Source organism: Paraburkholderia sabiae (genome assembly GCF_030412785.1).
Lineage (GTDB): Bacteria > Pseudomonadota > Gammaproteobacteria > Burkholderiales > Burkholderiaceae > Paraburkholderia > Paraburkholderia sabiae.
The window spans coordinates 1,263,413-1,321,083 of sequence record NZ_CP125295.1 but is presented as its reverse complement, the minus strand read 5'-3'; the positions used below and the strand labels follow the sequence as shown (position 1 = coordinate 1,321,083).

Below are 57,671 nucleotides of genomic sequence, written 5' to 3'. Positions count from 1 at the left end.
TCAGGTCGCGGTTCTTCAGGATGGCGCCTTCGCCTTCCAGAACCTGAACCTGCACCGGACCCGAGATCATGAATTCAACCAGATCCTTGAAGAACGGGCGCGCAGCGTGCACAGCGTAGAACTTCTCTGCGTCGGCGCGCGACAGGTGAACCATGCGCGATGCCACGATCTTCAGGCCAGCGTTTTCGAAGCGGCTGTAGATCTGGCCGATCACGTTCTTGGCCACTGCGTCCGGCTTGATAATCGACAGGGTGCGTTCGATCGCCATAAAAACTCCAGAAAATTAAGAGGTTACAGATTTAAATGAATCCGCTATTGTAGCATGTTCCCGTGTATGATTGCGATTGAACCCTTACGATACTGTAAGGTCGAATCGAAAGTACCGCGATTCCGTCATACTTCTTTTTAAGACAGGGCTAAGAAAGGGGTAACACAATGAAATCGCACGGTGTTGTGCGCCGCATTGAAACTCCCCGATCCAGCGTTAATCTTAGGGTTGTGGGTTCGCGTGCCGGATGGCAACCGCCAGCCGGCGCCGTACGAAAACCGTTGCAAGCCACGTCGCAACACTGCGTCTGACGCAAGGAGAGACCATGAACGAATATCCCTATAACTTTGGCCGCGGCGGCTCCGTCACCACGGCCGAGACCCGCAACCGGGTGCTGCGCAACACTTACTGGCTGCTCGCGCTGTCGATGGTGCCGACCGTTCTCGGCGCGTGGGTGGGCGTCGCGACCGGCTTCTCGCTGTTCGCCGCCACCAGCCCGGCCATGAGCATGCTCGCGTTCTTCGCGATCGCGTTCGGCTTCATGTTCGCCATTCAAAAGACGAAAGACAGCGCGGCCGGCGTGTTCGTGCTGCTCGGCTTCACGTTCTTCATGGGCCTGATGCTGTCGCGGCTGCTGAGCTTCATCCTCGGCTTTTCGAACGGACCGTCGCTGATCATGCTCGCCTTCGGTGGCACTGGTGTGATCTTCGCGGCCATGGCGACGATCGCCACGGTCAGCAAGCGCGACTTCTCGGGCCTCGGCAAATGGCTGTTCATGGGCGTGATCGTGCTGCTGCTGGCGATGGTTGCGAATATTTTTCTGCAACTGCCTGCGCTGATGCTGACGGTGTCCGTGCTGGCTATCGTGATCTTCTCGGCGTACATGCTGTTCGACGTGCAGCGCGTCGTGAACGGCGGCGAGACGAACTACATCACGGCCACGCTCGCGATCTACCTCGATCTGTATAACGTGTTCGTGAACCTGCTGTCGATCCTCGGTATTTTCGGCGGCAACCGTAACTGATAGGCGCTGATCGCTACTCGCGACCTTGCGGCTAGCCAAAACAAAACGCCCGTGACGATTTCTCGTCACGGGCGTTTTTATTTTCTCAGCGCGCCGCGCGGCTCAAAGAGTCAGCCAGGCGAATCCTTCGCTTTGCGTCGCGACCACCACTTCCGTCGTCGCCGCGCCCAGGACGGCTGCCATCGCTGCCTGCGCCAGTTCCGGCAGATTGTTCTGCTGACTCAGGTGCGCCGCGACGAGATGCCGCAACTTCGAACGATCGAGCGACGCGAGGATCTCCGCCGCCGCGTCATTGTTCAGATGCCCATGATTTCCGCCGATCCGCGCCTTCAACGACGGCGGGTAGCGCGACGCAGCGAGCATCTGAACATCGTGATTGCATTCGAGGACAAGCGCATCGCAGCCGCTCAACACCGCGCCGATGTGCGGCGTCGACGTGCCGACGTCGGTCAGTACGCCCAGCCGGGACGCGCCATCGGAGAACACGTATTGCAGCGGCTCGCGCGCGTCGTGCGGCACGGTATACGGCAAAACGCTCAGATCGCCGATTTCGACCGCTTCGTCGCCCCACAACACGTGCAGTTCGACATCGGCCTCGTCGGCGCCGACGGCGCGCGCCGTGCCCCAGCTCATGTACAGCGGAATCGACAGTTTGCGCGCCAGCGTGAGCGCGCTGCCGATGTGATCGCTGTGTTCGTGGGTGATGAGAATGGCGTCGAGCTCGTCGACGCCCGTGCCCAGCCGCTCTAACCGACGGGCGACTTCCTTGCCCGAGAAGCCGCAGTCCAGCAGAACCCGCGTGGTCGTTGCACCGCTTTGGGCTTCGACCAGCAATGCATTGCCTTCACTGCCGCTTCCCAGACTGGCGAATCGCACGACCCGCCTTAGTTGAGTTGCGCGTGCAGCAGCGACACGATGCGCTGCGCGTCCGACGACGTATCCACCTGGCCGTTCGAATCGACGACGGCAACCTGCGTCAGCGCGTCGCCCTTCGAGCGAACGTTGACGAGGAATTCGTGGCCGTCCTTCTTCACACTCTTCTCGCTGTAGAACAGCTTGCCGAACAGGCCGTCGCGCTTGAGTTCCTGCATCGAGTCCGCGTAACGAACGTAGTAGATGCCCTTTTCGCGATCACGGTTGTCGACCGTGAAGTTCGTGCGATCGAGCGCGAGACCGACGCGCAGCCAGGCGCGATCGAACGATTCGGGCAGATCCAGCGTCGCGCCGCCTGCCGCCTTGTCCAGCTGGGCCGCTGCCGTCGCCGGACGCGCGTCCGTCAGCAGCTGCTTCGATTGCGCGTCGGTGAGGCCGAACTTCTGCATCAGCTTGGCCAGGAATTCGGCTTCGAGTGCCGGATCGCGCGGACGCTCGACCCAGCGCGACGATGTCTTGTCCTGCCCCGTCATCACCTCTTCCATGGCCGCGTGCGTGATCGAGATGTCCGTGCCGCCGTTCGCATCGCGCGAAACCAGCGTGCGGAAGCTGTCCCGCGTGCCCGACGAGTAGGCGAAATCGATCACCTTGCCGACTGTGCGGCGAAACCAGTCGTCCGGAATATTCGCGCGGTTTTCCGCCCAATCGGTGGCCATGATGCCCGTCGCCGGAGCGTCCGTCTTCAGCGAGAAGCCGTTCTCCGTCCAGAATTCCTGCAGCTGCGGCCACAGTTGTTCCGGCGAGCGGCCGTTCACGACCAGCCAGCGGCGGTCGCCGTCGCGGTCGACGTGCATGCCCATCGGATCCTGCGCGTTCGGCACGCCTTCCGTCAGGTTGCCGGCTGACGTCTTCGCGCGCTCCGGTGCGCCGCCAAGCGCGGTGCCGGCGGGCGGCGCCACATAGCGCTGGTCGATCTGCGCGGCCGTCAGATCGCTCGGCACCGCGAGCGGCGGCGCGCTCGCGGTTGCCTTGTAGTTCACGCGATCCGACGCGAGCATGTCGTTCAGCGACTCGCAGCCAGAAAGCGACACAACCGTGCCAGCCGCAAGCGTCAGCGCCGCCAGGCGCGTTGCGTGGAGGGAAAGTGCGGAACGTTTCATGGGGTCCTTCGTGAAGCTAGAACGCGCTGCCGGATTCGGTGCAGGACCGTGGGCGATATCGACGTCAGTTGAAAAAATGCCGGAGGGCGCCTGAAAATTCAGGCGCTCAGCCGAGCAGCCCTGCCTCGCGCAGCGCGGCGCGGACCACATCGTGGTAGCGCGCGTCGAGCGGCGTGAGAGGCAGACGGATACCGCCCTTGACGCGGCCCATTTGCTGCAACGCCCACTTCGCGGGAATCGGATTCGATTCGATGAAGAGGTTCTTGTGCAGCGAGAGAAGTTTCAGATGAATTTCGCGCGCCGTCTTCGCGTCGGCTGCGATTGCCGCCTTGCACAGCTCGCTCATCAGACGCGGTGCGACGTTCGCCGTCACCGAAATGTTGCCGTGGCCGCCCAGCAGCATCAGCGCAATCGCGGTCGGATCGTCGCCGCTGTAAATGCCGAAGTGCGACGGCGCCGATTTGATCAGATGCGCGGCGCGGTCGATGTTGCCCGTCGCTTCCTTCACGCCGATGATGCCCGGCACGTTCGCGAGGCGCAGGATCGTCTCGTTCGACATGTCCGCGACCGTGCGGCCCGGCACGTTGTACAGGATCACGGGAAGATCGACCGTTTCGGCGATCTTCGCGAAATGGCGGTAGATGCCTTCCTGCGTCGGCTTGTTGTAGTACGGCACGACCTGCAGCGTGGCATCGGCACCCACTTTCTTCGCCTGCTCGGTCAGCTCGATCGCTTCCGTGGTCGAGTTGGCGCCCGCGCCCGCGATCACGGGGATGCGACCCGCCGCGTGCTCGACAGCCGTCCTGACCATCAGCACGTGCTCTTCGACCGACAGCGTCGCCGATTCACCGCTCGTGCCGACGACCACCAGCCCGTTCGTGCCCTCTTCGATGTGCCAGTCGACCAGTTTGCGGAACGCCGGCAGGTCGAGACTGCCGTCTTCGAGCATCGGGGTGATGATGGCGGGAATGCTGCCGCGAATCGCGACGCCGTCTTGCTGAGTGCCGTTAGCCATGAAACGTCATGAATTTGTTCGATAAACTTCGATTGTAGCGGATTAACCGGCCAAATCGTAACGCGGGGGAACCCCCTTATCTTTCGTTTTGACCGAGCCGTCCGCTTCGCGAATCGCGCAGATGCGCTGCACGTAGGCGGGGCGCGGTTCCGCGAGGAAACCGTCCTGAAATGCAACGACACGTAACTGCCCGCGCACCGCGTCGAGCAACTCGCCCGGCGCGAGCAGAAAAGCGGGGTTGGATGGCTTGCCGACCGTTTCGTTGCCCTGTGCGAAGGTTTCGTAGATCAGCACGCCATCCGGCGCGAGCGCGGCCAGCAATTGGGGAAAGAGCGGCCGGTGCAGATAGTTCGTGACGACGACGGCCGCAAATTGCGCACTCGCCGGAAGCGGCCACGGGCCGTTTTCGATATCGGCGGCCAGGGTTTCGATGCCCGGCATGCCGTTCATCGATGCAAGCGCAGCCGCATCGCGGTCGATCGCCGTAACGGGATGGCCGCGCGACGCGAAGAACCGCGTGTGCCGCCCTGCTCCCGACGCCACATCCAGCACGGCGCCGCCCGCTCCGACCAGATGCGCCCAGCGCTTTACCCAGCGCGACGGCTCGCCGATCACCGCGTGACTCGCGGCCGGCGCGCCCGGGTTCAGGCTGTCCGCCATCAGGTGTACGAGAGGCCCATCGCCTCACGCACGTCGCGCATCGTCTCCGTCGCGAAACGGCGCGCCTTGTCGCAGCCATCCGCGACGATCGCGCGCAGCAGCGACGGGTCGTCCATATACTTCTGCGCGCGCTCGAGCATCGGCTGCTGCTCGCGCAGAATGCCTTCGATCACCGGTTGCTTGCACTCCAGACAGCCGATACCCGCCGAACGGCAGCCCTTCTGCACCCACTCGTGCGTCTCGCTGTCGGTGTAGACCTGATGCAGCTGCCACACCGGGCACTTGTCTGGATCGCCCGGATCGGTGCGGCGCACGCGCGCCGGGTCGGTCGGCATCGTGCGGACTTTCTTCGTGATCGTTTCCGCGTCTTCACGCAGGCCGATCGTGTTGCCGTACGACTTCGACATCTTCTGGCCGTCGAGTCCGGGCATCCGCGACGCTTCCGTCAGCAGCACTTGCGGCTCCGGCAGGATGATCTTGCGCGAGCCTTCGAGGTAGCCGAACAGGCGCTCGCGATCGCTCATCGACAGGCTCTGCGACTCCGACAGCATCGCGCGCGCCTTTTCGAGCGCTTCTTCGTTGCCTTCCTGCTGATACCCATTCCGCAGCTCGTGATACAGCTTCGAGCGCTTGCCGCCGAGCTTCTTCGCGGCTTCGTTCGCTTTCTCTTCGAAGCCCGGCTCGCGGCCGTACATGTAGTTGAAGCGGCGTGCCATTTCGCGCGCCATTTCGACGTGCGGCACCTGATCTTCACCGACGGGAACGAGCGACGCGCGATACAGCAGAATGTCGGCCGCCATCAGCACGGGATAACCGAGGAAACCGTACGTGCCGAGATCCTTGTCGCGCAGCTTTTCGATCTGCTCCTTGTACGTCGGCACGCGTTCGAGCCAGCTGAGCGGCGTGCTCATGCCGAGCAGCAGCGCCAGTTCGGCGTGCTCGGGCACGCGGCTCTGGATGAACAGCGTCGCCTGCGCGGGATCGATGCCCGAAGCGAGCCAGTCGATCAGCACGTCCCAGACATTCTTCTCGATCACGTCCGGCGTTTCGTAGTGCGTCGTCAGCGCGTGCCAGTCGACCACACAGAAAAAGCACGGATACTCGGACTGCAGGCGCACCCAGTTTTTCAGCACGCCGTGATAGTGGCCGAGGTGCAGCGAGCCGGTAGGCCGCATGCCGGAGAAGATACGGTCGGGGTACATGGTTTTGATTTATAGAAGCGAAACGAGGGGAGTCAGGATAGCCGTCACTGCCGCGTAGCCGATATTCACGAGCGGGCTCAGCCAGAAGCGCGTCAGCGTGCCCGTCATCACGAGCGCCATCACGATGAAAAAGCCAAACGGTTCGAGGCGCGCGAGCGCCATTGCGGGGCGCACGGGCAGCAGCGCCGTCAACACGCGGCCGCCGTCGAGCGGCGGCAGCGGAAACAGGTTCAGCACGCCGAGCACCAGATTCACGAACACGCCCGCGCGCGCCATGCGCGTGAAAAACGGTTCGTCGATGGCGAGCGCGGCGAGCGCGACGCCGAACACGCCCCAGAGCAGCGCCTGAACGAAGTTGCACAGCGGCCCGGCGAGCGCGACCCACAGCGAGCCCCAGCGCGGATTGCGCAGATTGCCGAAGGCGACGGGCACCGGCTTCGCGTAGCCGAACATGAACGCGCCGCTGGTGGCGAAGTACAGCACCAGCGGAATCACGATCGTGCCGATCGGGTCGATGTGCCGCATCGGATTGAACGACACGCGGCCGAGCACGTACGCGGTGTTGTCGCCGAGCATGCGCGCGACGTAGCCGTGAGCCGCTTCGTGCAGCGTGATCGCGAAAATCACGGGCAGCGCGTAGACAACGATGGTCTGTATCAGGGAGGAATCCATATCGCTCTATTGTAACAACGGCGCCTTGCGACTCTGTCGGCTTTCGTTCATGTCACCACTAGGCCGTCTCTTCGAGACCGAACGGCGCGAGCGAGCCGCGCCCCGGCCTCACCAGCACGGGCTCTTCGCCCGTCAGGTCGATCACCGTCGACGGCTCGCACGGACATGCACCGCCGTCGATCACCAGATCGAGCTGCTTTTCCAGCTTTTCGCGGATTTCCTCCGGATCGTTCAGCGGCTGCGTCTCGCCCGGCAGGATCAGCGTCGAGCCGAGCAGCGGCTGCCCGAGTTCTTCGAGAATGGCGAGTGTGATTGCGTGGTCGGGCACGCGCAGGCCGATCGTCTTGCGCGACGGATGCGACAGGCGACGCGGCACTTCCTTGGTCGCCTGCAGCACGAAGACGTACGGCCCCGGCGTCACGGATTTGATCAGACGGTACTGGCGATTGTCGACGAGCGCGAAATTCGCCAGCTCGGACAGATCGCGCACGAGCAGCGACAGCAATTGCCGCTCGTCGATACCGCGAATGCGCCGCACGCGATCGACGGCATTCTTGTCGTCCAGCTGGCACGCGAGCGCGTAGCTCGAATCGGTCGGCAGCGCGACCACGCCGCCGCTCTCGATGATCTGCACGGCTTGCTTGATGAGGCGCGGCTGCGGATTGTCGGGATGAAGCCGGAAGTATTGGGACATGATGTCGGTCAGGATGTCGGTGAACAGCGACGGCTCATGCAGCGCGCGTGCCCGTGCAGCGTGCGAAACCAGAGCTTACAGCCAACGTTCCCAGACTGGCTTCAGATCGGACGGCAACGGCGGCAGACTGCCGAGTTCGACGCGGCCCTCGCCCGCCGCATGAAAGTCGGACCCGCGCGAGGCTTCGAAGCCGAAACGCCGCGCGACGTCCGCGTATTCGCGGTACTGATCGGGCGTGTGGCTGCCCGTCACGACTTCGATCGCCTTGCCGCCGAGATCGATGAACTCGCCGAACAGCGCGTCGAACTCGGTCGGCGTGTACCCGTAGCGGCCCGGATGCGCGATGACGGCTTCGCCGCCCGCAACCTGGATCCATTTGACGGCGTCCGCGAGCTTCGACCAGCGATGCGTAATGCAACACGGCTTGCCGTCGCCGAGAAAGCGGCTGAACACGTCCTGCGTGTTTTCCGCATAGCCGCTTTCGACCATGAAGCGAGCGAAGTGCGTACGCGAAATCATGTCGGGATTCGACACGAACTTCAGTGCGCCTTCGTACGCGTCGGGAATGCCATGCTCGGCCAGCTTCTCGCCGATGGCTTCCGCCCGGGCGGCCCGGCCGTCGCGCGTGCGTTCGAGCCCTTCGACGAGTTCCTTGCAGGCAGGATCGACGTGCAAACCGACGATGTGAATCGTGCGCGACGCCCATGTCACCGAAATTTCGACACCGCTCAGATATCGCATGCCGAGCGCTTCGGCTGCCTCGCGCGCTTCGACCTGTCCGCCGATTTCGTCGTGATCGGTGAGCGCCCACAGCGTCACGCCGCCGGCGTGCGCGCGGCGCGCGACTTCGGCTGGCGCGAACGCGCCGTCGGACACGGTGGAATGGCAATGCAGGTCGGCGTTCATCATTTTCTTGATAGCGGAATCACCTCATTTTACTGCAACGCAGTAAGCAGACGCAGAGGATTCGCCGACCCGCCATTCGCGCCGGATGCTATGCGCAAAACGCTTCGATGAGCGCCGCGACCTGCTCCGGCTGATCGTGATGAACCATGTGACCGGCATCGTCGATGAACTCTTCGCGCCAATCGGGAAACGCCTGAAAGCGCGCCTTGAATTCGTCGAGCGGAATGTTGCCTGCTATCGCCGCGAGCGTCGGCGACGCGGTGGCTTCGACGTGCAGCACTTGCGCGCGCACGTTGGCCCAGACGGCCATCACTTCGTCGAGCCGATACAGCAGCGGCCCGCGAATCTTGTGCGCCGGATCGGCAAGCAGCACGTGACCGCCCGCGCCATCCGGCTTCGACCAGTGCTGGGCGAGAAAACGCGCACGCTGCGGATTCAACCGGGCGTTGGTCTTGATCAGACGCGCGGCGACGTCATCGAGCGTCGCGTACGGACGCAGCGTCGGCGGCTCGCGCAATTCGTCGAGCCACGCCGCGATACGGCGCGGCAGGTGCGCCGCTTTCGACGGCGCGAGCCCGAATCCTTCCAGATCGACCACGCGCCGAACGCGCTCGGGCCGCACGCCCGCGTACAGGCACACGATGTTCGCGCCCATGCTGTGGCCGACGAGATTCACTTCGCCCGTCGGCGCGTAGTGATCGAGCAGCGCTTCGAGGTCGGCCAGATATTCCTGGAACCAGTAGTGACCGCCGCCGTGCTGCGCGACGGGCCAGTCGGACAGTCCGAAGCCACGCGCGTCGGGCGCGATCACCTGCCAGTCGCCCACGAGCGCGTCGACGACGAACTGAAACGACGCCGCGACGTCCATCCAGCCGTGCAGCATGAAGAGCATCGGCGCATCGGGATTGCCCCAGCGGCGCACATGCAGCCGCACGCCGCGCACGGTCACGAATTCGGATGCGGAAGGTTTGAGAGTACGGTCCATGGCGCGACTGGAAGAAAAGAATGGTCGTTCGATTATATCGGGATAGTCGCGCCGTCGCTGAAAGCAATCGCGAAGCGTGCGTCAGTCGTCCGTGCGCTGCTGCGCTTCGAGACCCGCCAACGCGGCCAGTTCCTCTTCTTCGAAACCGGCGTCACGGCGCGCTTCGAAGTTGAACGGCCCGCGCAATTTCGGCGCGCGATACTCGTCGGAAAGGCGCAGATACGTTTGATGCGCGTCGGCGCCCAGCTTGTCGCACAGATAGCGAAACCAGCGGTTGCCGATCAGCACGTGCCCGATTTCGTCGCGCAGAATCACGTCGAGAATCGCCGCCGACGCGTGATCGCCTGCCTGCTGCAGCCGGGCGCGAATGGGCGGCGACGCATCGAGTCCCCGCGCCTCGAGCGTGCGCGGCACGAGCGCCATGCGCGCGAGCACGTCGCCGCGCGTGCGCTCGCACATGTCCCACAGGCCGTCGTGCGCCGGGAAATCGCCGTATGCGTGGCCGAACTCCGCGAGCCGTGCGGTCAGCAGGGAGAAATGATGCGCTTCCTCGGATGCCACCTTCAGCCAGTCGACGTAATAGGCTTCGGGCATATCGTTGAAACGCCATACAGCGTCGAGCGCGAGATTGATCGCGTTGAACTCGATGTGCGCGAGCGCATGCAACAGCACCGCGCGTCCTTCCGGCGACTGCATGCTGCGCCGCCCGAGCTTGCGCGGCTCGACCAGTTCGGGACGCTCGGGACGGCCCGGCAGATCCGGCGGCTCGTCCAGCTTGCGCTGCGGCGACACGACGGCCTCGCCTTCCTGCACGCGCGCATAAAGCGCCTGCGCCGCTGCGGCCTTCGTCACGGGAACGCGTTCCGCGAGGACTGCGAGCGCTTCCGAACGGACGCAAATTGTGGGAAGAGGACGGATAGAGTCGGCGGCGGGCATTGCGAAAGCAGAAATCGGCGGAAAAAGTGGGCAAAAACGCGGGATTCTGGCACTGCGCGCTCCAGATACGCGCTTCACACGGGCTTATGGCACAACCGTTTACAATACGCGATTCGACCATGCCGCGTGAAATGCCGCCATTTCACGCAATCCGCTGCGCCGACCGCTCGACGGCGGCACGGCGCCCGAGACCCGAGGAGACACTGTGGCAATCTACAAGCTTGGCGACGCAGCCCCGACCATCCATGAAAGCGTGTTCGTCGCGGACACGGCGACGATCATCGGCAACGTGACGCTAGAAGAAAACGCCAGTGTCTGGTTCGGCGCGTCGATTCGCGGCGACAACGAGCCGATCACGGTCGGCAAGGGCACTAACATACAGGAGAGCGCCGTCCTGCACGCCGATCCCGGCTTCCCGCTGACGCTCGAAGCAGGCGTGACGGTCGGCCACCAGGCGATGCTGCACGGTTGCACGGTCAAGGAAGGCGCATTGATCGGCATTCAGGCGGTGGTCTTGAATGGAGCGGTAATCGGCCGCAATTGTCTGGTTGGCGCAGGCGCCGTCGTCACCGAAGGCAAGGTTTTTCCTGACAACTCTCTGATTCTCGGTTCGCCTGCTAAGGTCGTCCGGGAACTGACTGAAGCAGATATCAAAGGCCTGAAGCGCGCCGCGGACATCTACGTGGAGCGCAGGGATTATTTCAAGGCGCAGCTCGTGCGCATCGGCTAGTTGCCGACCGCACGGCGCGCCACGCGTGGCTTTCCCACCGCGCGGTTAGACCGAGGAAAAGTTGTGAGTGACCAGTTGCAAAAATTCATGTTCAGCGCGGCGCCCGTTCGGGGCGAGATCGTTTCGTTGCGCAATACATGGCAGGAAGTGCTGACGCGCCGGAGCTATCCCGCGCCCGTGCGGAACGTGCTTGGCGAAATGATGGCCGCGTGCGCGCTGCTGTCGGCGAACCTGAAGTTCGACGGCACGCTGATCATGCAGATCTTCGGCGACGGCCCGGTGAAGATGCTGGTCGTCCAGTGCAACTCCGATCTGTCGATGCGCGCCACTGCCAAGTTTTCGGGCGACGCCGCGAACACGATCCCCGAAGAGCTTTCGCTGGCCGATCTGCTCAACGCCGGCGGCCACGGCCGCTGCGTGATCACGCTCGACCCGAAAAACAAGGTGCCGGGCCAGCAGCCGTATCAGGGCATCGTGCCGCTGTCGGGCGTTGACGGGCCGCTCAAGTCGATGTCGGAAGTGCTCGAGCACTATATGCAGCACTCGGAGCAGCTCGATACGCGTCTGTGGCTCGCGGCTAACGAGGAGCGCGCCGTCGGCATGCTGCTGCAGAAGCTGCCCGGCGACGGCGGCATCGTTCCGCATCCGGGCGAAATCGATGCCGATACGTGGGATCGCCTGTGCACGCTGGGCAGCACGCTGTCGCAGGACGAAATGCTGGCGGAAGAGCCGAATACGCTGTTCCGCCGACTCTTCTGGCAGGAAAACGTCCAGCACTTCGAGCCCACGCGTACGCGCTTCGAGTGCACGTGCTCGCGTGCGCGCGTCGGCAACATGCTGAAGATGCTGGGCCGCGAGGAAGTGGACAGCGTGATCGAAGAGCGCGGCCACGTCGAAATCCATTGCGAGTACTGCAACCAGCGCTACGAATTCGATCCCGTCGACGTCGCGCAACTTTTCGTTGCGAGCGGGCTCTCACAGGGTGTGGCCCCCGCTGCCGATCAGCGGCACTGAAGCTGGACTGACCGTGTCGCCCGTCTCGCTTCGGCGAGATGACGACGCGGTATCATCGGTCAGGGCCGGCGCACTGTTTGCATGCCGTCCATTTGCTTAGGTATCCGACCGATGGAGGTCGACATGTTTGCCCCTTCCCTGCTGCCGTCCGCACATCGAATCGCCGCGCTCTCGCTCATCGCGGGTGCTGCCGCGCTATCCGGCTGCATGATGGATCCGCCCGGTCCGTCGCCAATTTACAGCCGTCTGCCCGCGGACCAGTCAGGCATCGCCGCGACCGCACAGCCGCTGACGCCCGACGAGCGCGCCCGCTACGACGAAATCGACAAGCAGGTCATGGCCGAACAGAACCAGGCAATGGCCGCCGATGCCGCCGCTCAGGCGTGGTCGCGCTACGCTGCGCCGCCCGTGTCCGTCTACGGCAGCTATTCGAGCGGCGGATGGGGACATGGCTGGGGCACGGGCATCGGTTACGGGTACTCGCCGGGTTGGGGTTGGGGCTGGTGAGGCACGCTTTAGCGCGAGTCGCGGCCTGAACACACACCGGGCATGTCGCGCAAAAACAAAAAGGCGCGGTTCGAATGAACCGCGCCTTTTTTCATGACCTTGATGCGCCAGCTTCGCTTCCAACCAGCGAAGCGCTCAACCCGGCTTCTTCTCCTTCGCATCCTTTTTCGCGTGCTTGCGATCCGGCTTCGCTCGCGACTCCGGATTCGGCACCACACGCAGCGGCGCCCCCGTGATCTGACCGCGCGTCGACGTATTCGACTGCGGCGCGTTCGCCGCCGGCGACGGCGAATTCGGCGACACGAACTGCACGAACACCTCGCTGTCCTTGACCATGCCCATTTCGTAGCGGGCACGTTCTTCGACGGCGGCCGTGCCGTTCTGCAGGTCCTGCACCTCGCCCTGGATACGCTCGTTGCGCTCTTTCGCGTCCGCGTTCTTTTTCAGCTGCTGCGCGACTTCCTGTTGCAGCTCGTGAACACGCAACCAGCCGCCATGACCCCACCATAGCGGGTATTGGATCAGCACCAGCAGGACGAGCAGAACAACGGTGACGAGCCGCATGAAGTGAATTGCAGGGTTGAATATGCGTCGCCCTGCGCTTTACGCAGGGCGACAAGGTGAATCAGTAGCGAAGCATAACCGGTTTAACGCTTATTGAGACGAAATGTTGACAGCAAGCGTCACTCTTGCGCCTCATTCGTCTCAAAAACATGAACCGGTGTCGTTCAGCGCAGGTTGTAGAACGCCGACTTGCCCGGGTAGCTGGCGATATCGCCGAGATCTTCTTCGATACGCAGCAGCTGGTTGTACTTCGAGATACGGTCGCTGCGCGACAGCGAACCCGTCTTGATCTGACCGGCGTTCAGGCCAACCGCGATGTCCGCGATCGTCGAATCTTCCGTTTCGCCCGAGCGGTGCGAGATCACAGCCGTGTAGCCCGCGCGCTTCGCCATTTCGATCGCCGCGAAGGTTTCCGTCAGCGTGCCGATCTGGTTGATCTTGATCAGGATCGAATTCGCAATGCCTTTCTCGATGCCTTCCTTCAGGATGCGCGTGTTCGTCACGAACAGGTCGTCGCCGACCAGCTGGATCTTCTTGCCGAGCTTGTCGGTCAGGATCTTCCAGCCTTCCCAGTCGCTTTCGTGCATGCCGTCTTCGATCGACACGATCGGGAACTTGTCGGCCAGCGTGGCCAGATAGTCCGCGAATTCGGCCGACGACAGTTGCAGGCCTTCGCCCGCCAGTTGGTACTTGCCGTCGTGATAGAACTCGCTGGCTGCGCAGTCGAGCGCGAGCAGCACGTCTTCACCGGCACGGTAGCCTGCCTTTTCGATGGCTTGCAGGATGGTCGACAGGCACTCGTCGTTGCTGCCGAAGTTCGGCGCGAAGCCGCCTTCGTCGCCGACTGCCGTGCTCATGCCGCGGTCCGACAGGATCTTCTTCAGCGCGTGGAACACTTCGGCGCCGCAGCGCAGTGCTTCGCGGAAGGTCGGCTGGCTGACCGGGACGATCATGAATTCCTGGATGTCCAGGCTGTTGTTCGCGTGCGCGCCGCCGTTGACGATGTTCATCATCGGGACGGGCAGCTGCATCGCGCCCGAGCCGCCGAAGTAGCGGTACAGCGGCAGGCCGGCTTCTTCAGCAGCAGCCTTCGCGACGGCCATCGACACGGCCAGCATCGCGTTCGCGCCGAGGCGCGACTTGTTGTCGGTGCCGTCGAGTTCGAGCAGCGTCTTGTCGAGGAAAGCCTGCTCGGAAGCGTCGAGGCCCATGATCGCTTCGGAGATTTCGGTGTTGATGTGCTCGACTGCCTTCAGCACGCCCTTGCCGCTGTAGCGGCCGGCTTCGCCGTCGCGCAGTTCGATCGCTTCGCGCGAACCCGTCGATGCACCCGACGGCACAGCCGCGCGGCCCATCGTGCCCGATTCGAGCAGCACGTCGCATTCGACGGTGGGATTGCCTCGCGAATCGAGAATCTCGCGACCGATGATATCTACGATAGCACTCATGGTTTCCTCTGAAATGACGATGAATTCTTAAGGTGAGACGCCCGGCTCACTTCGACAGCATGCGTCCGGACGCGTTCGACGACCATCGGATTGAAACGCGCGCGCCGCGCCGTAAAGGCGTAGCGCGCGCGTGCTTGCATCAGTTGAAATCGTTCTCGAGGAACGGTGTGCGCTTCACAGCCTGATCAAGCGTCATCAGCGTCTCGAGCAGATCGGCCATGCGATGCAGCGGCACGGCATTGGGACCGTCCGACTTCGCTTCGGCCGGCTTCGGATGCGTTTCCATGAACAGGCCTGCGATACCCGTTGCGACGGCCGCGCGCGCCAGCACCGGTACGAACTCGCGCTGACCGCCCGAACTCGTGCCCTGCCCGCCCGGCAATTGCACCGAGTGGGTCGCGTCGAACACGACGGGCGCGCCCGTTTCGCGCATGATCGCGAGCGAACGCATGTCGGACACGAGGTTGTTATAACCGAACGACACGCCGCGTTCGCAAGCCATGAAGCGGTCTTCCGACAGACCCGCTTCACGCGCCGCGTCGCGCGCCTTGTCGATCACGTTCTTCATGTCGTGCGGCGCGAGGAACTGGCCTTTCTTGATGTTGACGGGCTTGCCCGAACGCGCGCACGCGTGGATGAAGTCCGTCTGACGGCACAGGAACGCAGGCGTTTGCAGCACGTCGACAACGGACGCGACCGGCTCGATCTCATGTTCGCTGTGCACGTCGGTCAGAACAGGCAGACCGAGCTGACGCTTCACTTCGGACAGAATGCGCAAACCCTCGTCCATTCCCAGGCCACGGAACGACTTGCCGCTGCTGCGATTGGCCTTGTCGTACGAAGACTTGTAGATGAACGGAATTTTCAGCTTCGCGCAGATTTCCTTCAGCTTGCCCGCCGTGTCGATCGTCATCTGTTCGGATTCGATGACACAGGTGCCTGCGATCAGGAAGAACGGCTTGTCGAGGCCGATTTCGAAATCGCCCAGTTTCATACTTTCTCCTCGACGCTCGCTTCGCGATGAGCGCGCGCCGCTTCGACAAATGCCTTGAAGAGCGGGTGGCCGTCGCGCGGCGTCGACGTGAATTCGGGGTGGAACTGAACGCCGACGAACCACGGGTGCATCGAACGCGGCAGTTCCATCATTTCCGGCAGATCTTCGCTCGGGGTACGGGCGCTGATGATAAGGCCGCCGCCTTCGAGCTGGGGCACGAAGCGGTTATTGACTTCATAACGGTGACGGTGACGCTCGTTCACATCCTTGCCGTAGATCTCTTCGGCCATCGTGCCCGGCTTGATCGGGCAACGCTGCGAACCGAGGCGCATCGTGCCGCCCAGATCGGATTCTTCCGTACGCTTCTCGACCTTGCCTTCGCGGTCGTACCACTCGGTGATCAGCGCGACCACGCGGTTAGGCGTGTCCTGGTCGAATTCCGTGCTGTTCGCATCCTTGAGGCCGACGACGTCGCGCGCGAATTCGATCACCGCGAGCTGCATGCCGAGGCAGATGCCGAGATACGGTACTTTCGATTCGCGTGCATAGCGGATCGCCTTGATCTTGCCTTCCGTCCCGCGACGGCCGAAGCCGCCCGGAACCAGCACGGCATCCAGATGCTTGAGGCTGTCGACGCCGTTCTCTTCCAGCTCTTCGGAGTCGATGTATTCGATGTTGACCTTCGTCGACGTGTGGATCGACGCATGGCGCAGCGCTTCGATCAGCGACTTGTACGATTCGGTCAGTTCGACGTACTTGCCGACCATGCCGATCGTCACTTCGCTCTTCGGGTTCTCGAGCTTCTCGACCATTTCCGACCAGATCGACAGATCGGCGGGCTTGGCGGTGAGCTTCAGCTCTTCGCAGATCAGTTCGTCGAGGCCCTGATCGTGCAGCATCTGCGGAATCTTGTAGATGCTGTCGACGTCCCACACGGAAATCACGGCGTCTTCCGGAACGTTCGAGAACATCGAGATCTTCGCGCGTTCGTCGTCGGGAATACGGCGGTCCGCACGGCACAGCAGCACGTTCGGATAGATACCGATTTCGCGCAGCTTCTGCACACTGTGCTGTGTCGGCTTGGTCTTCAGTTCGCCCGCGGTGGCGATGAACGGAACTAGCGTGAGGTGCACGAAGCACGCGCTGTTGCGGCCCATGCGCAGGCTCATCTGACGCGCGGCTTCGAGGAACGGCAGCGATTCGATGTCACCCACCGTGCCGCCCACTTCGACGATCGCGACGTCCGGCTCGCCGCACGTCGCGGATGCCGCGCCGCGTTCGACGAATGCCTGGATTTCGTTCGTGATGTGCGGAATGACCTGCACCGTCTTGCCGAGATAATCGCCGCGGCGTTCCTTGCGGATCACCGATTCGTAAATCTGGCCCGTGGTGAAGTTATTGGCCTTGCGCATCTTCGTGCTGATGAAGCGCTCGTAGTGGCCAAGGTCGAGGTCGGTCTCAGCGCCGTCTTCCGTCACGAACACTTCGCCGTGTTGAAACGGGCTCATCGTGCCGGGGTCGACGTTGATGTAAGGATCAAGCTTGAGGAGGGTGACTTTCAGACCGCGCGATTCGAGGATCGCGGCGAGGGAAGCGGCGGCAATACCCTTGCCGAGGGAAGAAACTACGCCGCCGGTGACGAAAACATATTTGGTCATCGCTGGATGCTCGCGGGAAAAACGGATTATACCCGAATGGACGCTTCCGGCCCAGACCTGGGGCGGCTCGTTCGCATCGACCGAACGTGCTTTTCGATGCCCCTGTGCGGCGGCTTTTCGCTGCGATACGCGGCGGATTCCCGCGCTTCACTCCAGCGCGCGCAGCAACCTCTGCACGGCGCGCGCGGTTTCGATCGGCCGCTCCATTGGAAACAGGTGACTGCCTTCCATCCATTCGAAATGTTCGCCCGCGATGCGCTGCGTCGCGTGCAGCCCGGCCTGCTGCACTTCGCGCGAGCGCGTCCCGGCGATAAAGCCGACAGGCACCGGCGCGCCGCGCGACAGCCGGCCTCCGAACGTATGCGGCAAGGTCTTGTAGATCAGGAACTCCGTCTGCCGGTCGAACGCGAGTTCGCGCGTTCCGTCTGCGGCGACCTGCGGAATGCCGAACTCGATGTAGTCGGACAGCATGCGTTCGTCCCAGCGCGCGAACGCGGGCTTTGCGTGGAAGTGCTGCCATGCTTCGTCGCGGCTCGCCCAGCGCGTGCGGCGCGTGCGCGTCGCGGCCGCGGGCGACAGCCGTTCGTCGAGCCCCGTCCATTGCGATACACGCAGCATGTTGCTGCGCCAGCCCGCGATCACGGGCGAATCGAGCATCACCACGCCGCGCACCCATTGCGGCTTCCTGAGCGCCGCCATCAGCGACAGATAGCCGCCGAGCGAATGTCCGACAAGCCACACCGGGTTTTCGTACCTGCGCTCCACGTCATCCAGCAACTCTTCGACGAGATGCGGCCAGTCGCGCGTCACGGGATAGCGCGCGTCGTGTCCGATCCGCTCGATGAAACGCACGTCGTAGTCGTCCGAGAGTTCGGCGAAGATCGTCCGATACGTGGACGCAGGAAATCCGTTTGCATGCGAGAAATGGATGATGTTCTTCAAGCGCTGCTGCCTCCGTTCTGATTTGTTCTTAATCGCGCCGCCGGTTTTTTGTTATCGATCCATCCAGTAGCGCCGATGCATCTGCCGATAGCGTTCGAGCGACAGCGTCGTTTCGCCCGCATCGATGCGAGCCGCGCCGTCGTCGTCGCTGCGCGACAACTCGATGCGGCGTGCCTTGTAGCGCTCGTAGACGCCTGCGTAGGGATGATGAAACCGGTTGCGATAGCCTACCTGAAATACCGCGATGGACGGCTCGATAGAGTCGAGGAACGGCTCGGTCGACGACGTCTTGCTGCCGTGATGCGGCACGAGCAGGATCTGCGCGCGCAACGCGGCGCGGTCGCGCGTGAGCAGCGTGCGTTCGACGGGCGCCTCGATATCGGCTGCCAGCAACGCTGTCACGGGCGCTCGTTCACTTAAGGGCGTTTGATCGTGCGCCGGACTCGCGCCGCTGCTGATGCGCAACACGCAGCAATGCGCGTTCGGCTTGCCTTGCAGCGGACCCGGGTCCGGCCAGAGGATCGAGAAGTCGACACCATCCCATTGCCAGTGCTGGCCCGCCGCACAGCGCACGGTCTGCGCGCCCTTCGCGTTTGCCGTTTGCCATAGCGGGTTAGCGGGCGGCAGACCGGCCAGCAGCTGCCTGACTTCGACGCTTTCCAGCACGGCAGGCGCGCCGCCCGAATGATCCGAGTCCGCGTGACTGATGACCAGCGCATCGAGCGCGCCGATGCCCGCAGCCTGCAGATACGGCACGACGATCCGCTCGCCCGCGTGTGTCGATTCCGGGCCCGGCCCGGCGTCGAACAGCAGCGTGTGGTGCGCAGTTTCGACGACGATCGACGAGCCTTGCCCGATATCGAGCGCGGTGAGCCGGAATGCGCCTTCAGTTGGCGCCGCCGACGCCGGCGCCAGCAACGGCAACCAGGTGAGCGGCGCGGCCCAGCGCAACGGCCAGCCAGCTGGCGCGAGACACCACGCGACGCCAACCGCCGCCGCAGCCATCGCCCATGCGTCCGGCTGCGGCAATGACCAGAGCATCCACGCCGGGCCCGACAGCAGTTGCAGACCGGCCATCATGCATTCCAGCAGTTGATGTGCGAAACGAAACGCGAACGCATCGAAGGGCGCGGGCAAAGCAACGCCGGCGATCACCGCGGGCGTCACGAACACGCTCACCCACGGAATCGCAAACGCATTCGCGAACGGGCCGATCAACGGTATCTGCGAAAAGAAGCAGACCGTCAGCGGCGCGAGCGCGATCGTCACGGCGAACTGGACGCGCGCGCCGCTGCGCATGCGCGCGATCAAGGCGGCGATTCGCGAACGTAGCGCACTAAGGCAGCGCGTTGCGAAGGTACGTTCTCCCTCTTCTTCCGGGGAATCCAATGACTGGTTGCGCGCAATTCGCGCATGCCCCGACATCGCGAACAGAATCGCCCCGACCGCGCTGAACGACAGCCAGAATCCCGCCGACACCACCGCCCACGGATCGACCAGCAGCACGAGTCCGAGCGCCCATGCGAGCACCACCGACGGCGCGACGCGCCGCCCGCCGAGATAGCCCAGCGCAACAATGCTCGCCATCCACAGCGTCCGTTGCGCCGGTACGTTGAAGCCCGCGAGCGCCGCATGAAACGCGGCGAACAGCGCGCCGCTCGCCATCGCCACCTTCTGCGCGGGCACGAACAAAGGCAGGCCGAGTCCGATAAAGAACGAGCGTCGCCACAGCCAACCTGCCAGCCATCCAGCAAGGCCCGCGACAAAGCCGATATGCAAGCCGGAAATCGCGACGAGATGACTGGTGCCCGTACGCCGCATCAATTGCCAGTCGGCGGTGCTGACGGCATCCTGTGCACCGATCGCCAACGCCACGACGATGCCCATGTGCGGCGCGTCGTTCAGCACAGCGGCAATCCGATCGCGTATCGCCGATCGCCAGCCGTCGACCATCGTGCCAATGCCGCCCGCCTTGCCTGGAAGCCGCACGGCCTGCAATGGCAGATTCACATAACCCGTCGCCCGAACGTCATGTGCGAGCAGCACGGCTTCGGCATCGCGCACGCCCCAGTTCGCGTTGCCGTGCGGACGCTTGAGCCGCACGTTGAGACGCCAGCGCGAACCCGGTTCGAGCGCGGGCGGCGGCGCATCGTCTGCGATCCACGACAGTTGCAGCGTGCGCGGAAACCGTTCGACGGGTACATCGGCCGTATCGACGTTGAAAAGGAAGCGCGTGCCGTCCGCGCTGCGTGTCGGCAAACCCTTGACCCAGCCGCTCACGACGATATCGCGCCCTTCCCACTCGCGCGGCAATTCGAAGGCGAGCCGCGTCTGCGCGCGCCACGCCGCATAACCGAAGCCGACGCATGCCGCCGCAACCAGCACAGCAAACCAGCCCGCGCGCGACGACCATACCGCGCCGCGCACAAAGCACAGACGCGCAACGGCGATCAGCGCACAAGCGCTTGCGCCCAACGCGGACAAGGCCAACCATCCCGGCAACTCCGCCTGCTGCTGCAACCACAAAACACCCAACGCAAATCCAATCCACACCGCCCGCATGCCGCCTCCGCACCGATCGCTCGCGCAACATCATCACGATATTGATCAGGAAACCGAATCAATATCGACGTGAAAATGCAGAACGCAAGCCACGCAGCGATTATGCAGAGTAATTGCCGAGCCTGGGCAATGCGGCATGCGCATTAGCCGTTGTGCCTAGTGCGAGTTCGTCTTGATCGATGCCGCGCTGTTCGGCGAGTATTGCGCCGATCGCGGGAATCTGATCCGGCGTGTTGCGCTGCTTGTAGCGCCATGAAGGCGCAATGTCGGGCGCATCCGTTTCGACGACGAGCGCGTCGAGCGGCAGTTGCGCCGCGAGCCGCCGGATCTGCAGCGCGCGCTCGAACGTCACGTTGCCGCCGAAGCCGAGATGCATGCCGTGATCGATGAACGCCTGTGCCTGCTGGAAACTGCCGTTGAACGCGTGCGCGATGCCGCGATGGACGTTGTTACGCCGCAGCCCTTTCAGCACCTGATCCTGCGATTTCCGCACATGGCAGATCACGGGCAGATCGAATTCGCGCGCGAGCTTGAGCTGCTCGTTGTAATAGAACTGCTGCGTCTCGTCGTCGAGCCCTTCCACGAAATAATCGAGCCCGATTTCGCCCAGACCGACAAAGCGCGGATCGTCGAGACTTGCCTCGATCTCCATGCGCAGCACGTCGAGATCGGCGGGCTGCGCTTGCGGCGTGAAAAGAGGATGAATGCCGAGCGCATACGCCCCGCCCTGCACGCGATGCGCCAGTTCGCGCACCGTCGAAAAATTGCTGCGCGCAATGCCCGGAATCACGATCCGGCTCACGCCGGCTTCGAGCGCCGCGCTCGCGACGTCGTCGCGGTCGGCGTCGAATTCAGAAGCGTCGAGATGACAGTGCGTATCGATCCACATGCGCGCAGCATTCCTCCAGGTTGAATCCGACCGCGTTCAGACGGGAACGGTCGGTTCCTCGTACAGCACGCCGTCGCGCAGACGCATCGTCCGGTCGCAGCGCGCGGCCAGATCGGAATCGTGCGTGACGATCACGAAGCTGGTCGACAGCGTGTTCGACAGTTCCAGCATCAAGTTGAACACGGTGTCCGCGGTGCCGCCGTCGAGATTGCCCGTCGGCTCGTCGGCGAGCACGCACGCGGGCTTCGTCACCAGCGCGCGCGCAATCGCGACACGCTGACGCTCGCCGCCCGACAGTTCGCCCGGACGATGCTTCGCGCGATGCGCGAGCCCGACACGCTCCAGCATGTCGAGTGCCTGCTTGCGCGCGTCTTCCGTCGTCATGCGGCGGATGCGCAGCGGCATCGCCACATTGTCGAGCGCGGTGAATTCCGGCAGCAGGTGATGGAACTGATAGACGAAGCCGAGCGCGCGGTTACGCAGGTCGTTGCGCTCGCGCTCGGAGAGCTTCGTGAACGGCTTGCCCATCACTTCGACATGGCCCGTGCTCGGATCGTCGAGGCCGCCCAGCACGTGCAGCAAGGTGCTCTTGCCGGAGCCCGACGCGCCGACGATCGCCAGCTTCTCGCCGCGCCGCACGCTCAGTTCCGTGTTGTTCAGCACCTGCACGTTCAGGCCGCCCTGAACGAACGCTTTCGAAATGCCCGTCGCTTCGAGCACGTACGGATGCAAGCCAGAGTCTTCAGAAGCCATCAGATTGTTGTCAGGACGATCATTCATAACGCAGCGCCTCCGCCGGACGAACCTTCGCGCCGCGCCAGCTCGGATAGAGCGTCGCGAGACACGACAGCAGGAAGGCGATCACGCCGATCTTGACCACGTCGCCGGGCACGAGCTCCGACGGCAGTTCGCTGATGAAGTACACCGACGGCGGCAGGAACTGCACGTGCAGCAGATGCTCGATCATCGGCACGAGCCACGGAATGCTCCACGCGATCAGGCAGCCGAGCGCGACGCCGATGCCCGTGCCGACGAAGCCGATCGTCATGCCCTGCACGACAAAAATCTTCATGATCGAACCGGGCTGCGCGCCGAGCGTGCGCAGAATCGCGATATCGGCCTGCTTGTTGGTCACCGTCATCACCAGCGACGACACCAGATTGAACGCGGCTACCGCGATGATCAGCGTGAGAATGATGAACATCATGCGCTTCTCGATCTGCACCGCCGAGAACCACGTCTTGTTCTGCTGCGTCCAGTCGCGGATATACAGATCGCCGGAGAGCGTGCGCGCCAGCTGATGCGCGACTTCCGGCGCGCGCTGCATGTCCTTCAGACGCAACCGCACGCCCGTCGGCGCGGGCAGCCGGAACAGCGCCTGCGCATCCTTGATGTTGATCAGCGCGAGCGTGCTGTCGTATTCGTAGTGACCGGATTCGAACACGCCGACCACGTTGAACTGCTTCAGACGCGGCAAGAGACCCGCGGGCGTCATCGTGCCTTCGGGCGCGACGAGCGTGATCTTGTCGCCCGTCATCACGCCGAGGGCCGCGGCGAGATCCGCGCCGAGCACGATGCCGAATTCGCCCGGCTTCAGGTCGTTCAGGCTGCCCGCCTTCATTTCCTTGCCGATATCCGACACTTCAGGCTCGAGCGACGGCTCGACGCCGCGCAGCGCCACGCCGCTCACGGCGTCCTGGCGCGTGAGCAGCGCCTGCGCTTCCACGTACGGCGCCGCGCCGACCACTTCCTTGTTCTGCTTCGCTTCCTGCGCGGTCAGCTGCCAGTTCGGCATCGAACCCGTCGGCGAAAAGATTTCGACGTGCGCGAGTACCGACAGCATGCGGTCGCGCACTTCCTTCTGGAAGCCGTTCATCACCGACAGCACGACGATCAGCGCGGCGACGCCGAGCGCGATCCCCGACATCGACACGAGCGCGATGAACGAGATGAAGCCGTTACCCGTGGTGCGTTTGCCGGCGCGCGTATAGCGCCAGCCAATCTGCCATTCGTATGGAAGTTTCAAGCGAGTCCTTTTTCAGCGTGATTGCGCTGTGTTCTGCAGTTTCCTGGCTGGTCACACCGCCCTGACGAAACGTCATCGGGTGCGCGAAAGCCGTGTCGATTGGGCGCAATTTAAGGCGGATGGTTCCAGAACGCCGGCTTGCGGCAGCTTTCCTCATCCGGCGTCCGCCCAGCGGCCGTGCGCAACGCAGCTCGCAGCCTCCGCGCGATCCACGCGCAATCGTTGCGCGAATTGTACGCATCGGCGCACAAGTCACCGTTTCCGTTCCCCGCCATCGCGGATCAACGGGGCGAAGTTTGCCATACAATGCGCAGCATCATGAATGCCAACCGACTGCACCTTCTTCTACCCTTCGCGCTGCCCGCCGCAGCCGACGCCTCCACCGCACTGTATTCCCTCGACACTCCTGCCCTCGACAAGCTGGTCGCCCGCGCGACGCTCGTCGAACGTGTGATCGGCGAAGACTTCCAGCGTACGCTGCCGCACGAGCGCTGGGTCGCGCGCAGCTTCGGCGCGGTGCCGGCGGGCTCGGCTGCTGCCGACGAAGCGCCGCTCGCGCCGTACATGCTGCTCGCCGACGGCGGCCAGCCCGGCGACGCGACGTGGGCCTGCGTGCAGCCGGTGCATGTGCGGATCGCGCACGATCATCTCGTGCTGATCGATCCCGCCTCGCTGGAACTCGCCGACGGCGACGCGCGCGCGCTGTTCGACGTCGCGCGTCCGCTGATCGAGGAACTGGGCGTGCGCGTCGAGGCGCCGCAGCCGTCGCGCTGGTATCTGTCGAGCGATGCGTTCGGCACGCTCGCGGGGGCATCGCCGTTGCGCGCGAGCGGCCGCAACATCGAAATCTGGCTGCCGCACGAAGCCCACACCGGTGAGCGCTCGCGCGCGTGGATGAAGCTGCAGAACGAAGTGCAGATGGCGTGGTTCGAGCATCCCGTGAACGAAGCGCGCGAGTCGCGCGGCCTGCCCGCCGTCAACTCGATCTGGTTCCACGCGCAAGGCGCCGCGCAACCGGTGCGCAGCGACTTCACGCGCGTGCTGTCGGATACGGCGGCCACGCGCGGTCTTGCGCTCGCCGCGAAGGCATCGACGGGCGCACCGCCCGCTGCATTCGGCGCCTGGCGCTCGGACAGCACAGGCAACAGTGCGACGCTGATCGAACTCGATCCGTTCTCCGCGCCCTTCATCGAGCAGGACTGGGGGCGCTGGAACGCCGCATTCGCCGCGCTCGAGCGCGACTGGTTCGCACCCGCACTCGCCGCGCTGCAAGCGGGTGAACTCGGCGAACTCGGTCTGACGCTGTGCGGCGACACCGGCTCGGTGACCCTGAACATCACGCGCGGCGATCTGCGCAAATTCTGGCGGCGGCGTCTGTTCGCGTCGCTCTTTATCGAATGAACTGCTTTTTTGCCTCTGATTTCGCCGCATGACCCAAATCGTTACGCGCCCCTGCTCTCCCGCCGACGCCGAAGCCCTGATCCGCCACGGCCTGCATCCTGTTCTCGCGCGTCTTTACGCGTCGCGCGGCGTCTGTCTGCCCGATGAAATCGAAACCGGCCTCGCGCGTCTCACGCCGCCTGCATCGTTGAAGGGCTGCGACGCGGCGGCCGTGCTGCTCGCCGACGCGATCGAAGGCAAGCGCCGCATGCTGGTCGTCGCCGACTACGACTGCGACGGCGCGACGGCCTGTGCCGTCGCCGTGCGCGGCCTGCGGATGTTCGGCGCGCAGATCGACTATCTCGTGCCGAACCGCTTCGAATACGGCTACGGCCTCACGCCCGAAATCGTCGCGCTCGCCGCGCAGCGTCCGGGCGGCAAGCCCGACCTGCTGATTACCGTCGATAACGGCATCGCGAGCGTCGACGGCGTCGAGGCGGCGAACGCGCTCGGCATCGACGTGCTTGTCACCGATCACCACCTGCCCGGCGACGAACTGCCCGCCGCGCGGGCGATCGTCAATCCGAACCAGCCGGGGTGCTCGTTCCCGAGCAAGTGCATCGCGGGCGTCGGCGTGATGTTCTATGTGCTGCTCGCGCTGCGCGCCGAACTGCGCAAGCGCGGCGCGTTCGGCGACACACGTCCGGAACCGCGACTCGACGGTCTGCTCGATCTCGTCGCGCTCGGCACGGTCGCGGACGTCGTGAAGCTCGACGGCAACAACCGTGTGCTGGTCGCGCAGGGTTTGCAGCGCATTCGCAACGGACGCATGCAGCCAGGCATCGCGGCTCTCTTTCGCGCCGCGGGCCGAGATGCGCGTAGCGCGTCGGGCTTCGATCTCGGCTTTGCGCTCGGGCCGCGTCTGAATGCGGCGGGACGGCTATCGGACATGTCGCTGGGTATCGACTGCCTGACGACGGACGACATCGGACGCGCATGGGAACTTGCACAGCAACTCGACACGATGAACCGCGAGCGGCGCGAAATCGAAGCGGGCATGCAGCAGCAGGCGCTCGAAGACCTGTCGGGCGTCGATCCCGCCGGCTCGACGACGATCACATTGTTCAATCCGACGTGGCATCAGGGCGTGATCGGGATTGTCGCGGGTCGCCTGAAGGAAAAATTCCACCGGCCGTCGTTCACCTTCGCGCTCGCCGACGACAGCGGCCACACGGTCAAGGGCTCGGGCCGCTCGATTCCGGGTTTCCATCTGCGCGACGCACTCGATCTCGTGTCGAAGAGAGAGCCGGGCCTGATCGCGAAGTTCGGCGGCCACGCGATGGCGGCGGGCCTGACCATCGCCACGGACGATTTGCCGCGCTTCACGGCGGCCTTTGAGCGGGTCGGCCGCGAGTGGCTGACGCAGGACGTGCTGGCACGCACCGTCGAGACGGACGGCGATCTCGAAGACGCCTATTTCACGCCGCAATTCGTCGAGATGATTGACGCTGCCGTGTGGGGACAGGGCTTCCCTGCGCCCGTTTTTTCGGGCGAGTTCGATGTGATGTCGCAGGCGCTGGTGAAGGACAAGCACCTCAAGCTGCAACTGATGCGCGGGCGGCAGCGGTTCAATGCGATCTGGTTCAATCATACGGAGCCGCTGCCCGCCAGGACTGTTGTTGCCTATCGGCTGTCGGCCGACACCTGGAATGGGGTGTCGCGGGTGCAGTTGATCGTTGAACACGCTGTGTTGTAGGCCCTGGTTGCGCCTGGCCCTGGCGCTGGGGTGATCCGTTATAATTTTGGTTTTTGGTGTCGCTGTTGGGTTTGGGTTGGGTTTTTGCGGCTTTTTTTCGCTGGCATCCGCGTTTTCGTATCGGTTTGCTAGCGTTGCCCCTGTGCGGGGCAGCACCTACTTTTCTTTGCAGCGGCAAAGAAAAGTAGGCAAAAGAAAGCCGCTTTTGAACCTCCGGTGCCTGCCAGGATAACGCCACGGCACACGGTCTTTGAGCTGTCGCGCAGTGACGCAAACACCCCGTAGAAAGCCCGCAGTCAGACGCGCGCGGCGCGAAAGATGACATCCACCTGGAGCACATTCGGCCGGCTTGTTTTTTTGTGTGTTTGCCGTCGGTCTGATTGCGGCGGTGTGTGCTCCAGACTGCGTGTGGGGGGCGCCGTGCGGGGTTGACTGCGGGCTTTCTACGAAGTGCGGACGTCGCTGAGCGACAGCTCAACTGCGGCATGCCGAAGCGGTATCCTGGCGGGCACCGGGGGTTCAAGAGCGGCTTTCTTTTGCCTACTTTTCTTTGCCGCGGCAAAGAAAAGTAGGTGCCGCCCCGCACAGGGGCAACGCATGAAGCACCGATACGAATTCGCGGATGCCACCGCAGCAAAAACCCAAAAACCTGAACAGCAACTGCGTCGCAGACGAAAAAACCTTACTTATTGAAACTGGATCGACATGGAAGCGGAACGCCTAAACTCCATCGACTCCTCTCTGGCGGACCTGCGCACACGCGCGGGCGAGCTCCGGGGGTATCTTTGACTACGATGCAAAGTCGGTACGACTGATCGAAGTCAATAAAGAACTCGAAGACCCGAACGTCTGGAACGACTCGCAGCACGCGCAGGCGTTGGGCAAGGAAAAGAAACTGCTCGAAGGCGTCGTCGAGGTGCTGTCGACGCTCGACAACGACTTGCGCGACACGCAAGACCTCTTCGACATGGCGCGCGAGGAAAACGACGAGGACACCCTCGTCGCGTGCGAGGAAGACGCAGCGAAACTGACGGCGCGCGTCGAAGATATGGAATTCCGCCGGATGTTCTCGAATCCGGCCGACCCGAACAACGCGTTCATCGACATTCAGGCAGGCGCCGGCGGCACGGAAGCGTGCGACTGGGCGTCGATGCTGCTGCGCCAGTATCTGCGCTACTGCGAACGTAAAGGCTTCAAGACGGAAGTGCTCGAAGAGTCCGAAGGCGACGTCGCCGGCATCAAGAGCGCGACGATCAAGGTCGAAGGCGAATACGCATACGGCTTCCTGCGTACCGAAACGGGCATTCACCGCCTCGTGCGCAAGTCGCCGTTCGATTCGTCGGGCGGTCGTCATACGTCGTTCTCGTCGGTGTTCGTGTATCCGGAAATCGACGAGTCGTTCGAGATCGAAGTCAATCCGGCCGATCTGCGTATCGACACCTACCGCGCGTCGGGCGCGGGCGGTCAGCACATCAACAAGACCGACTCCGCCGTGCGTATCACGCACATCCCGTCGGGCATCGTCGTGCAGTGCCAGAACGACCGCTCGCAGCACCGCAACCGCGCCGAAGCCATGGCGATGCTGAAATCGCGCCTGTATGAAGCCGAAATGCGCAAGCGTCAGTCGGAACAGGACAAGCTCGAAGCGGGCAAGTCGGACGTGGGCTGGGGCCACCAGATCCGCTCGTACGTGCTCGACAACAGCCGTATCAAGGATCTGCGCACCAACGTCGAAATCAGCAATACGAAGAGCGTGCTCGACGGCGATCTCGACGCGTTCATCAGCGCCAGCCTGAAACAGGGCATCTAAGCGCAGCCGGCGCGGCACAGTCTGCCGCGCCGCATTTTTTCACCGCCTGTGCGCCCGCGTCGTCGAGCGTCCACGAGGCACCGGACACCGAACATCATTACCATGACCGAACCGACCCAGACGCCCGCCGCCACGACGAACGTCGAACTGGACGACAACCAGATCATCGCCGAGCGCCGCGAAAAACTGCGCGCGCTGCGCGAGCAAGGCGTCGCCTATCCGAACGACTTCCGCCCCACTCATCACGCCGCCGACCTGCAATCGGAATACGCGGACGCCGACAAGGACGCGCTCGAAGCGAAAGCGCTGCAGGTCGCGCTCGCCGGCCGCATGATGCTCAAGCGCGTGATGGGCAAGGCGAGCTTCGCGACGGTGCGCGACGGCTCGGGCCAGATCCAGTTCTTCATCACGCCCGCCGACGTCGGCGAAGCGACGTACGACGCCTTCAAGAAGTGGGATCTGGGCGACATCGTCGCCGCCAAGGGCGTGCTGTTCCGCACGAACAAGGGCGAGCTGTCGGTGCGTTGCACGGAACTGCGTCTGCTGTCGAAGGCGCTGCGTCCGCTGCCCGACAAGTTCCACGGTCTCGCCGACCAGGAAATGCGCTATCGCCAGCGCTACGTCGATCTGATCGTCACGGACGAAGCGCGCAAGACGTTCGTCGCGCGCACGAAGGCCGTATCGTCGATCCGCAAGTTCATGGCGGACGCGAACTTCATGGAAGTCGAAACGCCGATGCTCCACCCGATTCCGGGTGGCGCGGCGGCCAAGCCGTTCGTCACGCATCACAATGCGCTCGATATGCAGATGTTCCTGCGTATCGCGCCCGAGCTGTATCTGAAGCGGCTGGTGGTCGGCGGCTTCGAGCGCGTGTTCGAGATCAACCGGAATTTCCGTAACGAGGGCGTCTCGCCGCGTCACAATCCGGAATTCACGATGATGGAGTTCTACGCCGCGTACACCGACTACAAGTGGCTGATGGACTTCACGGAGCAACTGATCCGTCAGGCCGCCGTCGATGCGCTCGGCAACGCGAGCATCACGTATCAGGGCCGCGAACTCGATCTGTCGAAGCCGTTCCATCGTCTGACGATCACGCAAGCCATCCAGAAGTACGCGCCGCAGTACACGGACGCGCAACTGGCGGACGGCGCGTTCCTGCGTACCGAACTGAAGAAGTTCGGCGTCGACACGACGCAACCGGCGTTCCTGAATGCGGGCATCGGCGCGCTGCAACTGGCGCTGTTCGAAGAGACGGCTGAGTCGCAACTGTGGGAGCCGACGTTCATCATCGACTACCCGGTCGAAGTGTCGCCGCTCGCGCGCGCATCGGATTCCGTCGACGGCATCACCGAGCGTTTCGAGCTGTTCATCACGGGCCGCGAAATCGCCAACGGCTTCTCGGAACTGAACGATCCCGAAGACCAGGCCGCGCGCTTCAAGAAGCAGGTCGATCAGAAGGACGCCGGCGACGAGGAAGCGATGTACTACGACGCCGACTACATCCGCGCGCTCGAGTACGGCATGCCGCCCGCGGGCGGTTGCGGTATCGGCATCGACCGTCTGGTGATGCTGCTCACCGACAGCCCGAGCATCCGCGACGTCATCCTGTTCCCGCATCTGCGTCGCGAAGACTGATCTCCGGCCGCGTTCAGCGCGGCTATCCATCCCGTGCACGGTGCGTTCTGCATGTGCCGTGCACGGCGCTTCTCTCTCCCCTTCTCGTTCCGCCTCTTGCCGACGGTTTGTAACTATCGGTAAAAGCTGCACTATCGCGCGTTGCGTCGGCGCGGCTCAGATCTTCCGAACCCCAATATCGGCGCGGCCCGGCGTCGTCGGTGCAGTTTTTGCGTGAATTGGAAAACTGAAGTGCCGGCGCGGGAGGTTACATATTGAAACCCTGCCCTTATTCTGATGTCCGACACTTAGAGCGCGCGTGATTCACGCGCAAGGCAGTTTCAACCAGGTCAACTCTCCCCGGACGAGGCCAAACACCATGGATAACCCGACCAACCAACGCCGTCTTCATCCGCTGATCGCCCTGGCGGCGGGCGCTGTCATCATCGCCAGTCTCGCTGCGACAGCCGCCGTGACCGGCCTGTTCCCGAAAGCGTCGAGCAACGGCGCGGCAAACGATCAGACGCAGTCGGCGGCTGTGACGCAACAGCAGCAGCCTGTCGTCGATACGACGCAACCGGCCAGCTTGCCGGCGCAGCAGGCGACGGCGGCTCAACAGGCTCAGCAGGCGCAGCAGCAAGCGGCGGCTCAGCAGGCCGAACAGCAGGCAGCGGCCCAACAGCAGCAACAGCAGGCCCCACGCGCGCCCGCGCCACCCAGCCCGCAATACGCCCAACAGCCTCAATACGCGCAGCAACCGCAGCAGCAATATGCGCAGCAGGAGCCGGCTCGCCCCGCCTATTGCTCGACCTGCGGCACCGTCGAAGCGATATCCGCCGTCCGTCAGGAAGGACATGGCACGGGGATCGGTGCTGTCGGCGGCGCGGTGGCGGGCGGTGTCGTCGGCAATCAGTTCGGCAGCGGCGGTGGACGTACCGCGATGACGCTGCTCGGCGCGCTCGGCGGCGGTCTCGCCGGAAACTCGGTCGAAAAGCATCTGCGCAGCACGACAAGTTACTCGGTGCGCGTGCATATGGAGAACGGCAAGACGCGTTACTTCACGTACCACGAAGCGCCGCCGTTCCAGCAAGGTCAGCGCGTGCGTGTGCAGAACGGAACGCTGGTCGCTGGCTAAGTTCGTTCTCGTGAAGCACCAAGAAAAAAGGCGACTTCCCAGGAAGTCGCCTTTCTCTTTTTAGCCTTTGAAGCGTCGCGCTCAATAATCCGCGTCTTCGATCCACGCGGCCTGGATCGCTTCAAGAATCTTCTCGCTCGAACGGTTCGGATCGTCATCGAAGCCGTCCAGTTCCATCACCCAGCGGTGAAGATCGGTGAACCGCACCTGCTGCGGATCGATCTCCGGGTGCTTGTCGGTCAAAGCCATCGCGATGTCTTGCGTGTCGGTCCACTTCATGGCTGCATGCTCCTGTTAGTGATTTTCCTTCGCGTGGTTGATCGAATAACGCGGAATCTCGACCACGAGGTCGTCGCCCTCAGGCACGAGCGCCTGGCACGACAACCGCGATTCGCGCTCGAGACCCCATGCCTTGTCGAGCAGATCGTCCTCTTCCTCTTCCGACGGTTCCAGCGCGTTGAAGCCCTCGCGCACGATCACGTGGCAGGTCGTGCACGCGCAGGACTTCTCGCACGCATGCTCGATTTCGATGCCGTTGTCGAGCAGATTGTCGCAGATGCTCTTGCCCGGCACGGCGTCGATGACCGCGCCGTCCGGACACAGTTCGACGTGAGGCAGCACAACGATTTGAGGCATACAAATTCCGTTTTGGTCTGTGGGGCACGGACGCCGCCCTTCAGGCACCGTACCATTTTACTGGTGGCGCGGCCGTTTTTGGCGCACGCCGCGTGAATCAGATTTCGTCGAGCTTCTTGCCCGCGAGCGCACGACGGATACTCTTGTCCATCCGGCGCGCGGCGAATTCGTCGGTGCCTTCGGCGAGCGTCTTCGTGGCCGTTTCGATCGCGTCGACGTCGTCGCCCGGCGCGACGTTGCGCAGCGCTGCGACGAGACCTTCGAGCGCGGTGCGTTCGTCGGCGTCGAGCAGTTCGCCGTCGACGGCAAAGGCTGCTTCCGTCGCTTCGATCAGCCGCTGCGCTTCGACCTGCGCCTCGCGCAACGCACGCGCGCGCATATCGACTTCGGCCGTCTTGAAGCTGTCTTCGAGCATGCGCGCAACATCGTCATCGGCGAGACCGTACGACGGCTTCACCACCACCGACGCCTCCACGCCCGAATGCTGCTCGCGTGCGAACACGGACAGCAGACCGTCCGCGTCGACCTGATACGTCACGCGGATACGCGCCGCACCCGCCGCCATCGGCGGAATGCCGCGCAACTCGAAGCGCGCGAGCGACCGGCAATCCGACACGAGTTCGCGCTCGCCCTGGACGACGTGAATCGCCATCGCCGTCTGGCCGTCCTTGAACGTCGTGAATTCCTGCGCGCGGGCGATCGGAATGGTCGAGTTGCGCGGGATGATCTTCTCGGCGAGACCGCCCATCGTTTCGACGCCGAGCGACAGCGGAATCACGTCGAGCAGCAGCCAGTCGTCGCCGTCCGCGCCGCGGTTGCCCGCGAGCAGATCGGCCTGAATCGCCGCGCCGAGCGCGACGACTTGATCCGGATCGAGATTGGTCAGCGGCGGCTGGCCGAAGTGGTTTTCGACCGCGCGGCGAATCACGGGCATGCGCGTCGCGCCGCCCACGAGCACGACGCCCTTGATATCGGCGGGCGTGACCTTCGCGTCACGCAGCGCCTTCTTCGTCGGGCCGAGCGTGCGCTGGACGAGCGCCTGCGTGATCGCTTCGAAGGTGGCTTCGTCGACGGTGACGTCGATCTTCGCGCCGCTCGCGAGCGTCGCCTTTACGAGTGCACTCGGCGCCGACGACAGCGTTTCCTTCGCGACACGCACCGTGTCGAGCAGCAGACGCACGTCTTCGGGCGTCAGCGATTGCGGCGTCACGTTCGCCTGTTCGAGCACGTGGCGATACAACGCGTGATCGAAGTCGTCGCCGCCGAGCGCCGAATCGCCGCCCGCTGCGAGCACTTCGAAGACGCCCTTCGTGAGCTTGAGAATCGACAGATCGAAGGTGCCGCCGCCGAGGTCGTACACCGCGTACAAACCTTCTGCGCCGTTATCGAGGCCGTAGGCGATCGCGGCCGCCGTCGGCTCGTTCAGCAGACGCAGCACGTTCAGCCCGGCGAGACGCGCGGCGTCCTTGGTCGCCTGGCGCTGTGCTTCATCGAAATACGCGGGCACCGTGATCACTGCGCCGACCAGATCGTCGCCAAGCGTGTCTTCCGCGCGATAACGCAGTGTCGCGAGAATTTCCGCGGACACTTCGACGGGACTCTTCACGCCGTCGATGGTCCGGATCTGCACCATGCCCGGCGCATCGACGAAATCGTACGGCGCGTTTTCCGCGTGCTCGACCTCGCTCTTGCCCCGCCCCATGAAGCGCTTGACGGACACGATCGTGTTGCGCGGATCGGTAGCGGCTTCCGCTTTCGCGGTGCGTCCGATGCGCCGGCCGCCCTTCTCCAGATACCGCACGACGGACGGAAGCAGATAATGGCCTTCGTCGTCGGGCAGCACATCGGGCACGCCGCTGCGCACAGCCGCGACGAGTGAGTTGGTGGTGCCGAGGTCGATGCCGACCGCGAGACGCCGCTGATGCGGCGCGGGCGCCATGCCGGGTTCAGAGATTTGCAGTAAAGCCATCTGGAATCTTCTTCGGGGACTGTTTCGCCCCGGTCCTGATCATGTTGTTCGCGTGGTGATTGGGCTCTTGCTGTCGAACGGCGTCAGTGGTCGAGCCGCTCGATCTGCGTGCCGATTTCGGCGGCCACGCGTTCGATGAACATCAGTTGCCGCACCGCTTCGCCCGCCGCCTGATTCGAGCCGCTGTCGAGCAACGCGGCCAGCTTCGTAAAGCGCACCTTCTCTTCGTCGCGCAGATCGACCAGCAACGCGTCGAGCGCATCGACGTTCTTCGCCGCCGACGCGTCTTCGATGTTCTCGCGCCATTCCATCTGCTGCATCAGGAAGGCCGGCTCCATCGCCGTGTTGTTCTCCGCGCCGACGTCGATGCCGCGCAGCGACAACAGATAGCGCGCGCGCTTCAACGGATCGCGCAGCGTCTGATACGCCTCGTTCGTGCGCGTCGCCCATTGCATGGCGATGCGCTTTTGCGCGTCGCCCGCGGCAGCGAAGCGGTCCGGATGCACCTGCGCCTGCACCGTGCGATACGCGTGATCCAGCGCGGACGAATCCAGCGCGAATTGCTCCGGCAGGTCGAAGAGTGCGAAGTGACTGTCGTTCAGCGAGGCCATCAGATTACTTTGTCCATCCAGGGCGCGCAGTGCAACGCCCGAAAGTGATACGCGAAAAAGTGATGCGCGAATGAAGGCACGGCGAAATTGAAAAAAGGCGGCACAGGCCGCCTTTTCAGCATGACTCGCGCGCTTACACGCGGAACGATTCGCCGCAGCCGCACTCGTCCTTCACGTTCGGGTTGTTGAAGCGGAAGCCTTCATTCAACCCTTCGCGTGCGAAGTCGAGTTCCGTGCCGTCGATATACGCGAGGCTCTTCGGGTCCACGATGATCTTCACGCCATTGCACTCGAACACTTCGTCCTCGGGTGCGAGTTCATCGACGTACTCGAGCTTGTATGCGAGGCCCGAGCAACCCGTCGTGCGCACACCGAGCCGAAGCCCGACGCCTTTACCGCGCCGGGTCAGATACTTCTGCACGTGTTGTGCTGCCTTTTCGGTCAACGTAATTGCCATAGCGTTTCTCAATGTGCGGCACGCCGTTCGTCACGACGCGTCGCGCGACCCTGCCTGCTTTTCAAATCGTTCCGGCGGGCGTCGAATCCAGGCACTTCATGTGCCGAATCCGACGCCGCACCTTGCCACTCGTGCGTTTGCTGCGACGCTTACGCCGACTCGGCCTTCGCCGTTTCGCCGTGACGCTGCTTGTAGTCGGCGACGGCTGCCTTGATCGCGTCTTCCGCGAGGATCGAGCAGTGGATCTTCACCGGCGGCAGCGCCAGTTCTTCGGCGATCTGCGTGTTCTTGATGGTGAGTGCCTGATCGAGCGTCTTGCCCTTCACCCATTCCGTCACGAGCGAGCTCGACGCGATGGCCGAACCGCAGCCGTACGTCTTGAACTTCGCGTCTTCGATCACGCCGTCCGCGCCGACGCGGATCTGCAGCTTCATCACGTCGCCGCAAGCCGGTGCGCCGACCATGCCGGTGCCGACCGTGTCGTCGTCCTTCGAGAACGAACCGACGTTGCGCGGGTTTTCGTAGTGGTCCAGGACCTTATCGCTGTATGCCATGTTGTCACTCCTTGATTCGATTCAACCTGCGTTCGTGTTCGACTGCCCGAGGCGCGCTCAGTGCGCAGCCCACTGGATGGTCGACAGATCGATGCCGTCCTTGTGCATTTCCCACAGCGGCGACAGATCGCGCAGCTTCGCAATCTTGCTCTTCAGCAGGTTGATGACGTAATCGACGTCCTGCTCCGTCGTGAAGCGGCCGACCGTGAAACGGATCGAGCTGTGCGCCAGTTCGTCGTTGCGGCCGAGCGCGCGCAGCACATACGACGGCTCCAGCGAAGCCGACGTGCAGGCCGAACCCGACGACACGGCCACGTCCTTCACCGCCATGATCAGCGACTCGCCTTCGACGAAGTTGAAGCTGATGTTCAGGTTGTGCGGGACACGCTTTTCCATGTCGCCATTCACATACGTTTCTTCGATCTCTTGCAGACCGCGCAGCAGACGGTCGCGCAGCATGCGGATGCGTTCGTTTTCCGTCGCCATTTCTTCGCGTGCGATACGGAACGCTTCGCCCATGCCGACGATCTGGTGCGTGGCCAGCGTGCCCGAACGCATGCCGCGCTCGTGACCGCCGCCGTGCATCTGCGCTTCGATACGCACGCGCGGCTTGCGGCGCACGTACAGCGCGCCGATGCCCTTCGGGCCGTAAGTCTTGTGCGCCGAGAACGACATCAGGTCGACCTTGAGCTTCTGAAGGTCGATTGCGACCTTGCCCGTGGCCTGCGCCGCGTCGACGTGGAAAATGATGCCCTTTTCACGGCAGATTTCACCGATCGTTTCGATGTCTTGGATCACGCCGATCTCGTTGTTCACGTGCATCACGGAAACGAGGATCGTGTCCGGGCGCAGCGCGGCCTTGAACACGTCGAGATCGATCAGCCCGTCGTCCTTCACGTCGAGATACGTGACTTCGTAGCCTTCGCGCTCCAGCTCACGCGTGGTGTCCAGCACGGCCTTGTGCTCGGTCTTCACGGTGATGATGTGCTTGCCCTTGCTCTTGTAGAAGTGCGCGGCGCCCTTGATGGCCAGGTTGTCGGATTCCGTGGCGCCCGACGTCCAGATGATTTCGCGCGGGTCGGCGTTGACGAGCGCTGCAACGTTCTCGCGCGCTTCCTCGACGGCACGTTCCGCGTCCCAGCCATAGGCGTGGCTGCGCGATGCCGGATTGCCGAACTGCTCGCGCAGATACGGGATCATCTTGTCCACCACGCGCGGATCGACCGGGGTCGTCGCGCTGTAGTCCATGTAAATGGGCAGGTGGGGAATGTCGTTATTCATCAATCGCTCCGGGGGACATCAGTGCTTATGGCTTCTCGGTTCTGTCGTTCGCGTCTCTTGCGCGCTCTGTCAGCCGGCCATGTTGAAAACGGAATTCGGCCCTTTCGGCACCGCGCGCGGCTCGACGGCGGGCGCTTCGGTGCGACGGTCGCGCAGCACGGCCGTCGCGCCTTCGCGCGAACGCTGCTGGTCGACCAGGTCTTTCAGGGAAACGGAGTCGAGATACTCGACCATCTTCTGGTTCAGCGTCGACCACAGTTCATGCGTCATGCAATGGCCGTCGTGATGCTTCGTGCCTTCGCACGAACCCTTGCCGCCGCATTGCGTGGCATCGAGCGGTTCGTCGACGGCGATGATGATGTCCGCGACGGTCACATCCTCCGCGCGGCGCGCGAGGTTGTAGCCGCCACCCGGCCCGCGCACGGATTCGACGATCTCGTGCCGGCGCAGCTTGCCAAACAGCTGCTCGAGGTACGACAAGGAGATGTGTTGGCGCTGGCTGATACCCGCAAGCGTCACCGGGCCCTGCTCCTGGCGCAGTGCCAGGTCGATCATCGCCGTGACGGCGAAACGGCCTTTCGTGGTGAGTCTCATATGTGGTGGGAACCGCAATTCTCGACAAGTTTGGTCAAGTATAAATACATGACAGATTTAGTCAAGTATCCCTATCTCGATTTGGGTCATTTACTTAACGAAAACTCGTCTTACAGGGTCAATTGGGGCCGCAGCGCCGCAATCAGGCCGCGGCAGGCGGCTTCGCACTGGTCCAGCACGATTTCGAAGCCCTCGCCGCCGCCGAAATACGGATCGACGACTTCGCGTGAATCGAAACCCGGCGCGCGCTGTGCAGCGCCGCCCGCTTCGGACGCAGCTGCATCCGTCGCGAATTCCATCAGCAGGCGAATCTTGTCGCGCTGTGCGGGCGGACAGACCTGCCGGAGCGCGGCGACGTTCTTGTCGTCCATCGCGATGATCAGATCGAAGCGTTCGAAGTCGGCGGCCGCGATCTGACGGCCACGAAATATCGACAAATCGTAACCGCGGTTTTTCGCTGCGCGCTGCGCGCGTTCATCCGGCGCTTCGCCGATGTGCCAGTCGCCCGTCCCCGCCGAATCGACGATCACGCGATCCGCGAGCTTCGCCTCAGCCAGCAGATGCCGCATGACGCCTTCCGCAGTCGGGGAACGGCAAATGTTCCCAAGGCACACGAAGCAGATGGCGACGGTTTTCATCGATGGCTGAGCGGCCCAGCCGCAAGTGTCATAAGTGGTGAAACGGTGCCGCGATTATACAAAGCCAGTCAAAATCACGCCGGCGCGACGCCAGCCCGACCGCTTACATCGGCTGGGCAGGCATGCGGGAAGCTGCAGGCATGGTTTCCGCGGGCATCGCGGCCTCGCCGCCGACGAATCCGTACGACACCGTGCGGGCCAGTTCGGCCGACACGCGCTCGGCAGCGAGCGGCGACGTCGACGGTTGCGGGACGTTGCTGTTGTACAGATGCAGATAAGCGATGGCCGCAAGCGGCACAACGATGGCCAGAGGCCAGTACACCGATATTTTCTTTTTCATGATGTCGTTCTCTCAAAGCGGGCCGAAGTGCATAGGCGCACTTTTCCCAGTCGAAATGGTAGCCGAGGACGCAATCCGGAAAAACCCGCCCCAGCAAAACACAGCGTTGCGTCGGGGTGAACAGTCGCGGCCGTCAGTTCGATCGACGATGCCCGCGATAAACTTTCGACCACCGAAAGAAATCCTTACAAAAGCACACACAGGTAATACTCAGTCGGCGCTACAAATACGTTTAAGGACACTGCGCCTCTCGCTTGTCTTAACACTCATATGAAACGTCTTATTCCTTCTCTCGCTCCTGCTCTCGTCGCCGTCTGCGCGGTTGCCACGCTCGGCGGATGTGTCGCGTATCCGGCTGGCGGTGCGCCGGGCTATGGCTACAACGACGGCTACTACGATGGCTACGGCGCGCCGGCGTACGGTTACGCCGAGCCGCCTGTTCAATCGAGCCTGTTCCTTGGCTTCGGTGGATACTCCGGTCGCGACTACGACCGAGGCTATTGGGGCGGCCGTGGCTATGACCACGGATACAACCACGACCGCGGCAACTGGAACGGCCGCGGCGGTGGCAACAATGGCGGGCCGCCGCGCGGTCAGCCGCCGCAGGCAGGTAATCCGCCGCCACCGCAGATGGCGCCGGGCGGCAATTCAGGCGCCGGTCACGGAGTTCGCCCGCCTGTCCAGGCGGGCGCCGGACAGCAACAAGGCGGTGGAAATCGCGGCGGCGGTCAGCCGTCGAATCGCGGCAACCAGGCCTGGAATCAGGAAGGCGGCCGGCCCCATTGACCGTCCGCATCGGAACAACGCCGCGATTGCCTGACGGCGATCGTTAGACAAAGAGGCTGCATCGCTTGCGCGATGCAGCCTCTTTTGTTTGCGCCAGCGCCCTAAGCGAGCGCGCTATCCAATATGCGTCTTGCTCGCGGCGTACAGTTCGCGGAACGTCCGCCCGACGGGCGCCGGCATCTCGCGCGTATTCGTCCAGCCTCCGCCTAGCGGCAGCTTCGCGATCGATTTCCGGTTGCCACCCATGCGCTCGAGAATCCGCACGGCGACCTTGGTGAACAACCCGTACGCAGCCGGGTGCATCGCCAGATAACCCCAGACGGCCAGTCCGAAACGCTCCTGCCATGGACGCAGATGCCGCTCCATCTGCCGCTCGCGCAGCTTGCGCAGCAGATCGGACAGCGGAATGCCAACGGGACACACGCTATTGCACTCGCCGCACAGCGTCGCGGCCTGCGGCAGATCGAGCGCCTTTTCGATGCCGACATAGCTCGGCGTCAGCACCGACCCCATCGGCCCGGGATAAACCCAGCCATACGTGTGTCCACCGACCTTCTGATACACCGGGCAATGGTTCATGCAGGCGCCGCAGCGGATACACCGCAGCATCTCCTGAAAGTCGCCGCCGATCAGCCCGGTGCGCCCGCCATCGACGAGCACCACGTACATATGCTCCGGCCCGTCTTGATCATCCGCGCCGCGCGGACCCGTGAGCACGGAGAAATAGTTCGACACGTCCTGCCCCGTCGCCGAGCGCGGCAAGAGACGCATCGCCGTCGCGAGGTCTTCGAGTGTCGGCAGCACCTTCTCGATGCCCGTCACCGCGACGTGCACGCGCGGCATCACGGTACACATGCCTTCGTTGCCTTCGTTGGTCACGAGCGCGACCGAGCCCGTCTCCGCGATCACGAAGTTGCCGCCCGTCACGCCCATGTCGGCTGTCATGAAATGCGGGCGCAGCATCTCGCGCGCTTCGCGCGTCATCTCGGGAATCTCGGTCAGACGCGGCTTGTTGTGCGTCTTCGCGAACAGGTCGGCAATCTCTTCCTTGTCCTTGTGAACGACGGGCGCAATGATGTGGCTAGGCGGCTCGTTGTCGTTGATCTGCAGGATGTATTCGCCGAGATCGGTTTCGATCGACTGCACGCCCATCTGGCCGAGGACCTCGTTCAGGCGCATTTCCTCGGACACCATCGACTTCGTCTTGATCACCTTCTTCACGTCGTGCTTGCGCGCGATGTCGGCGACGAGCTTGGCCGCGTCCTGCGTCGTCTCGGCGAACAGCACGGTAACGCCGCGCCGTGTCGCTTCGCGCTCGAAGGTTTCGAGCCACACATCCAGATTCTGCAGCGCGCGGTTGCGCCGCTCCTTGAGCGCGTCGCGCGTGGCGTGAAAGTCGATCGCGGTCATCGCCGACGCACGCGCCGAAACGAATTTCGTCGACAGCTTGGTGAGGTTCTGCTGAAGGCGCTGATCGGCGAGTTTCTGGCCCGCGCGCGCCTTGAACTGCATCGTTTGGACTTGCATGACGGCCTTGGGGATCGGTTGTGGGTATCGGCTACGGCTTGTCCGGCGAAGCAAGCGTCACGCGTCGCCCGCCAGCACCTGCGCGATGTGCAGCACGCGCGTGGTCGTGTCGCCCGTGCGCCGCAGGCGCCCTTCTATATTCAGCATGCAGCCGAGATCGCCCAGCACCACCGCGTTCGCGCCGCTCGCCTGAATGTTCGCGCATTTTTCGTCGACGATCGCCGTCGAAATATCGCCGAACTTCAGCGCAAACGTGCCGCCGAAGCCGCAGCAATGCTCGCAGTCCTTCATCTCGGTCACGGCGACGCCCGCCTGCGCGAGCAGCGCGCGCGGCTGCTCCTTGACGCCCAGTTCGCGCAGCCCCGAGCAGGAATCGTGATACGTGACCGGCCCCTGGAATTCGCCCGGCGTCAGTTCGATCTTCGCGACGTTCGCAAGGAAATCGGTCAGCTCGTACACCTTGGGACGCAACCGCGCGAAGCGACCCATCAGTTCGGGATCGTCGGCGAACAGATCGCCGTAGTGCGCGCGGATCATCCCGCCGCACGAACCCGACGGCACGACCACGTAGTCGTACTGCTCGAACTCGCGCAGCGTCTTTTCCGCGAGATCGCGCGCGATGCGCCTGTCGCCGGAGTTGTAGGCCGGCTGTCCGCAGCAGGTTTGCGCGGGCGGCACGAACACCTCGAAGCCCGCGCGCTCGATCAGCTTGAGCGCGGAAAAGCCGATTTCAGGGCGCATCAGATCGATCAGACAAGTGACGAAAAAACCGACTCGCATGGATGCTCCTCCGGGGAAACGTCCCCGATTATCCGCTGTTTGGCGCGCAATACCAACGCGTAACGGCCCCAATGCGCAATGATCCGCCAAATATTGAGATTGGAGGATCAATTCCAACGGCGTTCGCTTTTTTCACAATACGAGATACAATCGGTTTTCCGCTGTTTGACGCGTCAACCGTTTAGTCTTATGAGCGATACGAGCCCGGACCCAAAAACATCGATCCAGGTGATCGAGCGCATGATGCGGCTGCTGGACGCCCTCGCCGCACATAGCGACCCGGTCAGCCTGAAGGAACTCGCGCAACGCACCGATCTTCATCCGTCCACCGCCCACCGCATCCTGAACGATATGGTGACCTGCCGGCTGGTGGATCGCTCGGACCCGGGCACGTATCGTCTCGGCATGCGGCTGCTGGAACTGGGCAATCTCGTCAAGGCGCGTCTGTCCGTGCGCGACGCGGCGCTGATGCCGATGCGCGAACTGCACCGGCTGACGGGCCAGACAGTGAACCTGTCGGTGCGTCAGGGCGACGAGATCGTCTATATCGAACGCGCCTATTCGGAACGCTCGGGCATGCAGGTGGTGCGCGCGATCGGCGGCCGGGCGCCGCTGCATCTGACGTCCGTCGGCAAGCTCTTCCTCGCCGCCGACGAATCGACGCGCGTCCGAGCCTACGCGACGCGCACGGGTCTGTCAGGACACACGCAGAACAGCATCACCGATCTTTCCAAGCTCGAACGCGAACTGTCGCACGTGCGCCAGCAGGCATGCGCGCGCGACAACGAGGAACTGGAACTCGGGGTGCGCTGTATCGCCGCCGGCATTTACGACGATACGGGCAAACTCGTCGCGGGCCTGTCGCTGTCGGCACCCGCCGACCGTCTGCAGGATTCGTGGCTCGGCCAGTTGAGCAAGACCGCGCTCGTGATTTCCGAATCGCTCGGTTATCACCCGCAGGCGCAGCCGATGAGCGCCTCTGCACAAGCCGTCTGACGTGCACTGCGCCGCGCTGCGCGCTGGCCAAGCAAAAACAAAAAAGCCCCGCAATGCGGGGCTTTCTTTTTGGGCTGAAGCCTGACGGCTGACCGCTCAGGTACCGGCGCCGTTGGCGTCCGCGCTCGTGATGCGCTGTTCGCCGCCGTTGTCGATCCACGTACGCAGACGCTGCGCATCGGCGAAACGCGAGTACTTACCCGACGAATCGAGCAGCACCATGATCATCGGACGATCGTGGATCGTCGCCTGCATCACGAGGCACTCGCCTGCTTCGTTGATGAAGCCCGTCTTCTGCAGGCCGATGTCCCACGACGAGTTGCGCACCAGGGCGTTCGTGCTGTTGTAGGCGATCGTGCGCTTGCCCGTGTAGACGTCGTAGCTACGATCCGTCGAGAAGCGGCGGATCATCGGGTATTGATACGCGGCGTTGACCATCTTCACGAGATCGCGTGCGCTCGACACGTTCTGGCTCGTCAGGCCCGTCGGGTTTTCGAAGTGCGTGTCGGTCATGCCGAGCGCCTTCGCCTTCGCATTCATCGCTGCCATGAAAGCCGGACGGCCGCCCGGGAAGTAGCGCGACAACGCAGCCGCCGCGCGGTTTTCCGACGCCATCAGCGCGATGTGCAGCATGTCTTCACGCGACAGCACCGAGCCCACCGACAGACGCGAGCCCGTGTTCTTCTCGTAGTCGCGGTCTTCGTCCGTGACTTCGATCTGTTCGGTCATGGCCGCTTTCGAATCGAGCACGACCATCGCCGTCATCAGCTTGGTGATCGACGCGATAGGTACGACGGCGCGCGAGTTCTTGTCGAACAGCGACTCCGACGTGTTCTGGTCGACCACGTACGCGACGCTCGAACGGAGCATCAGCGCGTCAGGCGTTTCGTGCAGGCCGAACGCCGTGCCGACGGACGGCTGACGCGGCTCGAACGCGACGCGGCGCACGACGGAATGATGACGGCCGTTCGACGTGTACGACACGCGGCGCTTCTTCGAAACGGTGCGGGGTTCGTCGTCGTCCTTCGCGGCCGCTTTTACGGCCTTCGACGACTTGCTGGAGACTTTCTCGGCAGCCTCCTTCTTCGACGACTTCTTGCCGGCTTTCGCGGACTTGGCAGGGGCCGTGGCGGACGCGGCGAACGCGTCGACCGGTGCGGCAAAAGCCGCAGCGATGACCACCGAGGCAGCCACCGACAGAGCGGTGCTGAGCGCCGCGCCGTGCATCACTTTCAGTGACGAAAACATGTCGGTTTTCATTGGTGTTCTGGTTGGAGCGGCGAGAGAGGTTTCGCCAGTGTAGTAAAACAGTTAAAAATTAGCAATATTAAGCACTTATCGACAGTCCTTAAACCGAGTTGTCAGCCTCGATTGAAGAAAGGCAATAAGTTGCAGGTACACCATCGAAAATACCAATGACGTGCCGGCAAAACCGCCACCGCCCATGTCGCTGAAGGCTCTCACTCGCTCAGCATATCGGCATATTCGACACAAACTTGATCGGGGGAAGTACGGTCGCGCACGGTGGGACTACAAACCCGCCGCGAACGTCCAGAACACGGTGCCCTGCTGCTCCGATGCACGCCTGCAGGACACCGCGAGCCAGTCGACTGTTAAGCGCCTACTGCGAAGCAGCACGACGCGCATTCGACCGGGATGGGAATTTAACGTTCCGCTACGGTTTTCGGTTTACTCGCGAATTTTACCTTTTTGCTCAAAAGCGCGCCGTTGGGACGCGCGCGGCCCTGATCCCGCTTGGGAGACACCGTTTTTTGCCGCACCAAATCGGTGCAAACCCTAATGTGCACGCGCTTCACCACAATGTCATAAACGCTACATAACGTGTTGTTTTATTAGTAATTTTTATGCGTTGTGCGTTGCACAAAAAAGTCCTTGACATCTATCGGAGCCGTCCTAAAATGGGAACCGTTGCTGCGACGCACAATGAACTGCGGACCAGCGATTCCTAATAGTTCTGCAGTTAACCCAACCCGGTTCGCGCCAGACGAGCCGGTAATCCAGGAGCGTAAACATGACTCTGCTGACCCCTGAGCAATTCGCCGCAGCGCAGAAGGCCAATCTCGAAACGCTGTTCGGCCTGACCTCGAAGGCATTCGAAGGCGTCGAAAAGCTGGTCGAGCTGAATCTGCAAGTCGTCAAGTCGACGATCGCTGAAAGCCAGGAAAACGCACAACGCGCGCTGTCCGTGAAGGACGCGCAAGAACTGCTCGCGCTGCAAGCGGGCCTGACCCAGCCGGTGGCAGAAAAGGTTCTGTCGTATGGCCGTCACCTGTACGAAATCGCATCGGCCACGCAAGCTGAATTCGCCCGCGTCGCTGAAGCTCAATACGAAGAGCAGAACCGCAAGGTGCAAGCGCTCGTCGAAAACGTCGCGAAGAACGCACCGGCTGGTTCGGAAACGGCTGTCGCCGTGATCAAGTCGGCCATCACGGCTGCGAACACGACGTACGAAACGGTTCACAAGGCAACGAAGCAAGCCGTCGAAATCGCTGAAAGCAACTTCAACGCGGCTGCAACGGCTGCATCGAAGGCCGCTTCGCAAGCTGCTGCTCAAGCTTCGCGTACGGCAGCATCGGCCAAGAAGGCTGCTGTCTAAGCGAGCTGTCCAGCACGCAACTGAAAACGTAACGGATTCAACGGATCGGGCTTCACCTGCGCATTGACGGATGCCCCATCATCCATCGGTGCGCAGCCGCGAGCTACACTGTCGAAGTGACTGGCGGTACTGAACAGCGCCGCACGGGTCGTGACTTCGACCGGGCGGCCAGACGCTCCGATACGTTAAACAGCGTATCGTTTCCCCGGCTCAGGCCGGGATTTTTTTGCCTGCTCGTTTCGACGACCAGGATTCGGCTGGCCACGATTCGACGCCCAAGAAAAACGGCGCGCCCTTCTTCCGAAGGACGCGCCGTTTCTACATGCGCGAATCGAACCGGCGTGAGCCCACGCCGTTCGCGCTTTACTTCTTCTTTTGCGGCGGCAGATCGGTACAGACGCCTTCGTACAGTTCGGCGGCCATGCCGATCGATTCGCCGAGCGTCGGGTGCGGATGGATCGTCTTGCCGATATCCGTTGCGTCCGCGCCCATTTCGATCGCGAGACACACTTCGCTGATCAGGTCGCCTGCATTCAGACCGACGATACCGCCGCCGATCACGCGATGCGTCTCTTCGTCGAAGATCAGCTTCGTGAAGCCTTCGTCGCGGCCGTTGGCGATCGCGCGGCCCGACGCGGCCCACGGGAACACTGCCTTGCCGTACTTGATGCCTTCGGCCTTGCACTGGTCTTCCGTCTTGCCCGCCCATGCCACTTCCGGATCGGTGTATGCCACCGACGGAATCTGCAGCGCGTCGAAGTACGCCTTCTCGCCGTGCGCCGCTTCCGCTGCGACGTGGCCTTCATGCACGGCCTTGTGCGCGAGCATCGGCTGACCGACGACATCGCCGATCGCGAAGATGTGCGGCACGTTGGTGCGCATCTGCTTGTCGACGTCGATGAAGCCGCGATCCGTCACGGCCACGCCTGCCTTGTCCGCGCCGATCTTCTTGCCGTTCGGGCTGCGGCCCACGGCGACCAGCACGAGATCGTAGCGTTGCGGCTCGGCGGGCGCCTTCTCGCCTTCGAACGTCACGTAAATGCCGTCCGGCTTCGCTTCCGCGCCCGTCGTCCTGGTCTTCAGCATCACGTTGCCGAAACGCTTGCTGTTGAACTTCTCCCAGACCTTCACGAGATCGCGGTCCGCGCCCGTCATCAGGCCATCGAGCATTTCGACCACGTCGATCTCTGCGCCCAGCGTCGCGTACACCGTCGCCATTTCGAGACCGATGATGCCGCCGCCGATCACGAGCATGCGCTTCGGAATCTGACGAAGTTCGAGCGCACCCGTCGAATCGACGACGCGCGGATCTTCCGGAATGAACGGCAGCTTCACGGCTTGCGAACCGGCCGCGATGATCGCCTGCTTGAACCGGACGACCTTCTTGCCGTTCTCGCCCTGCACTTCCATGTGATACGGATCGACAAAGCTGCCGACGCCCGTCACGACTTCGACCTTGCGCGCCTTCGCCATGCCGGCGAGACCGCCCGTCAGCTTCTTGACGACGCCCGACTTGAAGTCACGCAGCTTGTCGAGATCGATCTGCGGCTTGCCGAACGTGATGCCGTGCGAGCCGAGCGCTTCTGCTTCGTCGATGACGAGCGCCGTATGCAGCAGCGCCTTCGACGGAATGCAGCCGACGTTCAGACACACGCCGCCGAGCGTCGAATAACGCTCGACGAGCACCGTCTTCATGCCGAGGTCGGCCGAGCGGAATGCTGCCGAATAGCCGCCGGGACCGGCACCGAGCACGAGCATGTCGCATTCGACGTCGACGGAACCCGAATAGCTGCCGGCTTGCGGCGCGGGCGCGGGGGCTGCAGCGGGCGACGGCGCCGGAGCAGCCGCCTTCGGTGCGGGCGCAGCGGCCGCGCCTTCGCCTTCGAGCAGCAGCAGCACGCTGCCTTCGGAGACGTTGTCGCCGACCTTGACCTTCAGTTCCTTGACGACGCCGGCGGCCGGGCTCGGCACATCCATGGTCGCCTTGTCGGATTCGAGCGTGACGAGCGACTGTTCCTTCTCGACGCGATCGCCGACCTTCACCGCGACTTCGATCACGGGCACATCTTTGTAGTCGCCGATGTCCGGCACTTTGATTTCCTGCACGCCGCCGCCGCTGGCAGCCGGGGCCGCAGCGGGAGCGGGAGCAGCTTTCTCAGGTTCTTTGGCAGCTTTGGCATCGCCCGACGTTTCCACGACGGCGATCACGGTGCCCTGCGAGACTTTCTCGCCTGCCTTGATACGCACTTCCTTGACTGTGCCGGCCGTATCGCTCGGCACTTCCATCGACGCCTTGTCCGACTCGAGCGTCAGCAGCGACTGCTCTTTCTCGATCGTGTCGCCCGGCTTGATATTGACTTCGATGACATCGACGTCCTTGAAATCGCCGATGTCCGGCACCTTCACTTCGACGAGACTCATTAGTGTCCCCTTCTCTTATTGACCGTGTTGAACGAAGAGCCGCAAAAAACCTTCGCCTCGAAAACTCGCGACGCCAATCGCAGACTTAATGCCGTCCGCCAAGGACGCGGCTTTCTTTTGCCTACTTTTCTTTGCAAGACAAAGAAAAGTAGGTGCTGCCCCGCACAGGGGCGACGCATGAAGCGAGGCGACAAAGCAGGTTCAACGGCGAGGCATGAGCAACCACGAAAACCTCACACCTCGCCGCGCGACAAAAGCTCAACAATCAAAGAATCACACGCCGGAAATCGGCAAGAATCGAACCGAGATACGCATTGAAGCGCGCCGCTTCCGCACCATCGATCACACGATGGTCATACGACAGCGACAGCGGCAGCGTGAGACGCGGTACGAACTGCTTACCGTCCCAAACCGGCTTCTGATAGCCGCGCGACAAACCGAGAATCGCGACTTCAGGCGCGTTGATGATCGGCGTGAAGGTCGTGCCGCCGATCCCGCCCAGCGACGAGATCGAGAAGCAGCCGCCTTGCATCTGGTCCGGCTTCAGCTTGCCTTCGCGCGCGAGCTTCGACAGCTCGGCCATTTCCTTTGCGATATCGACGAGACCCTTCTTGTCCGCATCGCGGATCACGGGCACGACGAGACCGTTCGGCGTATCGGCCGCAAAACCGACGTGGTAGTACTGCTTGAACACCAGGTTGTCGCCGTCCAGGCTGGCATTGAAGGTCGGGAACTTCTTCAGCCCCGCGACGACCGCCTTGATCACGAACGCGAGCATCGTGAACTTGACGCCCGACTTCTCGTTTTCCTTGTTCAGCTTCACGCGCAGCTCTTCCAGCTCGGTGATGTCCGCTTCGTCGTTGTTCGTGACGTGCGGAATCATGACCCAGTTGCGATGCAGGTTCGCGCCGGAAATCTTCTTGATACGCGACAGCGGCTTTGGATCGATCGGACCGAACTTCGTGAAGTCGATCTTCGGCCACGGCAGCAGGCCGAGTTCGCCGCCACCCGCGGCAGCCGGTGCAGCAGCAGCCGGCGCACGCTGGCCCGTCATCACGCCCTTGACGAACGCGGTGACGTCGTCCTGCGTAATGCGGCCCTTCGGACCCGTGCCTTGCACGCGCGCCACGTCGACGCCCAGTTCGCGCGCGAACTTGCGCACCGACGGCGACGCGTGGCTCGCGCGATGCGCGCCTTCGCCCGGCGGGATCACAGGCGCCTGCGCGAGCGCGGACGGCTGCGACGGAGCCGGCGACGGCGCAGCGGGCGCATCCGACGGCTTTTCTTCGTGCTTCGCGGCGGCAGGTGCCGGCGCGGGCGCAGCGGCCGCGCCGCCCTCGCCTTCGAGCAGCACGATCAGCGTGCCTTCCGACACGTTGTCGCCGACCTTGACCTTCACTTCCTTGACGATGCCGGCTGCGGGGCTCGGCACGTCCATCGTCGCCTTGTCCGATTCGAGCGTGACGAGCGACTGCTCTTTCTCGACACGATCGCCGACCTTCACGGCCACTTCGATGACGGGCACATCCTTATAGTCACCGATATCCGGGACCTTCACTTCCTGCACGCCGCCGCTCTTCGCAGCAGCAGGCGCGGGAGCGGGCGCCGGCGCGGGTGCAGCAGCCGGTGCAGGTGCGGGCGCAGCCGCGCCGTTGCCCTTCGCAGCGCCGCCGCCTTCGCCGTCGAGCAGCACGATCAGCGTGCCTTCCGACACCGTGTCGCCAAGCTTGACCTTCACTTCCTTGACCGTGCCCGACGCCGGGCTCGGCACATCCATCGTCGCCTTGTCGGATTCCAGCGTGACGAGCGACTGCTCTTTCTCGACGGTGTCACCCGCCTTCACCAGCACCTCGATCACAGGAATGTCCTTGTAATCGCCGATGTCCGGCACCTTGACTTCGATCGCTTGGCTCATTGTTTTCTGTCTCCAGGGCCGCGCGCACCTCGACCGCCCGCTTCGGGCGGCGAGGTGCACATTGGGGCTCGCGGGTCGATGCCTTAGACGGTCATCGGGTTGGGTTTGGACGGATCGAGGTTGTACTTCTTCAGCGCGTCGGCCACGACCTTGCGCTCAATCGTACCCTCATCGGCCAGCGCATTCAGCGCAGCAACCGTGGTCCAGTAGCGGTCGACTTCGAAGAAGTGACGCAGCTTTTCGCGCGTATCCGAGCGGCCGAAGCCGTCCGTGCCCAGCACGACGAAGCGTTGCGGCACGAACGCGCGGATCTGGTCGACCAGCGCGCGGACATAGTCCGTCGATGCGATCACAGGGCCCTTCGCGTCCTTCAGCAGCGTCTCGACGTGCGAGAGCTTCTTCTCGCCGAGCGGGTTCAACAGGTTCTGACGCTGCACTTCGTGACCTTCGCGGGCCAGTTCCGTGAAGCTCGGCACGCTCCACAGGTCGGCTTCGACGCCCCAGTCGTTCTTCAGCAGGTCGGCGGCGGCGATCACTTCGTTGAAGATCGTGCCCGCGCCCATCAACTGCACGCGCGGCGCCTTCGCGTTGTCGGCGCCCTTGCGGAACGAGTACATGCCCTTGATGATGTCCTTCGCCACATGCTCGCCCTGCGGGATCGCCGGGTGCTCGTAGTTCTCGTTCATCACCGTGACGTAATAGAACACGTCTTCCTGATCCTGCACCATGCGGCGCAGACCGTCCTGCATGATGACGGCGAGTTCGAAGCCGAACGTCGGGTCATAGCTGATGCAGTTCGGCACCGATGCCGCCCACAGCAGCGAGTGGCCGTCTTCGTGCTGCAGACCTTCGCCGTTCAGCGTCGTACGGCCTGCCGTGCCGCCCAGCAGGAAGCCGCGCGAACGCATGTCACCCGCGGCCCACGCCAGATCGCCGATGCGCTGGAAGCCGAACATCGAGTAGAAGATGTAGAACGGGATCATGATCTCGCCGTGCGTCGAGTACGACGTCGCCGCTGCGATCCAGTCCGACATGCCGCCTGCTTCGTTGATGCCTTCCTGCAGGATCTGGCCGGTTTCCGATTCACGGTAAAACATCAGCTGGTCGGAATCTTCCGGCACGTACTTCTGGCCGTCCTGATTCCAGATGCCGATCTGACGGAAGAGACCTTCCATGCCGAACGTACGCGATTCGTCCGGCACGATCGGCACGACGCGCTTGCCGATCGCCTTGTCCTTCAACAGGATGTTGAGGATACGGACGAACGCCATCGTCGTCGAAATTTCACGGCCTTCGCCCGTGCCCTTCAGCAGCGGCTCGAATGCCTCGAGCGCCGGAACGGGCAGCGATTCCGCCTTCTGGCGACGCGCCGGCAGATAGCCGCCGAGTTCCTGGCGGCGGGCACGCATGTACTCGAGTTCCTTCGAGCCTTCTTCGAACTTCAGATACGGCACGTGCACGATCTCGTCGTCCGAGATGGGCAGACGGAACTGGTCGCGGAAATGCTTGAGCGCTTCCACCTGCATCTTCTTCTGCTGGTGGGTGATGTTCATCGCCTGGCCGGCTTCGCCCATGCCGTAGCCCTTGATCGTCTTCGCGAGGATCACGGTCGGCTGGCCCTTGGCCTGCGTTGCCTGCTTGAACGCCGCGTAGATCTTGTGCGGATCGTGACCACCGCGATTCAGGTTCCACACGTCGTCATCGGACCAGTCGGCGACCAGCGCCTTCAGTTCCGGCGTGTTGAAGAAGTGCTCGCGGACGAACGCGCCCGATTCCGACTTGTACGTCTGATATTCGCCGTCGACGACTTCCATCATCCGGCGCATCAGTGCGCCCGACTTGTCGCGTGCGAACAGCGCGTCCCAGCGGCTGCCCCAGACGACCTTGATGACGTTCCAGCCGGCGCCACGGAATTCGCTTTCGAGTTCCTGGATGATCTTGCCGTTGCCGCGCACCGGACCGTCCAGACGCTGCAGGTTGCAGTTGATGACGAACACGAGGTTGTCCAGACGCTCGCGGCCGGCCATGCCGATCGCGCCGAGCGATTCCGGTTCGTCCGTTTCGCCGTCGCCGAGGAATGCCCAGACCTTGCGGCCTTCCGTCTGCGCGATGCCGCGTGCGTGCATGTACTTCATGAAGCGCGCCTGGTAGATCGCCATGATCGGGCCCAGACCCATCGACACCGTCGGGAACTGCCAGAAGTCCGGCATCAGCCACGGGTGCGGATACGACGAGATGCCCTCGCCGCCCACTTCCTGACGGAAGTTGTCGAGCTGCTTGTCGGTCAGACGGCCGAGCAGGAACGCGCGCGAGTAGACGCCCGGCGACGAGTGGCCCTGCACGAACACGAGGTCGCCGCCGTGATCTTTCGACGGCGCGTGCCAGAAGTGGTTGAAGCCGACGTCATACAGCGTCGCAGCCGACGCGAACGATGCGATGTGGCCGCCGACGTTGGTTTCCTTGCCGGCGCGCAGCACCATCGCCATTGCGTTCCAGCGCGTGTACGAACGGATGCGGTGCTCGACGTCCTGGTCGCCCGGAATCTTCGCCTGATTCGCGACGGGGATCGTGTTGATGTACGGGGTGTTAGCGGAGAAAGGCAGGTGCTCGCCATGCACGCGGGCAAATTCGATCTGCTTTTCGATGAGGTAGTGAGCGCGGTCGGGTCCGACAGCAGAAATCACGCCATCTAGCGCTTCGAGCCATTCGGCGGTTTCTTGCGGGTCGTTATCGTCTTTGGCGTCGGCGACGTATTTCAGGACTTCGTCAGGTACAGCGGACATGCTCGTCTCCTGGATATGGGGAACGCTCTGTGAACAGGCGACGCGGACGAACACGACGACCGCGGCAGCTTCCGGCCGATTGTAATAAGGCCCACAACGCCTGCGCAAGGAAATTTTCAGATTACGAGAGTCTTTCTCATAATGCGAAAAATTGCTGCAACGCACCCTGGTTTGACTGCCCATCAGCAAGTACGTCGGGTAGTTTGCGCCGAATTACGTGACTTTCATCGCTTTTTTGCGGCAATTACGTGTCACCCGCTGCGCTACAATGCGAGCCATGTTGACCGATCGGCTTTTCGCACGCTCGGCGCGCTCCGCCGGACCGTCGGCGGATTCGACGCCGTCCCGCTGGCACCACGGACCGTGGTGGTCGAATTCCTATTTGCTGACGCCGCTCCTGTCGATCCTGGTTTTCCTGGTCGTCATGAGCCTGATCCTGTGGAGCCTGAACCGGCGCGAACAGCAGCAGCAGGAAGACACGCTGTATCGCAACGTCGCGTGGGCGCAGCAGCAGATCCGCCTGTCGATGACGGGCGCGCAGGAACAGCTTCAGGCGCTCGCGCGCGACCTCGTCTCCGGCCGCGCGGATCCGCATTCCTTCCAGGTGTCGACGGCCGACATCATGCAGGGGCATCCCGAGATCCTCTACATGAACTGGTACACCAGCGCGCAGCAGCCGCGCTGGCCGAACAACGACCTGCCCGTGCTGGGCCAGCGCCTCGCCAAACCCAACGACCAGCAGATGGACGAGGCCGTGAAGGCCGCGTTCGCCGAAGCGAAGAACACGCGTCGCCAGGTCTATTCGCCGCTGATGTATGACGACGTCGGCAATGGCTACATCACGCTGCAAACCCCCGTTTATCGCGACCGCGACTTTCTCGGCACGGTGGCCGCCGTGTTCTCGATCGAAGGGATCCTGAAGCGCGACATCCCGCCCGAGCTGTCCGCGAAGTACAAGATCTCGATCATCGACATCAACAACCGCGAGCTGGCCACGACGTCGACGCGCCCGCGCCTGCCGCGCGACGCGTACTACGGACCTGCCGCTCGATCCGCCCGGCCAGGGCGTCTCGGTGCGCGTGTACGCGTATCCGCAGATGACCAACTTCACGAACAACACGCTCGTGTGGCTGGTCGCGGGTTTGTCGTGCTTTGTGCTGTGGAGCCTGTGGAGCTTGTGGAAGCACACGCGCCAGCGCTTCGAGGCGCAACAGGCGCTGTACGCAGAAGCGTTCTTCCGCCGCGCGATGGAAAACTCGGTGCTGATCGGCATGCGCGTGCTCGACATGCACGGCCGGATCACGCACGTGAATCCCGCGTTCTGCCGGATGACGGGCTGGGACGAAAGCGATCTCGTCAGCAAGAACGCGCCGTTTCCGTACTGGCCGCGCGATTCGTATCCGGAGATGCAGCGCCAGCTCGACATGACCTTGCGCGGCAAGGCGCCCTCGTCCGGATTCGAGTTGCGCGTGCGCCGCAAGGACGGCTCGCTGTTCCATGCGCGTCTCTACGTGTCGCCGCTGATCGACAGTTCGGGTCGTCAGACGGGCTGGATGTCGTCGATGACGGACATTACCGAGCCGAAACGCGCGCGCGAAGAACTCGCCGCCGCGCACGAACGCTTCACGACGGTGCTCGAAAGCCTCGATGCCGCCGTGTCCGTGCTCGCCGCCGACGAAGCCGAACTGCTGTTCGCGAACCGCTACTATCGCCACCTGTTCGGCATCCGTCCCGACGGGCATCTCGAACTCGCGGGCGGCGGCGGTTTCGACAGTTCGGCGGCATCGTCGGATTCGATCGACATGGTCGATGCGTTCGCCGGCCTGCCCGCCACCGCGCTCACGGAAAGCACGGCCGACGCGCAGGAAGTCTACGTGCAGGGCATCCAGAAGTGGTTCGAAGTGCGCCGCCAGTACATCCAGTGGGTGGACGGTCACCTCGCGCAGATGCAGATCGCGACCGATATCACCACGCGCAAGCAGGCACAGGAACTCGCGCGCCAGCAGGACGAAAAGCTGCAGTTCACGAGCCGCCTGATGACGATGGGCGAAATGGCGTCGTCGCTCGCGCACGAGCTAAACCAGCCTCTCGCGGCCATCAATAACTATTGCTCTGGAGCCGTCGCACTGGTTAAATCTGGTCGGACAACTCCCGACAACCTGTTACCTGTGCTCGAAAAGACGGCGCAACAAGCCGTGCGGGCCGGCATGATCATCAAGCGCATCCGCGAATTCGTGAAACGCAGCGAACCGAAACGCCAGGCCACCCGTGTCTCCGACATCGTCGCGGACGCCGTGGGCCTCGCCGAACTCGAAGCACGCAAGCGCCGCATCCGCATCGTGACGGACATGCGCTCGCGTCTGCCCGTGATCTACGTCGACCCGGTGCTGATCGAGCAGGTGCTCGTGAACCTGCTGAAGAACGGGGCGGAAGCGATGCACGACGCGCGCCCCGACGCCGTCGATCCCGTCATTCGCGTGGTCGTGAAGCTCGACTCGGGCTTCGTGTGCATCAGCGTGATCGACCAGGGGCCGGGCGTCGACGAAGCCACGGCCGAGCGCCTCTTCGAACCGTTTTACAGCACCAAGTCCGACGGCATGGGCATGGGGCTGAACATTTGCCGTTCGATCATCGAATCGCATCGCGGACGCCTGTGGGTGGTGAACAACGTCGAGTCCGACGGCCACATCACGGGTGCCACTTTCCATTGCAGTCTGCCTATTGGAGAGCCTGACGGCCCGAGCAACGGCGGGTCCGAGGCGCCGACACCACAAACCGTTACGGGAGAGCTATGAACACCCCAGTTACCACACAGGAAACCGTGTTTGTCGTCGATGACGACGAAGCGGTGCGAGATTCGCTGCGCTGGCTGCTGGAGGCGAACGGCTACCGCGTGCAGTGCTTCTCCAGCGCCGAGCAGTTCATCGACGCATGGCAGCCGCATCAGCATCCCGGTCAGATCGCGTGCCTGATTCTCGACGTGCGGATGTCCGGCATGAGCGGTCTCGAACTGCAGGAACGCCTGATCGCCGACAACACGCTGCTCCCGATCATCTTCGTGACGGGTCACGGCGACGTGCCGATGGCCGTGTCGACGATGAAGAAAGGCGCGATGGATTTCATCGAAAAGCCGTTCGACGAAGCCGAACTGCGCAAGCTGGTCGAGCGCATGCTCGACAAGGCGCGCAGCGAAAGCAGCAGCGTGCAGCAGCAGCGCGCCGCCGCCGAACGTCTCGGCAAGCTGACGGCGCGCGAGCATCAGGTGCTCGAACGCATCATCGCGGGCCGCCTGAACAAGCAGATCGCCGACGACCTCGGCATCAGCATCAAGACGGTCGAAGCGCACCGCGCGAACATCATGGAAAAGCTCAACGTGAACACGGTGGCCGATCTGCTGCGTCTCGCGTTGTCTAACAAGCCGCAGCCCGCGCAGTAATACGCGTCGCGGTTGTCATCGCGTGATGGCCGCGATCTTCGTCCCGCGCTGCTGTGGCTTTTAGCTTGCGCGGGCGCACGACGATCCGTTGACGCCATCACGCGGCGCTGCAATCGCAGCGCCCCGCTCCTCTTCCTTTACACCTCGCCTGACCGTCTTCGCTGCGCGCGCAGCGGGCATTTCATTAGCGCTCCCAACTGACTCGCATTGTGTAGCGAACTGCAACGATGCAGCGCGCATCCCTGCCCCGCAACGCGATTCACATGACGCTTGCGCGTCCCGCTCACTTCCATTATCAGTCGCGATAGACGGTCGCATGATCGTCGCTCCATTGCCACAACATTGCGCCGCAGCCGCTGCGCGCACAACGCAGCAGGGAGGTTTTCATCGTGAAACGTTACGGACCCTACAGGCCGCGCACCTGGCTCGTCTGCGCGGCGCTTGCAGGCCTGCCGCTCGCCGCGGGCATCGTCGCGCCGCTCGATGCCGTCGCGCAGACACCCGCCAAGGTCTCGAACCAGCAACTCGATTCACTGACGGCGCCCATTGCGCTCTACCCCGACGCGCTGCTCGCTCAGGTGCTGATGGCGTCGACGTTCCCGCAGGATGTCGATGCGGCCGCGGCGTGGTCGAAAGCGAACTCGCAGTACAAGGGCGACGACGCCGTGAAAGCCGTCGCATCGGAGCCGTGGGATCCGAGCGTGCAATCGCTCGTCGCGTTCCCGCAAGTGCTCGCGACGATGGCGTCGAAACCCGACTGGGTCTCGCAACTCGGCAACGCGTTTCTCGCGCAACCCAACGACGTGATGGACTCCGTACAGCGGCTGCGCAAGCAGGCGCAGTCGGCGGGCAATCTGAAATCGAGCGAGCAGCAGAAAGTGATCGTCGAACAGAACACGATCCAGATTCAGCCTGCGAATCCGCAAGTGGTCTACGTGCCGACCTATAACCCGACGGTCGTCTACGGCACATGGCCGTATCCCGCGTATCCGCCCGTCTACGTGCCGCCGCCTCCCGGCTACGCGATCGCGACGGGCTTCATGTCGGGCCTCGCGTTCGGCGCGGGCGTGGCCGTCGTCAATTCGCTATGGGGCGGCTTCAACTGGAACAACCACGACGTCAACATCAACGTCAATCGCTACAACAACGTCAACGTCAACAACCGGATCAATTCGAACACGTCGACGGCGAACTGGAACCGCAACGCCAACGTCAACCGCAATAACGCGAACTTCAATCGCAACAACGCCAACCTGAACAACAACAATCTCGCTGCGCAACGCGACCAGTATCGCGGACGCGACGCGTCGCGCGCGCAGGCGCAGCAGACCTTGCAGAACCGCACCGGCCAGAACCTGAGCGGCAATGCGAGCCAGCGCGTGCAGAACATCCATCAGGGCGGCGCCAATTCGGGCGAGATCCGCAATAGCGCGCAGAACCTGAATCGCGACAACGCCTTGCGCGGTTCCGGCGATGCCGCGGGTTCGCGTCAAGAGCTTCAGCGCGGGCAGTCGAGCCGCCAGTCGCTCGCCAACAACGGCGGCGCAAACAGTCGGCTCGGTGGGGGCGGCGGCGGACAACAGTTCGAAGGACGGCAGGCAGGCGGTGGCGCGCGGCCCGGCGGCGGCGCGGGCCAGGCCGGGGGCTTCCAGGGCGGCGGACGCGGCGGTGGCGGAGGGTTCCACGGCGGTGGCGGCGGCGGATTCCATCGCCGCTAGACGATGAACCGATCAATCACATCTTGCATGCGGCTCGACCGACGCTCGAACGCATCGATGTCCGCCGACAGGAGATTCACATGATCCGCAATCCGACTCGATTCCTGACACACGCCCAGCAAGCCTTGAGCGCAGCGGCCGCCGCGACGCTGCTCGCCATCGCGCAACCGGCCGCTGCGCAAGCC

At 63.3% G+C, this 57,671-nt stretch carries 51 protein-coding genes and 1 pseudogene (2 of these 52 running past the window's edge); 16 read left to right on the top strand and 36 right to left on the bottom strand.

Features of this window, described 5'->3' with window-relative positions; translation table 11 throughout:
* Positions 1–268: the 5' portion of a nucleoside-diphosphate kinase gene (ndk, locus tag QEN71_RS05960; protein WP_201650134.1), read on the bottom strand. It extends 158 nt beyond the left edge of the window; 268 of the gene's 426 nt are visible here — the first part of the coding sequence; its start codon is at positions 266–268; its stop codon lies off the left edge, out of view.
* Positions 269–593: 325 nt separating this feature from the next.
* On the opposite strand from ndk, the gene QEN71_RS05955 reads away from it, so the two are divergent.
* On the top strand, positions 594–1,292 hold the full coding sequence (locus QEN71_RS05955; protein WP_028368580.1) for a Bax inhibitor-1/YccA family protein: 699 nt from the start codon (positions 594–596) through the stop codon (positions 1,290–1,292).
* Between the two features lie 102 nt (positions 1,293–1,394).
* Here QEN71_RS05955 and QEN71_RS05950 read toward each other — a convergent pair whose 3' ends face one another.
* The 10 genes from QEN71_RS05950 to QEN71_RS05905 form a co-directional block, all read right to left on the bottom strand.
* On the bottom strand, positions 1,395–2,168 hold the full coding sequence (locus QEN71_RS05950; protein ID WP_201650133.1) for an MBL fold metallo-hydrolase: 774 nt from the start codon (positions 2,166–2,168) through the stop codon (positions 1,395–1,397).
* 8 nt (positions 2,169–2,176) lie between these two features.
* The gene (gene bamC, locus QEN71_RS05945) at positions 2,177–3,325 is read right to left on the bottom strand and encodes an outer membrane protein assembly factor BamC (protein ID WP_201650132.1); all 1,149 of its coding nucleotides are present in this window, start codon (positions 3,323–3,325) and stop codon (positions 2,177–2,179) included.
* Between the two features lie 106 nt (positions 3,326–3,431).
* Positions 3,432–4,340: a 4-hydroxy-tetrahydrodipicolinate synthase gene (gene dapA / locus QEN71_RS05940; RefSeq protein WP_201650131.1), complete on the bottom strand. Its 909-nt coding sequence runs from the start codon at positions 4,338–4,340 to the stop codon at positions 3,432–3,434.
* 42 nt (positions 4,341–4,382) lie between these two features.
* Complete coding sequence (locus QEN71_RS05935; protein WP_201650130.1) at positions 4,383–5,000, bottom strand: class I SAM-dependent methyltransferase; 618 nt, start codon at positions 4,998–5,000, stop codon at positions 4,383–4,385.
* A complete protein-coding gene (locus QEN71_RS05930; protein ID WP_201650129.1) occupies positions 5,000–6,202 on the bottom strand; it encodes a tryptophan--tRNA ligase in 1,203 nt (400 codons plus the stop codon). The genes QEN71_RS05935 and QEN71_RS05930 overlap by 1 nt, the downstream gene beginning before the upstream one ends.
* 9 nt (positions 6,203–6,211) lie before the next feature.
* Positions 6,212–6,874, bottom strand: coding sequence for a site-2 protease family protein (locus QEN71_RS05925; RefSeq protein WP_201650128.1), 663 nt, complete (start codon positions 6,872–6,874; stop codon positions 6,212–6,214).
* A 58-nt stretch (positions 6,875–6,932) separates the two neighbouring features.
* Positions 6,933–7,568 (bottom strand): L-threonylcarbamoyladenylate synthase, encoded by a 636-nt coding sequence (locus QEN71_RS05920; RefSeq protein WP_201650127.1) that lies wholly within the window; start codon positions 7,566–7,568, stop codon positions 6,933–6,935.
* A gap of 75 nt (positions 7,569–7,643) precedes the next feature.
* Positions 7,644–8,474 (bottom strand): 3',5'-nucleoside bisphosphate phosphatase, encoded by an 831-nt coding sequence (locus tag QEN71_RS05915; RefSeq protein WP_201650260.1) that lies wholly within the window; start codon positions 8,472–8,474, stop codon positions 7,644–7,646.
* A gap of 88 nt (positions 8,475–8,562) precedes the next feature.
* Entirely contained in the window at positions 8,563–9,459 is an 897-nt protein-coding gene (locus QEN71_RS05910; RefSeq protein WP_201650126.1) for an alpha/beta fold hydrolase, read from the bottom strand.
* 81 nt (positions 9,460–9,540) lie between these two features.
* Positions 9,541–10,395 (bottom strand): ferritin-like domain-containing protein, encoded by an 855-nt coding sequence (locus QEN71_RS05905; RefSeq protein ID WP_201650125.1) that lies wholly within the window; start codon positions 10,393–10,395, stop codon positions 9,541–9,543.
* A 205-nt stretch (positions 10,396–10,600) separates the two neighbouring features.
* On the opposite strand from QEN71_RS05905, the gene QEN71_RS05900 reads away from it, so the two are divergent.
* The 3 genes from QEN71_RS05900 to QEN71_RS05890 all read left to right on the top strand — a co-directional run bounded on the left by QEN71_RS05900 (position 10,601) and on the right by QEN71_RS05890 (position 12,646).
* The gene (locus QEN71_RS05900) at positions 10,601–11,125 is read left to right on the top strand and encodes a gamma carbonic anhydrase family protein (RefSeq protein WP_201650124.1); all 525 of its coding nucleotides are present in this window, start codon (positions 10,601–10,603) and stop codon (positions 11,123–11,125) included.
* A gap of 63 nt (positions 11,126–11,188) precedes the next feature.
* Positions 11,189–12,139 carry an Hsp33 family molecular chaperone HslO gene (hslO, locus tag QEN71_RS05895; protein ID WP_201650123.1) on the top strand — a complete coding sequence of 317 codons (951 nt, stop codon included), beginning with the start codon at positions 11,189–11,191 and terminating at the stop codon, positions 12,137–12,139.
* A 123-nt stretch (positions 12,140–12,262) separates the two neighbouring features.
* Positions 12,263–12,646: a hypothetical protein gene (locus QEN71_RS05890; protein ID WP_201650122.1), complete on the top strand. Its 384-nt coding sequence runs from the start codon at positions 12,263–12,265 to the stop codon at positions 12,644–12,646.
* 135 nt (positions 12,647–12,781) lie between these two features.
* Here QEN71_RS05890 and ftsB read toward each other — a convergent pair whose 3' ends face one another.
* From ftsB to QEN71_RS05845, 9 genes are all read right to left on the bottom strand, one after another.
* Entirely contained in the window at positions 12,782–13,210 is a 429-nt protein-coding gene (ftsB, locus tag QEN71_RS05885) for a cell division protein FtsB (protein ID WP_201650121.1), read from the bottom strand.
* Positions 13,211–13,374: 164 nt separating this feature from the next.
* Positions 13,375–14,658, bottom strand: a complete 1,284-nt coding sequence (gene eno, locus QEN71_RS05880; RefSeq protein ID WP_147233549.1) for a phosphopyruvate hydratase — start codon at positions 14,656–14,658, stop codon at positions 13,375–13,377.
* Between the two features lie 139 nt (positions 14,659–14,797).
* Positions 14,798–15,652, bottom strand: a complete 855-nt coding sequence (gene kdsA / locus QEN71_RS05875) for a 3-deoxy-8-phosphooctulonate synthase (protein WP_201650120.1) — start codon at positions 15,650–15,652, stop codon at positions 14,798–14,800.
* Complete coding sequence (locus tag QEN71_RS05870; protein ID WP_201650119.1) at positions 15,649–17,310, bottom strand: CTP synthase; 1,662 nt, start codon at positions 17,308–17,310, stop codon at positions 15,649–15,651. The genes kdsA and QEN71_RS05870 overlap by 4 nt, the downstream gene beginning before the upstream one ends.
* 147 nt (positions 17,311–17,457) lie before the next feature.
* A complete protein-coding gene (locus tag QEN71_RS05865) occupies positions 17,458–18,252 on the bottom strand; it encodes an alpha/beta fold hydrolase (RefSeq protein WP_201650118.1) in 795 nt (264 codons plus the stop codon).
* 51 nt (positions 18,253–18,303) lie between these two features.
* Positions 18,304–20,814 carry a DNA internalization-related competence protein ComEC/Rec2 gene (locus QEN71_RS05860; RefSeq protein WP_201650117.1) on the bottom strand — a complete coding sequence of 837 codons (2,511 nt, stop codon included), beginning with the start codon at positions 20,812–20,814 and terminating at the stop codon, positions 18,304–18,306.
* Positions 20,815–20,914: 100 nt separating this feature from the next.
* Entirely contained in the window at positions 20,915–21,703 is a 789-nt protein-coding gene (locus tag QEN71_RS05855; RefSeq protein WP_201650116.1) for a TatD family hydrolase, read from the bottom strand.
* A 36-nt stretch (positions 21,704–21,739) separates the two neighbouring features.
* Positions 21,740–22,483 carry a lipoprotein-releasing ABC transporter ATP-binding protein LolD gene (gene lolD / locus QEN71_RS05850; protein ID WP_201650115.1) on the bottom strand — a complete coding sequence of 248 codons (744 nt, stop codon included), beginning with the start codon at positions 22,481–22,483 and terminating at the stop codon, positions 21,740–21,742.
* Positions 22,476–23,729, bottom strand: a complete 1,254-nt coding sequence (locus QEN71_RS05845; RefSeq protein WP_201650114.1) for a lipoprotein-releasing ABC transporter permease subunit — start codon at positions 23,727–23,729, stop codon at positions 22,476–22,478. Before QEN71_RS05845 ends, lolD begins: the two co-directional genes overlap by 8 nt.
* A gap of 306 nt (positions 23,730–24,035) precedes the next feature.
* On the opposite strand from QEN71_RS05845, the gene QEN71_RS05840 reads away from it, so the two are divergent.
* The 5 genes from QEN71_RS05840 (at position 24,036) to QEN71_RS05820 (ending at position 31,427) form a co-directional block, all read left to right on the top strand.
* The gene (locus QEN71_RS05840) at positions 24,036–25,130 is read left to right on the top strand and encodes a regulator (RefSeq protein ID WP_201650113.1); all 1,095 of its coding nucleotides are present in this window, start codon (positions 24,036–24,038) and stop codon (positions 25,128–25,130) included.
* A gap of 28 nt (positions 25,131–25,158) precedes the next feature.
* Positions 25,159–26,865, top strand: coding sequence for a single-stranded-DNA-specific exonuclease RecJ (gene recJ / locus QEN71_RS05835; protein WP_201650112.1), 1,707 nt, complete (start codon positions 25,159–25,161; stop codon positions 26,863–26,865).
* Between the two features lie 705 nt (positions 26,866–27,570).
* A protein-coding gene (gene prfB, locus QEN71_RS05830; protein ID WP_201650111.1) for a peptide chain release factor 2 occupies positions 27,571–28,675 on the top strand; the annotation gives its coding sequence in 2 pieces (ribosomal slippage) (positions 27,571–27,651 and positions 27,653–28,675; 1,104 coding nt in all).
* Positions 28,676–28,777: 102 nt separating this feature from the next.
* The gene (gene lysS / locus QEN71_RS05825) at positions 28,778–30,313 is read left to right on the top strand and encodes a lysine--tRNA ligase (RefSeq protein WP_201650110.1); all 1,536 of its coding nucleotides are present in this window, start codon (positions 28,778–28,780) and stop codon (positions 30,311–30,313) included.
* 358 nt (positions 30,314–30,671) lie between these two features.
* On the top strand, positions 30,672–31,427 hold the full coding sequence (locus tag QEN71_RS05820) for a glycine zipper 2TM domain-containing protein (RefSeq protein ID WP_201650109.1): 756 nt from the start codon (positions 30,672–30,674) through the stop codon (positions 31,425–31,427).
* Between the two features lie 81 nt (positions 31,428–31,508).
* Here the strand turns inward: QEN71_RS05820 and iscX are convergent, their stop codons facing one another.
* The 10 genes from iscX to QEN71_RS05770 all read right to left on the bottom strand — a co-directional run bounded on the left by iscX (position 31,509) and on the right by QEN71_RS05770 (position 38,507).
* Positions 31,509–31,706 carry a Fe-S cluster assembly protein IscX gene (gene iscX / locus QEN71_RS05815; protein ID WP_087735476.1) on the bottom strand — a complete coding sequence of 66 codons (198 nt, stop codon included), beginning with the start codon at positions 31,704–31,706 and terminating at the stop codon, positions 31,509–31,511.
* 15 nt (positions 31,707–31,721) lie between these two features.
* The gene (gene fdx, locus QEN71_RS05810) at positions 31,722–32,063 is read right to left on the bottom strand and encodes an ISC system 2Fe-2S type ferredoxin (RefSeq protein WP_201650108.1); all 342 of its coding nucleotides are present in this window, start codon (positions 32,061–32,063) and stop codon (positions 31,722–31,724) included.
* A 97-nt stretch (positions 32,064–32,160) separates the two neighbouring features.
* Positions 32,161–34,032: a Fe-S protein assembly chaperone HscA gene (gene hscA, locus QEN71_RS05805; protein ID WP_201650107.1), complete on the bottom strand. Its 1,872-nt coding sequence runs from the start codon at positions 34,030–34,032 to the stop codon at positions 32,161–32,163.
* 83 nt (positions 34,033–34,115) lie between these two features.
* On the bottom strand, positions 34,116–34,643 hold the full coding sequence (gene hscB / locus QEN71_RS05800) for a Fe-S protein assembly co-chaperone HscB (protein ID WP_201650106.1): 528 nt from the start codon (positions 34,641–34,643) through the stop codon (positions 34,116–34,118).
* Positions 34,644–34,776: 133 nt separating this feature from the next.
* Positions 34,777–35,100, bottom strand: a complete 324-nt coding sequence (gene iscA / locus QEN71_RS05795) for an iron-sulfur cluster assembly protein IscA (RefSeq protein WP_028365822.1) — start codon at positions 35,098–35,100, stop codon at positions 34,777–34,779.
* A gap of 149 nt (positions 35,101–35,249) precedes the next feature.
* Positions 35,250–35,654 carry a Fe-S cluster assembly scaffold IscU gene (gene iscU / locus QEN71_RS05790; protein WP_201650105.1) on the bottom strand — a complete coding sequence of 135 codons (405 nt, stop codon included), beginning with the start codon at positions 35,652–35,654 and terminating at the stop codon, positions 35,250–35,252.
* Positions 35,655–35,711: 57 nt separating this feature from the next.
* The gene (locus QEN71_RS05785; protein ID WP_201650104.1) at positions 35,712–36,935 is read right to left on the bottom strand and encodes an IscS subfamily cysteine desulfurase; all 1,224 of its coding nucleotides are present in this window, start codon (positions 36,933–36,935) and stop codon (positions 35,712–35,714) included.
* Between the two features lie 69 nt (positions 36,936–37,004).
* On the bottom strand, positions 37,005–37,529 hold the full coding sequence (gene iscR, locus QEN71_RS05780; RefSeq protein ID WP_012400853.1) for a Fe-S cluster assembly transcriptional regulator IscR: 525 nt from the start codon (positions 37,527–37,529) through the stop codon (positions 37,005–37,007).
* 110 nt (positions 37,530–37,639) lie between these two features.
* On the bottom strand, positions 37,640–38,167 hold the full coding sequence (locus tag QEN71_RS05775) for a low molecular weight protein-tyrosine-phosphatase (protein ID WP_201650103.1): 528 nt from the start codon (positions 38,165–38,167) through the stop codon (positions 37,640–37,642).
* Positions 38,168–38,270: 103 nt separating this feature from the next.
* Positions 38,271–38,507, bottom strand: coding sequence for a hypothetical protein (locus QEN71_RS05770; protein ID WP_201650102.1), 237 nt, complete (start codon positions 38,505–38,507; stop codon positions 38,271–38,273).
* 270 nt (positions 38,508–38,777) lie between these two features.
* Between QEN71_RS05770 and QEN71_RS05765 the strand changes: the two genes are divergently transcribed.
* Entirely contained in the window at positions 38,778–39,293 is a 516-nt protein-coding gene (locus QEN71_RS05765) for a hypothetical protein (RefSeq protein WP_201650101.1), read from the top strand.
* A gap of 114 nt (positions 39,294–39,407) precedes the next feature.
* Here QEN71_RS05765 and QEN71_RS05760 read toward each other — a convergent pair whose 3' ends face one another.
* Both QEN71_RS05760 and QEN71_RS05755 read right to left on the bottom strand, forming a co-directional pair.
* Positions 39,408–40,820: a lactate utilization protein B gene (locus QEN71_RS05760; RefSeq protein ID WP_201650100.1), complete on the bottom strand. Its 1,413-nt coding sequence runs from the start codon at positions 40,818–40,820 to the stop codon at positions 39,408–39,410.
* A 57-nt stretch (positions 40,821–40,877) separates the two neighbouring features.
* Positions 40,878–41,600, bottom strand: a complete 723-nt coding sequence (locus QEN71_RS05755) for a (Fe-S)-binding protein (RefSeq protein ID WP_201650099.1) — start codon at positions 41,598–41,600, stop codon at positions 40,878–40,880.
* 189 nt (positions 41,601–41,789) lie between these two features.
* Between QEN71_RS05755 and QEN71_RS05750 the strand changes: the two genes are divergently transcribed.
* Complete coding sequence (locus tag QEN71_RS05750; protein ID WP_201650098.1) at positions 41,790–42,596, top strand: IclR family transcriptional regulator; 807 nt, start codon at positions 41,790–41,792, stop codon at positions 42,594–42,596.
* A 96-nt stretch (positions 42,597–42,692) separates the two neighbouring features.
* Here the strand turns inward: QEN71_RS05750 and pbpG are convergent, their stop codons facing one another.
* Positions 42,693–43,856: a D-alanyl-D-alanine endopeptidase gene (pbpG, locus tag QEN71_RS05745; RefSeq protein WP_201650097.1), complete on the bottom strand. Its 1,164-nt coding sequence runs from the start codon at positions 43,854–43,856 to the stop codon at positions 42,693–42,695.
* 772 nt (positions 43,857–44,628) lie between these two features.
* On the opposite strand from pbpG, the gene QEN71_RS05740 reads away from it, so the two are divergent.
* On the top strand, positions 44,629–45,213 hold the full coding sequence (locus QEN71_RS05740; protein WP_201650096.1) for a phasin family protein: 585 nt from the start codon (positions 44,629–44,631) through the stop codon (positions 45,211–45,213).
* Positions 45,214–45,576: 363 nt separating this feature from the next.
* Here the strand turns inward: QEN71_RS05740 and lpdA are convergent, their stop codons facing one another.
* The 3 genes from lpdA to aceE form a co-directional block, all read right to left on the bottom strand.
* The gene (gene lpdA, locus QEN71_RS05735; protein ID WP_201650095.1) at positions 45,577–47,634 is read right to left on the bottom strand and encodes a dihydrolipoyl dehydrogenase; all 2,058 of its coding nucleotides are present in this window, start codon (positions 47,632–47,634) and stop codon (positions 45,577–45,579) included.
* Between the two features lie 265 nt (positions 47,635–47,899).
* Positions 47,900–49,549, bottom strand: a complete 1,650-nt coding sequence (gene aceF / locus QEN71_RS05730; RefSeq protein WP_201650094.1) for a dihydrolipoyllysine-residue acetyltransferase — start codon at positions 49,547–49,549, stop codon at positions 47,900–47,902.
* Between the two features lie 83 nt (positions 49,550–49,632).
* On the bottom strand, positions 49,633–52,332 hold the full coding sequence (gene aceE, locus QEN71_RS05725) for a pyruvate dehydrogenase (acetyl-transferring), homodimeric type (protein ID WP_201650093.1): 2,700 nt from the start codon (positions 52,330–52,332) through the stop codon (positions 49,633–49,635).
* 277 nt (positions 52,333–52,609) lie between these two features.
* Here aceE and fixL point away from each other — a divergent pair.
* From fixL to QEN71_RS05705, 4 genes and pseudogenes are all read left to right on the top strand, one after another.
* Positions 52,610–55,127, top strand: a pseudogene (gene fixL / locus QEN71_RS05720) (oxygen sensor histidine kinase FixL).
* A complete protein-coding gene (gene fixJ / locus QEN71_RS05715) occupies positions 55,124–55,768 on the top strand; it encodes an oxygen response regulator transcription factor FixJ (protein WP_012400866.1) in 645 nt (214 codons plus the stop codon). Before fixL ends, fixJ begins: the two are co-directional and overlap by 4 nt.
* 389 nt (positions 55,769–56,157) lie before the next feature.
* Positions 56,158–57,486 carry a DUF3300 domain-containing protein gene (locus QEN71_RS05710; RefSeq protein ID WP_201650091.1) on the top strand — a complete coding sequence of 443 codons (1,329 nt, stop codon included), beginning with the start codon at positions 56,158–56,160 and terminating at the stop codon, positions 57,484–57,486.
* 80 nt (positions 57,487–57,566) lie between these two features.
* Positions 57,567–57,671: the beginning of a DUF2950 domain-containing protein gene (locus QEN71_RS05705; protein ID WP_201650090.1), read on the top strand. Its footprint extends 810 nt past the window's final position; the window shows 105 of its 915 coding nt (coding positions 1–105); it begins with the start codon at positions 57,567–57,569; its stop codon lies off the right edge, out of view.

Bases quoted from the DNA above. Each gene is read 5' to 3' on its own strand.
- QEN71_RS05955 (WP_028368580.1), top strand. From the start codon at position 594: ATGAACGAATATCCCTATAACTTTGGCCGCGGCGGCTCCGTCACCACG.
- bamC (WP_201650132.1), bottom strand. From the start codon at position 3,325: ATGAAACGTTCCGCACTTTCCCTCCACGCAACGCGCCTGGCGGCGCTG.
- dapA (WP_201650131.1), bottom strand. From the start codon at position 4,340: ATGGCTAACGGCACTCAGCAAGACGGCGTCGCGATTCGCGGCAGCATT.
- QEN71_RS05935 (WP_201650130.1), bottom strand. From the start codon at position 5,000: ATGGCGGACAGCCTGAACCCGGGCGCGCCGGCCGCGAGTCACGCGGTG.
- QEN71_RS05930 (WP_201650129.1), bottom strand. From the start codon at position 6,202: ATGTACCCCGACCGTATCTTCTCCGGCATGCGGCCTACCGGCTCGCTG.
- QEN71_RS05925 (WP_201650128.1), bottom strand. From the start codon at position 6,874: ATGGATTCCTCCCTGATACAGACCATCGTTGTCTACGCGCTGCCCGTG.
- QEN71_RS05920 (WP_201650127.1), bottom strand. From the start codon at position 7,568: ATGTCCCAATACTTCCGGCTTCATCCCGACAATCCGCAGCCGCGCCTC.
- QEN71_RS05915 (WP_201650260.1), bottom strand. From the start codon at position 8,474: ATGAACGCCGACCTGCATTGCCATTCCACCGTGTCCGACGGCGCGTTC.
- QEN71_RS05910 (WP_201650126.1), bottom strand. From the start codon at position 9,459: ATGGACCGTACTCTCAAACCTTCCGCATCCGAATTCGTGACCGTGCGC.
- QEN71_RS05905 (WP_201650125.1), bottom strand. From the start codon at position 10,395: ATGCCCGCCGCCGACTCTATCCGTCCTCTTCCCACAATTTGCGTCCGT.
- QEN71_RS05890 (WP_201650122.1), top strand. From the start codon at position 12,263: ATGTTTGCCCCTTCCCTGCTGCCGTCCGCACATCGAATCGCCGCGCTC.
- ftsB (WP_201650121.1), bottom strand. From the start codon at position 13,210: ATGCGGCTCGTCACCGTTGTTCTGCTCGTCCTGCTGGTGCTGATCCAA.
- eno (WP_147233549.1), bottom strand. From the start codon at position 14,658: ATGAGTGCTATCGTAGATATCATCGGTCGCGAGATTCTCGATTCGCGA.
- kdsA (WP_201650120.1), bottom strand. From the start codon at position 15,652: ATGAAACTGGGCGATTTCGAAATCGGCCTCGACAAGCCGTTCTTCCTG.
- QEN71_RS05870 (WP_201650119.1), bottom strand. From the start codon at position 17,310: ATGACCAAATATGTTTTCGTCACCGGCGGCGTAGTTTCTTCCCTCGGC.
- QEN71_RS05860 (WP_201650117.1), bottom strand. From the start codon at position 20,814: ATGCGGGCGGTGTGGATTGGATTTGCGTTGGGTGTTTTGTGGTTGCAG.
- QEN71_RS05855 (WP_201650116.1), bottom strand. From the start codon at position 21,703: ATGTGGATCGATACGCACTGTCATCTCGACGCTTCTGAATTCGACGCC.
- lolD (WP_201650115.1), bottom strand. From the start codon at position 22,483: ATGAATGATCGTCCTGACAACAATCTGATGGCTTCTGAAGACTCTGGC.
- QEN71_RS05840 (WP_201650113.1), top strand. From the start codon at position 24,036: ATGCGCAGCATCATGAATGCCAACCGACTGCACCTTCTTCTACCCTTC.
- recJ (WP_201650112.1), top strand. From the start codon at position 25,159: ATGACCCAAATCGTTACGCGCCCCTGCTCTCCCGCCGACGCCGAAGCC.
- lysS (WP_201650110.1), top strand. From the start codon at position 28,778: ATGACCGAACCGACCCAGACGCCCGCCGCCACGACGAACGTCGAACTG.
- QEN71_RS05820 (WP_201650109.1), top strand. From the start codon at position 30,672: ATGGATAACCCGACCAACCAACGCCGTCTTCATCCGCTGATCGCCCTG.
- iscX (WP_087735476.1), bottom strand. From the start codon at position 31,706: ATGAAGTGGACCGACACGCAAGACATCGCGATGGCTTTGACCGACAAG.
- fdx (WP_201650108.1), bottom strand. From the start codon at position 32,063: ATGCCTCAAATCGTTGTGCTGCCTCACGTCGAACTGTGTCCGGACGGC.
- hscA (WP_201650107.1), bottom strand. From the start codon at position 34,032: ATGGCTTTACTGCAAATCTCTGAACCCGGCATGGCGCCCGCGCCGCAT.
- hscB (WP_201650106.1), bottom strand. From the start codon at position 34,643: ATGGCCTCGCTGAACGACAGTCACTTCGCACTCTTCGACCTGCCGGAG.
- iscA (WP_028365822.1), bottom strand. From the start codon at position 35,100: ATGGCAATTACGTTGACCGAAAAGGCAGCACAACACGTGCAGAAGTAT.
- iscU (WP_201650105.1), bottom strand. From the start codon at position 35,654: ATGGCATACAGCGATAAGGTCCTGGACCACTACGAAAACCCGCGCAAC.
- QEN71_RS05785 (WP_201650104.1), bottom strand. From the start codon at position 36,935: ATGAATAACGACATTCCCCACCTGCCCATTTACATGGACTACAGCGCG.
- iscR (WP_012400853.1), bottom strand. From the start codon at position 37,529: ATGAGACTCACCACGAAAGGCCGTTTCGCCGTCACGGCGATGATCGAC.
- QEN71_RS05775 (WP_201650103.1), bottom strand. From the start codon at position 38,167: ATGAAAACCGTCGCCATCTGCTTCGTGTGCCTTGGGAACATTTGCCGT.
- QEN71_RS05770 (WP_201650102.1), bottom strand. From the start codon at position 38,507: ATGAAAAAGAAAATATCGGTGTACTGGCCTCTGGCCATCGTTGTGCCG.
- QEN71_RS05765 (WP_201650101.1), top strand. From the start codon at position 38,778: ATGAAACGTCTTATTCCTTCTCTCGCTCCTGCTCTCGTCGCCGTCTGC.
- QEN71_RS05760 (WP_201650100.1), bottom strand. From the start codon at position 40,820: ATGCAAGTCCAAACGATGCAGTTCAAGGCGCGCGCGGGCCAGAAACTC.
- QEN71_RS05755 (WP_201650099.1), bottom strand. From the start codon at position 41,600: ATGCGAGTCGGTTTTTTCGTCACTTGTCTGATCGATCTGATGCGCCCT.
- QEN71_RS05750 (WP_201650098.1), top strand. From the start codon at position 41,790: ATGAGCGATACGAGCCCGGACCCAAAAACATCGATCCAGGTGATCGAG.
- pbpG (WP_201650097.1), bottom strand. From the start codon at position 43,856: ATGAAAACCGACATGTTTTCGTCACTGAAAGTGATGCACGGCGCGGCG.
- QEN71_RS05740 (WP_201650096.1), top strand. From the start codon at position 44,629: ATGACTCTGCTGACCCCTGAGCAATTCGCCGCAGCGCAGAAGGCCAAT.
- lpdA (WP_201650095.1), bottom strand. From the start codon at position 47,634: ATGAGTCTCGTCGAAGTGAAGGTGCCGGACATCGGCGATTTCAAGGAC.
- aceF (WP_201650094.1), bottom strand. From the start codon at position 49,549: ATGAGCCAAGCGATCGAAGTCAAGGTGCCGGACATCGGCGATTACAAG.
- aceE (WP_201650093.1), bottom strand. From the start codon at position 52,332: ATGTCCGCTGTACCTGACGAAGTCCTGAAATACGTCGCCGACGCCAAA.
- fixJ (WP_012400866.1), top strand. From the start codon at position 55,124: ATGAACACCCCAGTTACCACACAGGAAACCGTGTTTGTCGTCGATGAC.